At 66.6% G+C, this 55,571-nt stretch carries 54 protein-coding genes (2 of these 54 running past the window's edge); 22 read left to right on the plus strand and 32 right to left on the minus strand.

The window, feature by feature from the left end:
* Positions 1-355: the 3' portion of a uracil-DNA glycosylase gene (gene ung, locus ACSQ24_RS28955; protein ID WP_436098248.1), read on the plus strand. Its footprint begins 344 nt before the window's first position; the window shows 355 of its 699 coding nt (coding positions 345-699); the start codon falls outside the window, past its left edge; the stop codon is at positions 353-355.
* 177 nt (positions 356-532) lie between these two features.
* Here ung and ACSQ24_RS28960 read toward each other — a convergent pair whose 3' ends face one another.
* The 8 genes from ACSQ24_RS28960 to ACSQ24_RS28995 form a co-directional block, all read right to left on the minus strand.
* Entirely contained in the window at positions 533-1,765 is a 1,233-nt protein-coding gene (locus ACSQ24_RS28960) for a phenylacetate--CoA ligase family protein (RefSeq protein WP_436098249.1), read from the minus strand.
* Between the two features lie 21 nt (positions 1,766-1,786).
* Positions 1,787-2,464 carry a zinc metallopeptidase gene (locus ACSQ24_RS28965; RefSeq protein WP_436098250.1) on the minus strand — a complete coding sequence of 226 codons (678 nt, stop codon included), beginning with the start codon at positions 2,462-2,464 and terminating at the stop codon, positions 1,787-1,789.
* 32 nt (positions 2,465-2,496) lie between these two features.
* Positions 2,497-3,342: an ABC transporter ATP-binding protein gene (locus ACSQ24_RS28970; protein ID WP_436098251.1), complete on the minus strand. Its 846-nt coding sequence runs from the start codon at positions 3,340-3,342 to the stop codon at positions 2,497-2,499.
* A gap of 256 nt (positions 3,343-3,598) precedes the next feature.
* Entirely contained in the window at positions 3,599-4,930 is a 1,332-nt protein-coding gene (locus tag ACSQ24_RS28975) for an ABC transporter substrate-binding protein (protein WP_436098252.1), read from the minus strand.
* A 105-nt stretch (positions 4,931-5,035) separates the two neighbouring features.
* Positions 5,036-6,115: a branched-chain amino acid ABC transporter permease gene (locus ACSQ24_RS28980; protein ID WP_436098253.1), complete on the minus strand. Its 1,080-nt coding sequence runs from the start codon at positions 6,113-6,115 to the stop codon at positions 5,036-5,038.
* Positions 6,116-6,244: 129 nt separating this feature from the next.
* Positions 6,245-7,159 carry a branched-chain amino acid ABC transporter permease gene (locus ACSQ24_RS28985; RefSeq protein WP_436098315.1) on the minus strand — a complete coding sequence of 305 codons (915 nt, stop codon included), beginning with the start codon at positions 7,157-7,159 and terminating at the stop codon, positions 6,245-6,247.
* 295 nt (positions 7,160-7,454) lie between these two features.
* The gene (locus ACSQ24_RS28990; protein ID WP_436098254.1) at positions 7,455-8,270 is read right to left on the minus strand and encodes an ABC transporter ATP-binding protein; all 816 of its coding nucleotides are present in this window, start codon (positions 8,268-8,270) and stop codon (positions 7,455-7,457) included.
* Positions 8,267-10,252, minus strand: a complete 1,986-nt coding sequence (locus ACSQ24_RS28995) for an AMP-dependent synthetase/ligase (protein ID WP_436098255.1) — start codon at positions 10,250-10,252, stop codon at positions 8,267-8,269. The genes ACSQ24_RS28990 and ACSQ24_RS28995 overlap by 4 nt, the downstream gene beginning before the upstream one ends.
* A gap of 295 nt (positions 10,253-10,547) precedes the next feature.
* On the opposite strand from ACSQ24_RS28995, the gene ACSQ24_RS29000 reads away from it, so the two are divergent.
* The 3 genes from ACSQ24_RS29000 to ACSQ24_RS29010 all read left to right on the plus strand — a co-directional run bounded on the left by ACSQ24_RS29000 (position 10,548) and on the right by ACSQ24_RS29010 (position 12,777).
* Entirely contained in the window at positions 10,548-10,889 is a 342-nt protein-coding gene (locus ACSQ24_RS29000; RefSeq protein ID WP_436098256.1) for a hypothetical protein, read from the plus strand.
* Positions 10,890-11,116: 227 nt separating this feature from the next.
* The gene (locus ACSQ24_RS29005) at positions 11,117-11,875 is read left to right on the plus strand and encodes an SDR family NAD(P)-dependent oxidoreductase (RefSeq protein ID WP_436098257.1); all 759 of its coding nucleotides are present in this window, start codon (positions 11,117-11,119) and stop codon (positions 11,873-11,875) included.
* An 8-nt stretch (positions 11,876-11,883) separates the two neighbouring features.
* Positions 11,884-12,777 carry a sigma-70 family RNA polymerase sigma factor gene (locus tag ACSQ24_RS29010; RefSeq protein WP_436098258.1) on the plus strand — a complete coding sequence of 298 codons (894 nt, stop codon included), beginning with the start codon at positions 11,884-11,886 and terminating at the stop codon, positions 12,775-12,777.
* A gap of 40 nt (positions 12,778-12,817) precedes the next feature.
* Here the strand turns inward: ACSQ24_RS29010 and ACSQ24_RS29015 are convergent, their stop codons facing one another.
* Positions 12,818-13,492, minus strand: a complete 675-nt coding sequence (locus tag ACSQ24_RS29015; protein ID WP_436098259.1) for a Crp/Fnr family transcriptional regulator — start codon at positions 13,490-13,492, stop codon at positions 12,818-12,820.
* Positions 13,493-13,633: 141 nt separating this feature from the next.
* Here ACSQ24_RS29015 and ACSQ24_RS29020 point away from each other — a divergent pair, with 141 nt between their 5' ends.
* Positions 13,634-14,551: an alpha/beta fold hydrolase gene (locus ACSQ24_RS29020; protein ID WP_436098260.1), complete on the plus strand. Its 918-nt coding sequence runs from the start codon at positions 13,634-13,636 to the stop codon at positions 14,549-14,551.
* Here ACSQ24_RS29020 and ACSQ24_RS29025 read toward each other — a convergent pair.
* Both ACSQ24_RS29025 and ACSQ24_RS29030 read right to left on the minus strand, forming a co-directional pair.
* Entirely contained in the window at positions 14,541-15,134 is a 594-nt protein-coding gene (locus ACSQ24_RS29025; RefSeq protein WP_436098261.1) for a LysE family translocator, read from the minus strand. The two genes, ACSQ24_RS29020 and ACSQ24_RS29025, sit on opposite strands and share 11 nt — an antisense overlap.
* A gap of 73 nt (positions 15,135-15,207) precedes the next feature.
* Positions 15,208-18,762 carry an indolepyruvate ferredoxin oxidoreductase family protein gene (locus ACSQ24_RS29030; RefSeq protein ID WP_436098262.1) on the minus strand — a complete coding sequence of 1,185 codons (3,555 nt, stop codon included), beginning with the start codon at positions 18,760-18,762 and terminating at the stop codon, positions 15,208-15,210.
* A 299-nt stretch (positions 18,763-19,061) separates the two neighbouring features.
* Here ACSQ24_RS29030 and ACSQ24_RS29035 point away from each other — a divergent pair, with 299 nt between their 5' ends.
* Complete coding sequence (locus ACSQ24_RS29035; RefSeq protein ID WP_436098263.1) at positions 19,062-19,691, plus strand: DUF1007 family protein; 630 nt, start codon at positions 19,062-19,064, stop codon at positions 19,689-19,691.
* The gene (locus ACSQ24_RS29040) at positions 19,682-20,698 is read left to right on the plus strand and encodes a nickel/cobalt transporter (protein ID WP_436098264.1); all 1,017 of its coding nucleotides are present in this window, start codon (positions 19,682-19,684) and stop codon (positions 20,696-20,698) included. Before ACSQ24_RS29035 ends, ACSQ24_RS29040 begins: the two co-directional genes overlap by 10 nt.
* Before the next feature lie 151 nt (positions 20,699-20,849).
* Here the strand turns inward: ACSQ24_RS29040 and ACSQ24_RS29045 are convergent, their stop codons facing one another.
* The 6 genes from ACSQ24_RS29045 to ACSQ24_RS29070 form a co-directional block, all read right to left on the minus strand.
* Positions 20,850-21,782 (minus strand): DUF6454 family protein, encoded by a 933-nt coding sequence (locus ACSQ24_RS29045; RefSeq protein WP_436098265.1) that lies wholly within the window; start codon positions 21,780-21,782, stop codon positions 20,850-20,852.
* A gap of 79 nt (positions 21,783-21,861) precedes the next feature.
* Complete coding sequence (locus ACSQ24_RS29050; RefSeq protein WP_436098266.1) at positions 21,862-22,251, minus strand: nitrile hydratase accessory protein; 390 nt, start codon at positions 22,249-22,251, stop codon at positions 21,862-21,864.
* Positions 22,238-22,897, minus strand: a complete 660-nt coding sequence (gene nthB, locus ACSQ24_RS29055) for a nitrile hydratase subunit beta (RefSeq protein WP_436098267.1) — start codon at positions 22,895-22,897, stop codon at positions 22,238-22,240. The genes ACSQ24_RS29050 and nthB overlap by 14 nt, the downstream gene beginning before the upstream one ends.
* Entirely contained in the window at positions 22,894-23,526 is a 633-nt protein-coding gene (nthA, locus tag ACSQ24_RS29060; RefSeq protein WP_436098268.1) for a nitrile hydratase subunit alpha, read from the minus strand. The genes nthB and nthA overlap by 4 nt, the downstream gene beginning before the upstream one ends.
* Positions 23,527-23,639: 113 nt before the next feature.
* On the minus strand, positions 23,640-24,836 hold the full coding sequence (locus ACSQ24_RS29065; RefSeq protein ID WP_436098269.1) for an amidase: 1,197 nt from the start codon (positions 24,834-24,836) through the stop codon (positions 23,640-23,642).
* A 27-nt stretch (positions 24,837-24,863) separates the two neighbouring features.
* On the minus strand, positions 24,864-26,453 hold the full coding sequence (locus ACSQ24_RS29070; RefSeq protein WP_436098270.1) for a gamma-glutamyltransferase family protein: 1,590 nt from the start codon (positions 26,451-26,453) through the stop codon (positions 24,864-24,866).
* Positions 26,454-26,566: 113 nt separating this feature from the next.
* Here ACSQ24_RS29070 and ACSQ24_RS29075 point away from each other — a divergent pair, with 113 nt between their 5' ends.
* Positions 26,567-26,806, plus strand: coding sequence for a hypothetical protein (locus ACSQ24_RS29075; RefSeq protein WP_436098271.1), 240 nt, complete (start codon positions 26,567-26,569; stop codon positions 26,804-26,806).
* A gap of 3 nt (positions 26,807-26,809) precedes the next feature.
* Here the strand turns inward: ACSQ24_RS29075 and ACSQ24_RS29080 are convergent, their stop codons facing one another.
* The 3 genes from ACSQ24_RS29080 to ACSQ24_RS29090 all read right to left on the minus strand — a co-directional run bounded on the left by ACSQ24_RS29080 (position 26,810) and on the right by ACSQ24_RS29090 (position 30,519).
* On the minus strand, positions 26,810-27,172 hold the full coding sequence (locus ACSQ24_RS29080) for a DUF1850 domain-containing protein (RefSeq protein ID WP_436098272.1): 363 nt from the start codon (positions 27,170-27,172) through the stop codon (positions 26,810-26,812).
* On the minus strand, positions 27,169-29,475 hold the full coding sequence (locus ACSQ24_RS29085; RefSeq protein WP_436098273.1) for a TRAP transporter permease: 2,307 nt from the start codon (positions 29,473-29,475) through the stop codon (positions 27,169-27,171). Before ACSQ24_RS29085 ends, ACSQ24_RS29080 begins: the two co-directional genes overlap by 4 nt.
* 114 nt (positions 29,476-29,589) lie before the next feature.
* A complete protein-coding gene (locus ACSQ24_RS29090; protein WP_436098316.1) occupies positions 29,590-30,519 on the minus strand; it encodes a TAXI family TRAP transporter solute-binding subunit in 930 nt (309 codons plus the stop codon).
* 270 nt (positions 30,520-30,789) lie between these two features.
* Between ACSQ24_RS29090 and ACSQ24_RS29095 the strand changes: the two genes are divergently transcribed.
* A complete protein-coding gene (locus ACSQ24_RS29095; protein ID WP_436098274.1) occupies positions 30,790-32,412 on the plus strand; it encodes a glucan biosynthesis protein in 1,623 nt (540 codons plus the stop codon).
* A gap of 153 nt (positions 32,413-32,565) precedes the next feature.
* Here ACSQ24_RS29095 and ACSQ24_RS29100 read toward each other — a convergent pair whose 3' ends face one another.
* Entirely contained in the window at positions 32,566-32,829 is a 264-nt protein-coding gene (locus tag ACSQ24_RS29100) for a hypothetical protein (protein ID WP_436098275.1), read from the minus strand.
* Positions 32,830-32,943: 114 nt separating this feature from the next.
* Here ACSQ24_RS29100 and ACSQ24_RS29105 point away from each other — a divergent pair, with 114 nt between their 5' ends.
* The 10 genes from ACSQ24_RS29105 (at position 32,944) to ACSQ24_RS29150 (ending at position 40,149) form a co-directional block, all read left to right on the plus strand.
* Positions 32,944-33,090 carry a hypothetical protein gene (locus ACSQ24_RS29105; protein ID WP_436098276.1) on the plus strand — a complete coding sequence of 49 codons (147 nt, stop codon included), beginning with the start codon at positions 32,944-32,946 and terminating at the stop codon, positions 33,088-33,090.
* A 17-nt stretch (positions 33,091-33,107) separates the two neighbouring features.
* Positions 33,108-33,833 carry a zinc ABC transporter ATP-binding protein AztA gene (gene aztA, locus ACSQ24_RS29110; protein WP_436098277.1) on the plus strand — a complete coding sequence of 242 codons (726 nt, stop codon included), beginning with the start codon at positions 33,108-33,110 and terminating at the stop codon, positions 33,831-33,833.
* A 153-nt stretch (positions 33,834-33,986) separates the two neighbouring features.
* Entirely contained in the window at positions 33,987-34,868 is an 882-nt protein-coding gene (locus tag ACSQ24_RS29115; protein ID WP_436098278.1) for a metal ABC transporter permease, read from the plus strand.
* Between the two features lie 36 nt (positions 34,869-34,904).
* The gene (locus ACSQ24_RS29120) at positions 34,905-35,813 is read left to right on the plus strand and encodes a metal ABC transporter substrate-binding protein (RefSeq protein WP_436098279.1); all 909 of its coding nucleotides are present in this window, start codon (positions 34,905-34,907) and stop codon (positions 35,811-35,813) included.
* A 177-nt stretch (positions 35,814-35,990) separates the two neighbouring features.
* On the plus strand, positions 35,991-36,953 hold the full coding sequence (locus ACSQ24_RS29125; RefSeq protein WP_436098280.1) for a CobW family GTP-binding protein: 963 nt from the start codon (positions 35,991-35,993) through the stop codon (positions 36,951-36,953).
* A gap of 15 nt (positions 36,954-36,968) precedes the next feature.
* Complete coding sequence (locus ACSQ24_RS29130; RefSeq protein WP_436098281.1) at positions 36,969-37,979, plus strand: WD40 repeat domain-containing protein; 1,011 nt, start codon at positions 36,969-36,971, stop codon at positions 37,977-37,979.
* 6 nt (positions 37,980-37,985) lie between these two features.
* Positions 37,986-38,261, plus strand: a complete 276-nt coding sequence (locus tag ACSQ24_RS29135; protein ID WP_436098282.1) for a hypothetical protein — start codon at positions 37,986-37,988, stop codon at positions 38,259-38,261.
* A gap of 64 nt (positions 38,262-38,325) precedes the next feature.
* Entirely contained in the window at positions 38,326-38,538 is a 213-nt protein-coding gene (locus tag ACSQ24_RS29140; RefSeq protein WP_436098283.1) for an antitoxin MazE family protein, read from the plus strand.
* Positions 38,535-38,897, plus strand: coding sequence for a type II toxin-antitoxin system PemK/MazF family toxin (locus tag ACSQ24_RS29145; RefSeq protein WP_436098284.1), 363 nt, complete (start codon positions 38,535-38,537; stop codon positions 38,895-38,897). Before ACSQ24_RS29140 ends, ACSQ24_RS29145 begins: the two co-directional genes overlap by 4 nt.
* A gap of 97 nt (positions 38,898-38,994) precedes the next feature.
* Entirely contained in the window at positions 38,995-40,149 is a 1,155-nt protein-coding gene (locus tag ACSQ24_RS29150) for a winged helix-turn-helix domain-containing protein (RefSeq protein WP_436098285.1), read from the plus strand.
* Between the two features lie 340 nt (positions 40,150-40,489).
* Here the strand turns inward: ACSQ24_RS29150 and ACSQ24_RS29155 are convergent, their stop codons facing one another.
* The 3 genes from ACSQ24_RS29155 to galE form a co-directional block, all read right to left on the minus strand.
* A complete protein-coding gene (locus tag ACSQ24_RS29155) occupies positions 40,490-41,731 on the minus strand; it encodes an SGNH/GDSL hydrolase family protein (RefSeq protein ID WP_436098286.1) in 1,242 nt (413 codons plus the stop codon).
* Positions 41,732-41,799: 68 nt separating this feature from the next.
* The gene (locus tag ACSQ24_RS29160) at positions 41,800-43,035 is read right to left on the minus strand and encodes a lytic murein transglycosylase (protein WP_436098287.1); all 1,236 of its coding nucleotides are present in this window, start codon (positions 43,033-43,035) and stop codon (positions 41,800-41,802) included.
* A gap of 100 nt (positions 43,036-43,135) precedes the next feature.
* Positions 43,136-44,125 carry a UDP-glucose 4-epimerase GalE gene (galE, locus tag ACSQ24_RS29165; RefSeq protein WP_436098288.1) on the minus strand — a complete coding sequence of 330 codons (990 nt, stop codon included), beginning with the start codon at positions 44,123-44,125 and terminating at the stop codon, positions 43,136-43,138.
* Positions 44,126-44,448: 323 nt separating this feature from the next.
* Here galE and ACSQ24_RS29170 point away from each other — a divergent pair, with 323 nt between their 5' ends.
* Entirely contained in the window at positions 44,449-45,327 is an 879-nt protein-coding gene (locus tag ACSQ24_RS29170; RefSeq protein ID WP_436098289.1) for a UTP--glucose-1-phosphate uridylyltransferase, read from the plus strand.
* Between the two features lie 166 nt (positions 45,328-45,493).
* On the opposite strand, the gene ACSQ24_RS29175 is transcribed toward ACSQ24_RS29170, so the two are convergent.
* Positions 45,494-47,056 carry an outer membrane beta-barrel protein gene (locus ACSQ24_RS29175; protein ID WP_436098290.1) on the minus strand — a complete coding sequence of 521 codons (1,563 nt, stop codon included), beginning with the start codon at positions 47,054-47,056 and terminating at the stop codon, positions 45,494-45,496.
* 148 nt (positions 47,057-47,204) lie between these two features.
* Between ACSQ24_RS29175 and ACSQ24_RS29180 the strand changes: the two genes are divergently transcribed.
* Positions 47,205-48,176, plus strand: a complete 972-nt coding sequence (locus ACSQ24_RS29180; RefSeq protein ID WP_436098291.1) for a KpsF/GutQ family sugar-phosphate isomerase — start codon at positions 47,205-47,207, stop codon at positions 48,174-48,176.
* A gap of 25 nt (positions 48,177-48,201) precedes the next feature.
* Positions 48,202-49,104 (plus strand): LysR family transcriptional regulator, encoded by a 903-nt coding sequence (locus ACSQ24_RS29185; protein WP_436098292.1) that lies wholly within the window; start codon positions 48,202-48,204, stop codon positions 49,102-49,104.
* Between the two features lie 4 nt (positions 49,105-49,108).
* Here ACSQ24_RS29185 and ACSQ24_RS29190 read toward each other — a convergent pair whose 3' ends face one another.
* The 7 genes from ACSQ24_RS29190 to ACSQ24_RS29220 form a co-directional block, all read right to left on the minus strand.
* Positions 49,109-49,426, minus strand: a complete 318-nt coding sequence (locus tag ACSQ24_RS29190; protein WP_436098293.1) for a DMT family transporter — start codon at positions 49,424-49,426, stop codon at positions 49,109-49,111.
* Between the two features lie 224 nt (positions 49,427-49,650).
* Positions 49,651-50,574, minus strand: a complete 924-nt coding sequence (locus tag ACSQ24_RS29195) for a DMT family transporter (RefSeq protein WP_436098294.1) — start codon at positions 50,572-50,574, stop codon at positions 49,651-49,653.
* Between the two features lie 28 nt (positions 50,575-50,602).
* Positions 50,603-51,235, minus strand: a complete 633-nt coding sequence (locus ACSQ24_RS29200) for a glutathione S-transferase family protein (RefSeq protein ID WP_436098295.1) — start codon at positions 51,233-51,235, stop codon at positions 50,603-50,605.
* A 437-nt stretch (positions 51,236-51,672) separates the two neighbouring features.
* Entirely contained in the window at positions 51,673-52,929 is a 1,257-nt protein-coding gene (serA, locus tag ACSQ24_RS29205; RefSeq protein ID WP_436098296.1) for a phosphoglycerate dehydrogenase, read from the minus strand.
* 118 nt (positions 52,930-53,047) lie between these two features.
* The gene (locus tag ACSQ24_RS29210; protein ID WP_436098297.1) at positions 53,048-53,896 is read right to left on the minus strand and encodes a heme ABC transporter ATP-binding protein; all 849 of its coding nucleotides are present in this window, start codon (positions 53,894-53,896) and stop codon (positions 53,048-53,050) included.
* A gap of 3 nt (positions 53,897-53,899) precedes the next feature.
* Positions 53,900-54,892, minus strand: a complete 993-nt coding sequence (locus ACSQ24_RS29215) for a FecCD family ABC transporter permease (RefSeq protein WP_436098317.1) — start codon at positions 54,890-54,892, stop codon at positions 53,900-53,902.
* A 119-nt stretch (positions 54,893-55,011) separates the two neighbouring features.
* Positions 55,012-55,571: the 3' portion of a heme/hemin ABC transporter substrate-binding protein gene (locus ACSQ24_RS29220; protein WP_436098298.1), read on the minus strand. 418 nt of this gene lie beyond the right edge of the window; 560 of the gene's 978 nt are visible here — the last part of the coding sequence; its start codon lies beyond the right edge, outside the window; it ends in the stop codon at positions 55,012-55,014.

Raw genomic sequence — 55,571 nt, forward strand, 5'->3', positions numbered from 1 at the left:
GCCGGCCGGCGGCGACCTCTCGTCCTGGGCGAAGCAGGGCGTGCTGCTGCTGAACACGGCTCTGACGGTGCGCGAAGGCGCAACGCAGGCCGGATCGCATCTCAAGCTTGGCTGGCGGATGGTAACGGACGAGATTCTGTCGGCCGTCTCGCAGCGGCGGCCGCATGTCGTGTTCATGCTCTGGGGCGCGCCGGCGCAGGCCAAGCGCGCGCTGATCGACGAGCACAAGCATCTCGTCATCGCCAGTGCCCATCCCTCGCCGCTCTCGGCGCGGCGCGGCTTCTTCGGCTCGAAGCCGTTCAGCCAGGCGAATGAGTGGCTCACGGCGAAGGGGCAGCAGGCCATCGACTGGTAGGCGCGGGATCCCCTCTCCTGGAAGGAGAGGGGTAGGGGTGAGGTGTTCGGGAGCTGAATCGTTGGCCTGAGCCCAAACGCGCGGTCGGCGCTCGCGGAACTGGTCCAACCGCCTACACCTCACCCTGCCCTCTCCTTCCAGGAGAGGGTTCCCCACGCTCTTTCCGGTGAGGGCGGGCTACCCCACCGGCCGCTCGTCGGCGATGACCTTGCCGTCGTTCGGCAGGGCGCCGAGCGGCAGCACCTCGACCGCGCCTTTCAGCTTGGTGACCTGCTGCAAGGTCGACGACACTGCGTCGACGAAGCCGTTCGGCTCGGCATAGATCTCCGCCTTCAGCGTCATCGTATCGAGCTCGTTGGCGCGGCCGATGACAAGGCGCAGTTTGGCGATCTCGGCATGGCGGCGGGCGATCTCGGCGACCTGCTCGGGCCGCACGAACATGCCCTTGACCTTGGCCGTCTGGTCGGCGCGGCCGAGCCAGCCCTTGATCCGCTGATTGGTGCGGCCGCTGGCGCTGACCCCCGGTAGGATCGCGGTCAAATCGCCGACGGCGAGGCGGATCTGCGGGTGATGCGGGTCGAGATTGGTGACCACGATCTCGCCGACTTCGCCCTCGGTGACGGGGTCGCCGGTACCGGGCCGGACGATCTCGACAATCAGGTTCTCGTTCAGGATCATGCCGTCGCGCGCGCTGGTCTCATAGGCGATCAGGCCGATATCGGCGGTGGCGTATAGCTGGTAGGCGTCGATGCCGCGCTCACGCACCCAGGCCTGCAGAGAGGGCGGGAAGGCGGCGCCCGAGACGATGGCGCGCTTCAGGCAGGAGGTGTCGACGCCGCGGCTGTCGGCCGCCTCGATCAGGAGCTTGAGGAAATCAGGCGTGCCGGTATAGGCGCTCGGCTGGTACGCACCGATCACCTCCATCTGCTGCTCGGTATTGCCGGGGCCGGCCGGGATCACGGCGCAGCCGATGGCCCGCGCGGCCGAATCCATGATGAAGCCGCCGGGCGTCAGATGGTAGCCGAAGGTGTTGAGCACGACGGCTCCCTTGCGGAAACCGGCGGCGTAAAGGCCCCGGGCCGTGCCCCAGGGATCGCTGCCGGTGCCTTCCGGCTCGAAGATCGGGCCGGGCGAGGTGAAGAGCCGGCCGAAGGAGCCGAGCGGCGCGGTGGCGAGACCGCCGAAGGGCGGATTGTCCCGGTGCAGCGCCGGCAGGTCGGCCTTGCGCAGCACCGGGAGCTTGGCGAGTGCGGCGCGGTCGGTGATCCCGGCTGGATCGACGCCCTTCAGATGCGCGGCATAGCCCGGCGTCGCCAAAGCGGCAGCGAGGACGGCCGGCAGCCTGGTGAAAAGGTCAGCCTCGCGCTGCGCAGGCGACCGGGTCTCGAGATCATCGTAGTGCTGGTTCATCGCTCGTGCCCCGGTACGAACCTATCGGCGCAGAATGCGCAGGAAATTGAGCAGCCCCATCAGCGACGCCGCGACATAGGTCATCGCCGCGGCTCGCAGCACGCCGCGTGCGGCGGGCATGTCGTCGGGGTGCAGGTAGTTGTCGTGCTGCAGGATCGGCAGCGCCTTGCCGAAGCTGGCGTCGAACTCGACCGGCAGCGTGACGAGATGGACGACGAGGCCGATGCCGAGCAAAGCGAGCGCGGCGCCGAACTGGAACAGGCCGACCGCTGGCACGCGGGTCAGGATCATCACCACGGGAGCGGTGATCAGGACCACCATCGCGACCTTGTCGACCATGCCGAGGAAGCGGGCCAGTCCGGTGCGGATGTTGAAGAGCCGGCTGCCCTGCGCATGCTGGACGGCGTGGGCGACCTCATGGGCTGCGACCGCGACGGCGGTGATCGAGCGGCCGTCATGATTCCTCGGCGACAGCCGCACAGCGCGCGCGCCCGGATCATAGTGGTCGCCGCCGGCGGCGGTGGTCTCGACCGCGACCGAGTCCAGGCCGAAGCGGTCGAGCAGATGGCGCGCGAGCTCGCCCCCGGTGCCGGGCAGATCGGGCCTGTCTGCGGCGTGCCTATCCATTTCGTAGCGGACCCAGAATTGCGGACCGAAGATCAGGGCGGCGAAGAGGAGGGCGATGACGAGATAGAGCATGAGCCTGAAATGCCCTGGCGAAGCGGGCCGGACTATGACAGCCAGCGCTTGCGGCGCTTGTAGCTCTTGACCTCGCGGAAGGACTTCTTGTTGCCCTCGGCGACGCCGAGATAGAATTCCTTCACGTCCTCGTTCTCGCGCAGCATCTTCGCCTCGCCGTCCATGACGACGCGGCCGGTCTCCATGATGTAACCATAGGTTGCGTAGCGCAGGGCCATGTTGGTGTTCTGCTCGGCGATCAGGAAGGAGACGCCCTCGCTGTCGTTGAGCCGGCGGACGATCTCGAAGATCTCCTCGACGATCTGTGGCGCCAGCCCCATGGAGGGCTCGTCGAGCAGGATCATCTTGGGCTTCGACATCATGGCGCGGCCGACCGCGCACATCTGCTGCTCGCCGCCGGATGTGTAGCCGGCCTGCGAGTTGCGGCGCTGCTTCAGGCGTGGGAAGAGCTCGTAGATCTTCTCGAGGTCGCGCTTGATCGCGGCGTTGCCGTCGCGGCGGGTGAAGGCGCCGGTCAACAAATTCTCCTCGATCGAGAGATGGCCGAAGCAGTGCCGGCCCTCCATCACCTGGATGCAGCCGCGCCGGACGAGCTCGCTCGGCGACATCTTGTCGACGCGCTCGCCGTCGAAGACGATCGAGCCCTTGGTGACCTCGCCGCGCTCGGCCTTGAGCAGATTGGAGATCGCTTTCAGCGTCGTGGTCTTGCCGGCGCCGTTGGCCCCGAGAATCGCGACGATGCCCTTGCGCGGCACGGTCAGCGAGACGCCCTTCAGCACCAGGATGACGTGATCGTAGATCACCTCGATATTGTTCAGCGACAGGATGGTGTCCGTCGCTGCAGCGGCTGTGGGCTTTTCGAGGGTGGCGGTCGACATCGCGGCTCCTCCCCTTCTCCCCTTGCGGGAGAAGGTGGCGCGCAGCGCCGGATGAGGGGTCGCGCTGCCGGTTGGGGTTGCTTCGGAGAGCCGCATCCGTCGACAGGACGGCGCGACCCCTCATCCGTCTCGGCTTCGCCGAGCCACCTTCTCCCGCATCAAAGTCGGGTGTTGCCGACTTTGACACTTTGGATTGCCCATCTCGGGCAAGCCCGAGATGGGTGGGAGAAGGGAAGCCCGGCACTCCGCCGTCAGATCAGGACGACTTCTCGCAAGACTCGGTCCGCTTCGGCCAGTTGCCGGCCTTCTCGGCATAGTCCTTGGCGTTGGCCTCGATCAGCGGCCGGACTTCGTCCTTCATCGGCTCGATCCAATCGCCCTTCTGCGTCCACTTGGTGCCATCCCACTCGGCGACATAGACCTTGTTGTGGCCGTTGTGATCGCCGCAGGCCACCTTCACCGGTGATCCGAAGCCCTCCATGCCGAGCTCCTTCAAGCGCGCCTCGCTGACGTTCAGGGTCTCCAGGCCGCGGCGCATGTCCTCGCCGGTGATCACCTTCTTGCCGGTGATCTTCTGGGCATTGCGGATTGCCTCGGCCAGCAGCATCGAGTTGTAGACGCCGCGATTGTAGAGGTTCTCGCCGACCTTCTCCTTCAGCGCCAGGCTCTTACCCTTGTCCACGACATGTTTTACGATGTCCTGGATGACCGGGAAATTGGTGCCGGCCGCGTTGAAGTTCAGCGACTTGTAGCCCTTGGCCTCCGGCCCGCCGGCGCGCGCGTCGTCGTCGCCGCCTGCCCACCAGACGCCGACCAGCTTGCCGATCGGGAAGTTGTTCTTGATGGCTTCCTTGACCGCGGTCGGGTTCATCGCGCCCCAGCCCTGGTTGTAGAGATAATCCGGACGGTCGCGGCGGATCGAGAGCCAGAGCGAGCCCTGGTTCTGCATGTCGGCGGCGGCGACGGGGTAGATCTTGAGCTCGAAGCCGTATTTCTTGGCGAGGCTCTCGAGCACCGGAATGGGCTCCTTGCCGAAGGGCGCGTCGAGATGGATCAGGCCGAGCTTCTTGCCCTTGAGCTTGTCCATGCCGCCGAGCTCGGCCGCCATGTGCTTGACCATGACGGAGGCGCCGTCCCAATAGGTCACCGGCGGGTTGAAGACCCAAGGGAAGAGGTTGCCGTCGGCCGAGGCCGAGAGGCCATAGGCCATGGACAGGATCGGGATCTTGTCGATATGGGCGCGTGGAATCGCGGCCAGCGTCGCGCCAGTTGACCACGGGCTGTAGACGATCGTGTTCTTCGATTTCGCCTGCTCGTAGCACTCGATCGACTTCTTGGTATCGTAACCGGTCTCGCACTCCTCGAAGTTGATCCTCACGCCACCGATACCGCCGTCGCGTTCGTTGAGCATGGTGAAGTAGTCGCGCATGCCGTCGCCGATCGGGATGCCCGAGCCGGAGAACGGGCCGGTGCGATAGGCGTTGTTGGCGACATAGATGCTGTCTTGCGCATGAGCCGGCGCTGTGATCGCGCCGGCGGCGAGGAGCGCGCTGAGGGCGACGCTCCTGATGATGCTGCTCTTCTTCATTGCTTCCTCCGTTGGTTTCAGTCGGATGCGGCCGGGCCGCCCCGTCTTGCTGCCTGCGGCTTCAAGGTTTGCCGCAGGTCGTTTCCTTTGGACCTCCTCCCCGGCTCAGTAGGGGAAAGGCCACGTCCGCAATTTCTGCTTTCCGATCTGCCAGAGACGGGCGAGCCCGTGCGGCTCGACGATCAGGAAGAAGATGATCAAGGCGCCGACCAGCATGAAGGTGACATGCTCGGCGGTGGCGCCGGTGAGCGGTATCCCGAGCGCCGGCAGGCCGAACTTGAGGATCGTCGGCAGGCTGGCGATGAAGGCCGCGCCGAAGAAGGAGCCGATCAGCGAGCCGAGGCCGCCGATGATGACCATGAACAGGATGTTGAAGGAGAGGCGGATGGTGAAGACGTCATTGGCTTCGCCGCCGCCATACCAGAGGAAGATCATCATCGCCCCGGCGACGCCGGCGAAATAGGACGAGACGGCGAAGGCGGTGAGTTTGGCGTTGAGCAACTTGATACCCATCAGCTCGGCGGCGATGTCCATGTCGCGCACCGCCATCCAGGAGCGGCCGAGCTTGCCGTGCACGAGGTTCGAGGCGAACCAGGTCAGCACCACGACAAGGCCGAGGCAGACGAAGTAGCGGGTCTCCGGCGTCGCGGCCGCGCCGGTGATCGGCAGGCCGAACAGCGTGCGCTGCGGCACCTCGATCGCGCCCGAGGCGTTGTAGTTGAACAGCCAGGGCACCCGCACGAAGGCCCATTGCAGGAAGAACTGCGCCGCGAGCGTCGCGACGGCGAGGTAGAAGCCCTTGATCCGCAGCGAAGGCAGGCCGAAGAACACGCCGATCGCGGCCGAGAACAGTCCCGACACCAGGATCAGGACGATGATGTTCACGCCCGGGAAGAAGGTGGTCAGCTTGTAGCAGGAATAGGCGCCGACGCCCATGAAGGCGGCGGTGCCGAGCGAGATCAGCCCGGTATAGCCGGTCAGGATGTTGAGCCCGATCGCTGCGAGCGAGAACACCAGGAACGGGATCATCACCGAGGCGATGAAGAAGTCGTTGCCGATCAGCGGGATGCCAATGAGGGCGATGCCTAAGATGACGGCGATGCCGATCCGGTCCTGCCGAAGCGGGAACACGGCCATGTCGGCGGCGTAGGTGGTCTTGTATTGGCCGGCTTCGCGGTAGAACATTTTCTCAAGCTCCGCTTGAGGAGCGAATGGCGAGTAGCGAGTGGCGAATGGAGTTCGCCGCAGATGGAAATTCGATCAAAGCCACATCCATCGTCCTATTCGCCACTCGCCATTTCGCCACTCGCCCCATCAGATCCTCTCGATGATCTTGTCGCCGAACAGGCCCTGCGGCCGGAACAGCAGGAAGCCCAGCGCGATGAAATAGGCGAGCCAGCTCTCGATGCCGCCGCCGATCAGCGGCCCCCAGTAGAACTCGCCGAGCTTCTCGCCGATGCCGATGATCAGCCCGCCGACGATGGCGCCGGGGATCGAGGTGAAACCGCCGAGGATCAGGACGGGGAGCGCCTTCAGCGCCACGATCTCGAGCGCGAAGGAGACGTCCGAGCGGGCGCCCCACATGATGCCGGTGATCAGCGCGACGATGCCGGCGGTGAACCAGACGATCACCCAGATCTGGTTGAGCGAGATGCCGACCGAGAGCGCCGCTTTGTGGCTGTCGGCGACGGCGCGCAAGGCGCGACCGATCCGGGTGTACTGGAAGAACAGCGCCAGCACGGCGATCATCAGCGATGCGATGATGGCGGCGGCGATGTCGATTTTCTGCAGCGAGACGATGCCGCCGAGGATCTTCAGGTCGATCGCGCCCTTGGGCAGATAGAGCTGATCGGTGATCATCTGCTTTGGGCTGCCGCCAAAGACGGATTCGCCGAAGCCGATCAGGAAATAGGTGATCCCGAAGGTCGCCATGAACAGGATGATGTCGGGCTGGTTGACCAGCGGGCGCAGCACCACGCGCTCGATCGTCACGGCGAGCGCGAACATCACGCCGAGCGTCAGGATGACGGCGAAGAAGGCCGGCACGCCCTTCTCGTAAAGGCCGACCAGGGTCAGCGCGGCGAACACCACCATGATGCCCTGGGCGAAGTTGAACACGCCAGAGGCCTTGAAGATCAGCACGAAGCCGAGCGCGATCAGGGCATAGAGCACGCCCGAGACCAGCCCCTCCCAGATCGTCTGGGCGAGCAGGTCGGGCGCCTGCGCCATCTGATTGAAGGGATCGACGAAGACAGCGTGGATCGTGCCTGTGGGATCGATGCGGGCGCCGACGATCGCAGCGGCGACGAGGCCGATGACGATCAGGCCGGCCTTGACCCAGCCATTGGCGAGGAGATTGGGCGCGGGCTGCGCGGCGACGTCGCTCATGGCTGGCTGCCTTGATGCTGCCCGTCATTGCGAGCGTAGCGAAGCAATCCAGGGGCGGCAGAGCGAGCCCTCCTGGATTGCTTCGTCGCTGCGCTCCTCGCAATGACGAAAGGCTTGTGAGTGAGGATTGCGGCCATCAGTGCGCAACTCCAAGATAGGCGTCGATCACGCGCTGGTCGGCCTTGACCTCATTGGGCGTGCCGTCAGCGATCTTGCGGCCGTATTCGAGCACGACGACGCGGTCGGAGAGGTCCATGACCACGCCCATATCGTGCTCGATCAACGCAATGGTGGTGCCGAACTGGTTGTTCACGTCGAGGATGAAGCGGCACATGTCCTCCTTCTCCTCGAGGTTCATGCCGGCCATCGGCTCGTCGAGCAGCAGGAGCTCCGGCTCCATGGCCAGCGCTCGGCCGAGCTCGACCCGCTTCTGCAGGCCATAGGGCAATTTGCCGACCGGCAACTTGCGGATGTGCTGGATCTGCAGGAAGTCGATGATGTCCTCGACGACCTTGCGGTGCTCGATCTCCTCGCTCATCGCCGGGCCGTGCCGCAGCGCCTGCCAGAAGAAGCCCTTGCGCATTTTGAGGGTGCGCCCGGTCATGATGTTGTCGAGCGTCGACATGCCCTTGAACAAGGCGACGTTCTGGAAGGTGCGGGCGATGCCGGCGGCGGCGGCCCGGTGCGGCCGCATCTTGTCGCGGCGCACGCCCTTGTAGGTGATGCGGCCTTCCTGCGGGTGGTAGAAGCCGTTGATGCAGTTCAGCATCGAGGTCTTGCCGGCGCCGTTGGGGCCGATGATGGCGCGGACCTCACCCTTGCGGATGTCGAAGGAGACGTCGCTGATCGCCTTCACGCCGCCGAAACGCAGCGAGACGTTCTCGACCGAGAGCAGCACCTCGCCCTTGTGCGTGACCGGCTCGCCGGCGACAGCCATGGAATGCGCGTTCATGCCGCCTCCTTCGCCGCCGGAGCGGTCGCCGGCGCCGTGACCGGATAGACCTTGGAGTCGACGACCTTGACCGTCGCAGAGATCACGCCCTTGCGGCCGTCCTCGAAGGTCACTTCGGTCGAGATGGCGGCCTCGGTCGCGCCGTTGTAGAGCGCCTCGACCAGCGGGGCGTAGCGTTCGGCGATGAAGCCGCGGCGGACCTTCTGGGTCCGGGTCAGCTCGCCATCGTCGGCGTCGAGCTCCTTGTGCAGGATCAGGAAGCGCTTGATCTGGGCACCGCCCATCATCGGCTCGGCCGCGAGTGAGCGGTTCACCTCGTCGACGTGCTTGGCCATCATCTCGTAGACCTGCGGATGGCCGGCGAGCTCCTGATAGGAGGCGTAGACGACATTGTTGCGCTCGGCCCAGTTGCCGACGGCGGTCAGGTCGATGTTGAGCGCGACGGTGGCGTAGTCGCGGCCCTGGCCGAAGGCGACGACCTCCTTGATGTTCGGATAGAACTTCAGCTTGTTCTCGATGTATTTCGGCGGGAACAGCTCGCCCGAGTTGAGCTTGCCGACATCCTTGGCGCGGTCGATGATCTTGAGGTGGCCGCTTTCGTCGAAGAAGCCGGCATCGCCGGAGCGGACGAAGCCGTCTTCCGTCATCGTCTCGGCGGTCTTCTCGTCGTCCTTGTAGTAGCCGCGGAAGATCGAGGGCGAACGGTAGAGCACCTCGCCATTGTCGGCGATCCGGATCTCGACCTGCGGCGCCGGCTTGCCGACGGTGTCGGCCTTGATCTCGCCGTCCGGCTGCATGGTGATGTAGACGCCGGCCTCGGTCTGTCCGTAGAGCTGCTTCAGGTTGACGCCGATCGAGCGGTAGAAGCGGAAGAGCTCGGGGCCGATCGCCTCGCCGGCGGTGTAGCCGACCTTGATATTGGTCAGGCCGAAGCGGTTGCGCAAAGGCGCATAGATCAGGATGTCGCCGAGCTTGTAGAGCAGGCGGGCGGACAGCGGCACGGGTTCGCCGTTCAGGATCTTCTCGCCGTGCTGCTTGGCCACTCCGAGGAAGTAGTGGAAGGCCTTCCGCATCAGCGGGCCGGCATCCTCCATGCGCACCATGGTCAGCGTCAGCATGGTCTCGAAGACGCGCGGCGGTGCGAAGGCATAGGTGGTGCCGATCTCGCGGCGGTCGTCGACGACGGTCTCCGGGCCTTCCGGGCAGTTGACGCAGAAGCCGGCGATGATCGCCTGCGCATAGGAGAAGACGTGGTCGCCGACCCAGGCGATCGGCAGATAGGCGATGATCTCGTCGTTCTCGTTCAGCCCGTCGAAGCCGCAGCCGATCTCGGCAGCGGTGATGACGTTGTAATGGGTGAGCATCACCCCCTTGGGCCGCCCCGTCGTGCCGGAGGTGTAGAGGATGATGGCGAGATCGGAGCCGACGCCCTGTTCCATCTCGCGGTCATGCGCTGCCGAGACGGCGGCATCCTTGAGCGCGCTGCGCCCGGCCTCGATCACATCGCCGATGTCGTGCAGCTTGGCGTGGTCGTAGTCACGCAGGCCACGCGGCTCGTCATAGAGCATGTGGCGCAGGTTAGGCAGGCGCTCGATGACCGAGAGAACCTTGTCGACCTGCTCCTGGTCCTGAACGCAGGCGAAGACCGCGCCGGCATGGTCGAGCACATAGGCCATCTCGTCGGCGACGCTGTCGGCATAGACCGGCACCGGGATTGCGCCGAGCCATTGCGCCGCGGCCATCGACCAGTAGAGGCGCGGGCGGTTGTAGCCGATGATCGCGACTTTCTCGCCGCGCTTCAGGCCGAGCTGCTCGAGACCCTTGGCATAGGCGCGGATCTGCTCCGCGACCTCAGCCCAGGTCCAGGACTGCCAGATGCCGAGGTCCTTGTGCCGGAACGCGACGCGCCCGCCACGCTCCCGCGCATTGCGCAGCACAAGCTTGGGAAAGGTATCCGCCTGGCCGGCGGCTGCGCTTGCCACGATCGTCGTCTCCACCCTGTCGCCCCGTCTGTCGCGGGTTTGTCCAGGCCCGAGGCCCTTATGCGATCATGCAAGCTTTGCAGGAGCGTCATCACTGTGCAAGGAGCCACTTGACAGACAAGTCGATATTTGGTGGCTATTGTCCCGCCGAGGTTTGACTTGGCTCTCAGCCCCGCGATTCGCGCGGCAGCATTCCCCGACATCGTCAAGTTCACAAGCGTCCGATTTTGCTAGGCCGGCGCAGCGCCTTTCATCTGCCTTGTTCAGGCCGGAAGCTCATGGCGAGGGCTGGCCGATGCGCGCTTCCGCCGCGATCAACATTGCGATCATGCTCGCCGCGAGCGCGATGCAGGCGCACGCGCATCAGGCCCCGAGCGGCTGGGACTACCCGTTCGAATGCTGCTCGGGAGCCGATTGCGCGCGGATCGACGCGGGCGCCGTCCGTGAGGTCAGCTCCGGCTTCGTCGTGACGATCGCACCGGGGCGACATCCGATGTGGCCGACAGAGCGCCGCGATCAGCTCATCCTGGACATTCCCCACCAGAAAGCCCGCCGGTCGCCGGATGGGTTCTGGCATCTGTGCATCAACGATGCGGGCGAATTCCTCTGCTTCTATGCGCCGGGCGGGGATTCATAGCTGCCGGTCCAGATCGCCATGCGTCCCATCGGACGCAGCAACGATCTATTCCTTTGTTCAAGCATCGGATGTCTCCGAAAGTGGACCCGGCTTTTCGGTCCGATGCTCCAGATGGCCAGCCTTGCCATGCGCCCACGGACGGGCTGCGGCGAGCGCAATCAATGCCGCGGATGACTCTTTCCGGAGCTCCCGTCCGTCTTAGCTACATCTGGAGAAGGAGCTGTCAGATGAGCTTGAAGAACAAGAGCGTCGTGGTGACCGGCGGAAGCCGCGGCCTTGGCGCAGGACTGGTCGAAGCACTTGTCGACCAAGGCGCTGAGGTCACGGTGATCGCACGTCAGTCGGAAGCTCTCGATGCCGTGCGGGAGCGACTGGGCGTCTCGGCAATTGCCGCCGACATCAGAGACGAGGCGGTCGCTCATCGCGTCCTTAGCGAGGTCCGCCCCGATGTCCTGGTGCTGAACGCCGGTGCAAAGCCGCCGATGGCACGGCTGGATCAGATCAGCTGGGCGGATTTCACCGCTCCGTGGGAGTACGACGTCAAGGCCGGGCTGCATTGGCTGCAGGCCGCGCTGAATCTGCCGCTCGCCCCCGGCAGCCGCGTGCTGGTGGTGTCGAGCGGCGCCGCCGTGGGTGGATCGCCGATGTCCGGAGGCTATGGTGGTGCCAAGCGCATGCTCTGGTTCATGGCCAGGTACGCCAACCGCGTGTCGGAACAAAAGGAGCTCGGTATCCGCTTCCAGGTGATCCTGCCGCGGCAGATGGTTCTCGGCACCGGAATCGGGGACTGGGCGGCGGGCGCCTATGCTCAGGCCATGGGCATCACGCCAGAGGCCTTCGTGGCGCGCTTTGGAGCGCCGATGTCACCGAGGATGTTCGGCGGGAACGTGGTCAGCGTGCTGGGCGACCCGGCCTATGCCGAGGGCTTCGCCTTCGGTCTGTCCGGCGACAACGGCGTCACCGTGATGGAAGGCCTGACGGAGTGAGCGCGCAAATGCAGCTGCTGACCGGTGAAGCCAGGGCGGCCCTGCTCGCCGAGGCCAATGCGTTGCGGCCCGAGCTGCATCGCTATTGCGCGCGACTGATGGGCTCGGTCATCGAGGGCGAGGACGTCGTGCAGGATGCGTTCGTCCGCGCCGCCGTGGCGCTGCAGGACCTGCGTGAGGCGCCGCTGCTGCGCCCCTGGCTGTACCGGATCGCGCATAACCGTGCCCTCGACCTGCTGCGGAGCAGGGAAATCCGTGCCGCCGAGCCGATCGAGGCGGCATTGGACGTCGCCGATCGGGCGAGCGCCGATCCCGCGGAGATGCTGATGCGCCAGGAAGCCGTCAAGGCCGCGATGTCGCGTTTCCTCGAACTCAGCATCCCGCAGCGCAGCGCCGTCATCTTGAAGGACGTGCTCGACGAGCCGATCTCGGAAATCGCCGCGCTGCTCGACCTCTCGGTCGATGCGGTGAAGGGCCATCTCGCGCGCGGACGCGCCCGCCTTCAGCAGATCGGCACGAAGGACGACCCCGTTCCGAATGCGGGATCGGCTTCGCCTGCGGTGACGCATTACGTGGCGCTCTTCAACCGGCGTGACTGGGACGGACTGCGCGCGCTTCTCGCCGAGGATGTAAAGCTCGTCCAGGTCACGCACCCGCCACGCACGGGGCGTGCCCATGTCGGAGCCTTCTTCACGATCTATGCGAGAAGCGGCGAGGTATGGCTGATGCCGGCCTGGCTCGAAGGGCGCGAGGTCATCGCCGTCTTCGAGAACAGGGCCGATCCGAAGCCGAGCTACATCATGTGGCTCGAATGGCGCGATGGCCGGATCAGCTTCATCCACGACTACCGCTACGCCCGCTACGTCGTGGCTGAGGCGGCGATGGTGCTTCTCCAGCCGTGACCATCGCCAATGATGAGCTCGGGCAGCCTATGACCTCGCCCTACCCCTCATACCTTGCCAGCCGCTCCAGATCCAGGATCGTCACCTCATTGTGGCCGACCTCGACGAGGCCGAGTTCGGCGAGTTTGGCGAGGCTTTGATTGGCCATCTGCCGGGAGATGCCGGCGAGCAGGCCGAGCTCCTCTTGCGAGATCGTCAGCGTCCGGTCCTTGTTCGGATAGAGGATCGGGTTGAACAGCCAGGCGAGGTTGCGGGCGAGCCGCCCGGTGGCGCCGAGCATGCGATCGTATTCGGCGAGCCCGATGAACTGGGCGAGGCGCTCGTTGAACTGATGGACCAGGAAGCGGTTGAAGGCGGCCGAGTGCTCGAACAGCCAGAAGAAGGTCTGGCGCCGCATCAGCGCGACCTTGCTCTCGCGCAGCGCAACGAGGTCGTAGCGGCGCGGCTCGTTCTTGATGATCGTGCCCTCACCGAACCAGGCGCCGCCGCGCAGGCCAGCGAGCGTCGCCGATTTGCCGCTGCGCGAGGTGGTGCTCATCTTGAGCAGGCCATCGGCGACGCCGGTCCAGGATTCGAGCCGGTCGCCGACATGGCAGACATGGGCGCCCTTGCCATAGGCCCTGATGCTGATCCCGCGCCGTGCCTCCTCGAACTCCTCCGGCGTCAGGTCGTTCGACCAGGCGGCGATGCGGCGCAGCTCGTCCTCGGAAATCAAAGCTCGCCGGCCTTTCGGTCATTCAAGCGCATGGCGCCACTATGCCGCCCGGTTCATCGCAAACTCAAGCCGGGCCGGCCATGCCTTCGAACCGGCATCCGCGTCGTGCGTTTCCTCGGCAGCGGCGAAGGAGTTCGAGCCATGCAGGACGCGGTTGTTCCCGGCGATCATCACCCGGTGGCCCGCCACGCCACGGTCGAGATCGACGGTGTCGAGATCTTCTATCGCGAGGCCGGACCGCAGGACGCGCCGGTCCTGCTCCTGCCGCACGGCTACCCCTGCTCGTCCTACGAGTTCCGCAACCTCATACCGGCGCTGGCCGATCGCTGGCATCTAGTCGCACCGGACTATCCCGGCTTCGGCTACAGCGCGACGCCGGACGGCTTCCGTTACGACTACGAGGGCTATTCGCAGCTGCTCGAACACTTCGCCGACCGGTTCGGCCTCAAGCGCTTCGCGCTCTATCTGCACGATTACGGCACCTGGATCGGGCTCAAGCTCGCAAGGCGCGCGCCGGAGCGCATCACCGGGCTGATCATCCAGAACGGCGACATCTACGAGGACGCGCTCGGGCCGAAATATGAGGGCATGAAGGAATACTGGCGGAGACCCACGCCGGAAGGCCGCAAGAAACTCGAGGACGCGGTGAGCGAGCAGGGATTTCGTGAGGAGTTCCTCAACGAGGTCCGGCCCGCCCTCGCGGAGCGCATTCCGCCTGATCTCTGGAAGCTGCATTGGCCGCTGATGAACACGCAAAAGCGCCGAGAAATCAGCGTCGGGCTGATGGAGGTCTGGAAGGAGAATTTCGACTGGTTTCCGCGCTACCAGGCCTATCTGCGCGAGCATCAGCCGCCGACCCTCATCGTCTGGGGGCCGCAGGACGGCTACATGCCGGAGACGTCGGCGCGCGCCTATCTGCGCGACCTGCCCCATGCCGAGCTGCACCTGCTCGACGGCGGGCACTGGCTGCTGGAGACCAATCTCGACGAGGTGGTCGCTCTGATCAGGCCTTTCCTCGGCCGGCTGGAGAGCGCCGAACCGCGACGCCTCACGGCCTGATCGCGGCGGCCAGCGAGGCGAGCAGCAGCGCTGCGAAGATCAGGTTGACGATGCGATTGCTCCTGGGGTCGCGGAACAGCCCGGTCAGGCCCGAGCCGGCCAGAAGCCAGGCGATGTTGACGATGGCGATGACAAGGAAGAGCAGCCCGATCTTGAGGCTGGCATCGACTGCCGGCTGCTGCGGCAGCAGGGCGAAGCCGGAGAACAGTGCCGCCATCGCGGCATAGCCCTTGGGGTTGACCAGCGAGAGCGCGAAGCCGGCGGCGAAGGAAGGCGCCGCAGCATCGCTGTTCGCCTCGACGAGCGGCGGAGCCGTCGCGATACGGAAGGCGAGGTATAGGAAATACAGCGCTGCCAGCACGGTGACGACCGGCGCGAGGCCAGGCAGCGTCAGTACGACGGCGACCACGCCGCTCGCGGTCAGAGCCATCACCGCGAGCATGCCGAGCGTGATGCCGGCGCCATAGGCGAGGCCGCGACGGATACCGAAGGCGGCACCTGTCGCCGTCAGGCTCAGCGTTGCCGGGCCGGGGCTGCCGGTTAGAGCGATGCCGGCAATGAGAAATCCGGCCAGTCCGTCCATGATGCTCTCCGCGGCTCTGAGCGAGTGCGGAGGAAAGCGGCAAAGCGTCCGCAGGTCTTGAACGTTCGTGCGGCTATTCGGCCGCCCTCGGCATCGCCAGCGCCTGTGCCGAACCGTCGCGCAGGCGCTTGAGCAGCTCGGCCTCCTCGGCCTTGGCTGCGGTGAGATGGCGCTCCTTGACGTGGCCGAAGCCACGAATCTTTTCCGGGATGGCGGCCAACGCGACGCAGAGCGCGTGGTTCTGTGGCGAGAGCTTGCCCAGGATCTCGGCGACCAGCGCCTCGTAATCGGCGATCAGCCGACGCTCGGTCTTGCGCTCCTCGCTGTAGCCGAAGACGTCGAAGGCGGTGCCGCGCAGGCCCTTCAGCTTCGAAAGCAACCCGAAGGCGCCCATCATCCACGGTCCGAAGCTCATCTTGCGTGGCAGGCCGGTATTGGGGTCGCGCTTCGCCAGCAGCGGCGGGGCGAGGTGGAATTCGAGGCGTACGGGCTCGCCCGAGGCGCTATCCTTTTCGAAGGTCGCGGCGAGCTGCTTGCGGAAGGCGCCGTCGCTGTAGAGCCGGGCGACCTCGTACTCGTCCTTGCAGGCCATCAGCTTGAAGAAATAGCGCGCGACGGCCTCAGTGAGCGCATTCTGGCCGGGGACAATGCCCGCTTCCTTCGCGCGGACTTTCTCGACGAGATCGCGATAGCGCGCCGCGTAGGCGGCGTTCTGGTAGCCGGTGAGGAAGTCGACACGGCGGGCGATGATCTCGTCGAGGCTCTGCGAGATCTGGCGGGCCTCGGTCGGCGCCTTGGCCTCGGCGAGAGTGGCGGCGAGCGCGGCCGGATCATGCGCGGCTCGGCGTCCGAGCTCGAAGGCCTGCTTGTTCATCGCCACGGCTTCGCCGTTGAGCTCGATCGCCCGCAGCAGCGACGCCCGCGAGAGTGGCACCGCGCCGAACTGCCAAGCGTAGCCGAGCATGAACATGTTGGCGGCGATGGCATTGCCGAGGAAGGTGGTCGCTGCCGCTGTCGCATCGACGAGATGGGTGTTGTCGCGCCCGGCGGCCGAGACGATTGAGCGCTTCAGCCGTTCGGTCGGCAGCGAGAAATCGGCATCGCGGGTGAAATCGCCCGGCATCGCCTCGGCGGTATTGACGACGACGGCCGAGCGGCCGGGGCGGATCGCGCCCAGCACCTTCTTCGAGCCGGTGACGGTGAGGTCGCAGCCGAGCACGAGATCGGCCTGGCCGGCGGCGACGCGGATGGCGTGGATCTCGTCCGGGGTCGGCGCGAGGCGGACATGGCTGAAGACGGCGCCGCCCTTCTGGGCGAGGCCGGCCATGTCGATCATGCCGCAGCCCTTGCCTTCCAGATGCGCGGCCATGCCGAGGATCGCGCCGATCGTGACGACGCCGGTGCCGCCGACGCCGGTGACGACGACCGCGAAATTGCGGTCGAGCGCCGGCACCTGCGGTTCGGGTAGTTCGGTGGCGCCGAGCGCCGAGGCGTCCAGCGTGCGCGGCTCCGCCTTCTTCGGCCGTGCGCCGTGCACGGTGACGAAGGAGGGGCAGAAGCCCTTCACGCAGGAAAAGTCCTTGTTGCAGTTCGACTGGTCGATCTGGCGCTTGCGGCCGAACTCGGTCTCGAGCGGCTGGACTGAGACGCAGTTCGACTTGACGCCGCAATCGCCGCAGCCCTCGCAGACCAGCTCGTTGACGATGACGCGCTTGTCCGGATCGGGATAGGCGCCGCGCTTGCGCCGGCGGCGCTTCTCGGTGGCGCAGGTCTGGTCGTAGAGCAGCAGCGAGACGCCGGAGACGGTGGCAAGCTCGCGCTGCACGGCGTCGAGATCGTCGCGGTGGTGCAAGGTGGTGCCGGGGGGCCAGAGCGTGCCGGCGGGATACTTGCCCGGATCGTCGGAGACGACGGCGATGCGGGCGACGCCCTCGGCTGCGACCTGGCGCGCCATCTGGTCGGGCGAAAGATGCCCTTCCGCCTGCTGGCCGCCGGTCATCGCGACCGCGTCATTATAGAGCAGCTTGTAAGTGATGTTGACGCCCGACGCGACGGCCCAGCGGATCGCGAGCGAGCCGGAATGGGTATAGGTGCCGTCGCCGAGATTCTGGAAGACATGGCTACGGATCGAGAACGGCGCTTCGCCGACCCAGTTGGCGCCTTCACCGCCCATCTGGGTGAAGCCCGTGGTATCGCGGTCCATCCACTGCACCATGTAGTGGCAGCCGATGCCGGCATAGGCGCGCGAGCCCTCGGGCACGACGGTTGAGGAGTTGTGCGGGCAGCCCGAGCAGAAATAGGGCGTGCGCTTGGCGACCTCGATCGCCTCGGCAAGCCGGCCCTGTGCCGCGGCGATCTCCTCGAGGCGCGCGCGCAAGGCAGGGTCGTCCCGATACTGGAGCAGCCGGGCGCCGAGCGCGATGGCGATGTCGTTGGGATCGAGCGCGCCGTGGACGGGGAAGAGCCACTCGCCCTTTTCGTCCTTCTTGCCGACCACCATGGGCTGATGGGCCGTGCCGTAAAGCTCCTCGCGCAGCTGGACCTCGATCAGCGAGCGCTTCTCCTCGACGACCATGACGAGATCGAGCCCGGCGGCGAAGTCCTTCAGCTCCTGCGGATCGAGCGGCCAGGGGCAGGCGATCTTGAACAGGCGGATGCCGAGATCATTGGCGCGGACCTCGTCGATGCCGAGCTCCTCCAGCGCCTGGCGCACGTCGAGATAGGATTTTCCGACGGTGATGATGCCGATGCGCGGCGCCTGTCCGCCCGCGAGGATGGTCTGGTTGAGCTTGTTAGCGCGCAGATAGGCGAGGATGGCAGCGCGCTTATGCAGGTGCAGGCGCTTCTCCTGGTCGAGAAAGTCGAGCTCGCGGCGGATGCTGAGGCCGCCCGGCGGCATAACGAAATCATCGGGGATCGCGATCTCGACCCGCTCGACCGAGCCATCGACCGAAGCCGTCGATTCGATGTTGTCCTTGACGCATTTCAGGCCGACCCAGACGCCGGCGAAGCGCGAGAGCGCAAAGCCGTGCAGGGAAAAGTCCATGATCTCCTGGACGCCGGCCGGATTCAGGATCGGCATCATCCGGTCGACCAGGACGAACTCGGTCTGGTGGGCGTTGGTCGAGGATTCGGCGGTGTGGTCGTCGCCGAGCAGGCAGAGCACGCCGCCATGGCGCGAGGTGCCGGCCATGTTGCCATGGCGGAAGACGTCGCCGGTGCGGTCGACGCCCGGGCCCTTGCCGTACCAGAGCGCGAAGACGCCGTCATATTTGCCCTCGCCGGAGAGCTCGGCCTGCTGCGTGCCCCAGATCGCGGTGGCGGCAAGGTCCTCGTTGAGGCCCGGCTGGAAGACGATGTTGGCGGGTTTCAGCTGCTTGCCGGCGCGGGCGAGCTGCTGGTCGAGCCCGCCGAGCGGCGAGCCGCGATAGCCGGAGACGAAGCCGGCGGTGTTCAGGCCGGCGCGCCGGTCGCGCTCATGCTGGACCAGCAGCATGCGGGCGATGGCCTGCGTGCCGGTCAGGAATATCTGCTGCTTGGAGAGGTCGTATTTGTCGTCGAGCGCGACCGGTCTCAGGTCCGCTCCGCCTGTTGCGGCGCTCTGCGAAGTCTGCTGCGTACCGGCCATGGCCGACCTCCCGACGATCGCATATCCATCGACTATGGGACCGGTAGCGCCGGCCTCCAATCCGATATTATGTCAACAAGGCTGTCATAACCTGCGTGATATCGTCAAATCACTCTGGGCTAATTCCAGACTGGTCGATAGCGCTGCGCCGCGATTTGGCCGCCTTTGCGGGCGATGCCGACGGAACCTCCGGCATGAGATTGCAAGGGTAGGCGCGCAAGGCGCGTTTTTGTATGAAGGCTTGGCCGGATTCGCCGCAGATTCGAGGAAATTGCCGCGTGCCGCGATACTCGACGCTTATGACGCTGTTCGCCGCCGCATTCGCCTGGCTCGGCCTCGCTTTGCCGGCGCTGGCGCATCCGCACGTCTTCGTGACCTCGCGCACCGAGATCATGTATGGCGCCGACGGCGCGGTGAAGGCGCTGCGGCATCGCTGGAGCTTCGACGAGGCCTATTCGGCCTATATGGTCCAGGGCCTCGACAAGAACGGCGACGGCAAGCTGACCTCCGACGAGCTCGCCGAGCTTGCCAAGGTCAACATGGAATCGCTGCCGGATGTCGGCTTCTTCACCATCGCCAAGGCGAACGGCAAGGCGCAGGAATTCGGCACGCCGAGCGAGGCCTCGCTCTCCTACGAGAACAAGACGCTGACGCTGACCTATACGCTGCCGCTGAAGGAACCGGCGCGGTCCAACCGCTCCTTCGGCATCGAGATCGGCGACCCCACCTATTTTGTCGCCTTCGAGATCGGGGAAGAAGCGGATGCAGTGGCGGCGCGCGATGCGCCGAAGGGCTGCATCGTCCGGATCATGCGCCCGCCCAAGCTCGATTCGGCGACGCAGCAGCGGCTGGCGCAGGAGGACATCACCGCGACGCCCGACATGAGCGCCTACCAGGTGACCACCCGGGCGCTGGTGGCATGTCCCTGAGCGCTCCCGCCGCGCCGGGCTTGTCCGCCCTGCCGCGCCGGCTGCTCATCGCGCTGCTGGCGCTGGCGCTGGTCGCCGGCGCGCTCGGGGCGATCGCCTGGCTGGTCAGCCTCTACATGCCGCCTCCGCCCTCGCCGCCGCGCAATCCGTTCGGCACGGCCTTGCCGCGCGAGGCGCTGCCGGCGACGACCGGGATCGGCGCGGTCATTCTCGCCTGGCAGTCGAGCTTCTATCGCGAGCTGACGGCGACGCTGAAGGGGATCGCGCAGTCGCCGGCGGCACTGCCCGGCCTGCTCGGGCTCGCCTTCGCCTATGGCGTCTTCCATGCCGCCGGGCCGGGCCACGGCAAGGCGGTGATCTCGGGTTATATCGTCGCCGACAATCGCAGCCTGAAGCGCGGGCTGGCGCTCAGCTTCGCCGCGGCGATTGTGCAGGCGCTGGTGGCGATTGGGCTGGTCGGCGCGCTGACGCTCGCACTCAACGCGACGGCCAAGACGATGGCCTCGACGACCTTCGTGATCGAGCAAGGCAGCTTCGCACTTGTCGCGCTGGTCGGGCTCTACGTGCTCTGGCGCAAGGCCGGCAGCCTCGTCGCGCTCGGCGGTGGAGCTGCGCACGATCCGGCGTCCTGCGACCATGTCCATATGCCGGGGGCGGAGGAGGTTTCGCGGCTGCACTCCTTCCGCGAGATGGCGGGTGTCGTGCTGGCGGCGGGCCTTCGCCCCTGCGCGGGGGCTTTGATCATCCTCGTCTTCGCCAATGCGCAGGGCCTGCTCTGGGCCGGCATTGCCGCGACCTTCGCCATGGCGCTCGGCACGGCGCTGACCACCGGGGCGCTGGCGGCGCTGGCGGTGTTCTTCAAGTTCGCGGCGCTGCGTTTCGCCGGCGGCGGCTCGCTGAAGGGAGCGCGCATCATCGCCGGGCTCGAAGTGCTGGCGGCTGCCTTCGTCGCCGTGCTGGGCGCAGCGTTGTTCTTCGGTCTGTGGATCGGCGGGCAGGGGAGTTAGGCTTCCTTCTCCCCTCGGGGGAGAAGGTCCCGGCAGGGGGATGAGGGCGGTACGACGGGGTGAGAACTGGGCAAGTCGAGCCCGTCCTTCCCTCATCCGTCAGCGCTTCGCGCTGCCACCTTCTCCCCCGAGGGGAGAAGGAAAAGATGCCTTACTTCACCACTGCCTCAAAGGTGAACAGCGTCGATTTATCGTCGTCCGGCATGAAATAGGCGCGCACGCCTTCGCCTGATGGCTCGACCCAGAACGGGTTCTGCGTCATCGGCAGGCCGGATGGCGACCAGAGCTCGACCGGCATCTGGAAGACCGGGCGGTTGTCCTTGAGGTCGACGATCTCGAAGCCGCCGAGCCGGAAGAGCGGGCCGTCCTTGCTCGCCCGGTAATTGTTGAGGCCGGAGCAGAGCATCCGGCTCATGCCGATGAAGTGGCAGTCCTGATAGTCGATGTAGAGCGCCGGATTGGCGACGCGCAGCGCTTCAGGCGCGACTGTCGCGTTGGTGATCTTGCCGTCGGCGCCGAGCGGCCAGGCATAGAAGCGCCGCGAGCCCCAGCTGACGCCGTGCAGCGACTTGCCGTCGGTGTTGTGGACGATGCCGCCGACATGGTCCTTGAAGCGGAAGACCTCGGTCGCCTTCAATGTCCCAGGATCGACCTTGTAGACGATCGACTGGCTGTTCGGCCGGTATTCGGCGACCGGGACCCAGAGGTCCTTGCCGTCGAAATCGATGCCGCCGGGATGGTAGATCGAGCCCTCGCCGAGCGTGACGCTGGCGAGAAGCTTGCCCTGCGCATCGACCTTGAAGAGATGGCCGACGCCCTCGCCGGTGTCGCGGTCATAGCCGTCCTGCGGCGCGGGATAGCGCGTCGTCGGCTTCCTGATCTCGACCGAGGAGATGAAGAAGGCGTCGCCGATCTTGACCATGCCTTGCGGGTGATGCGTCGGGAATTGCAGCTCGACCGCCGCCTTTTGCGTCCACTGCGTCGCGCGTGTCAGCTTCGGGAGCAGCGTGTTGAGCGCGGGGTCGGCGGCCTGCGCCGTCGTCGCCAGCGCTGTGGCGGCGAGCGCCATCAATGCGGTCCTCATTGCGATCCTCCTCTATCGGCCCAGTGATCGGGCGTTGCGGGGATAATCACGCTTCGTGACGGCGATGCAAAGCTGGAGATCAGCGCGGTGCTTGCGGATCGTTCTCCAGCAGGATCGGCCTACCATGCGGTGTCGCCTCGGCGGCGCGTTCCCAGGCGGCGGCGCGAGCGTCGACGCCGTCATGGGAGGCGAGGCCCTTCTCGATCAGCAGGTGTTCCAGCGCCTCGCACCAGCGCTCGTAATAGTCCGAGCCGTCGCGGCAGCCGCCATTGGCCAGGGCTTCGCGGATCTCGGCGCCGAGCGCCTGGGCCCATTCATCGGCGCTGAAGATGCCGCGATTCTGCAGGGCGACGACGAGGGCGAAGGCTTGCGCCTGCCAGGGCTCGGCGAAGACCGGACCTTCGGCGTCGCGCGGGATCGGCGTGCCGGCCGCGAGCGCATCGGCGAGAGCAGCGTCAGGCCGGCTCAAGATAGCTCTCCCAGGCCTCGATGCTGACGGTTGTCGTCGGATCGGCGTCGCGGCCCCAGAGCTCCGGCCCGGTGAAGACGACGGTGTAGAGCCATTGCGCCGTCTCTGGCGCGCCCTGGGCGCCCGTGTCGGGGAAGACATGGCAGCCGGTGACCAGCTCGACGACGCCCTGCTTGCCGCGGGCATAGCGCGGCAGGCGGGTATGGTGCTGCGGGTGCATCACGATGGTGCGGACCTTGTCGCCGACCTTGAAACGGGCAGGCTCCGGCGCCTCGCGCTCATAGGGGAAGCCGTGACGCAGCACCGTCGGAACGTCCTCGCCCTTGAGCACGCGCTTGGGTTCCCGGCGCGCGCTGCCGGCGACACCCGAGGCCAACTCGTCCTTGCTCAAGAAGCCCTGCTCGACCAGCACCTTGTCGAGCGCCGCCAGCCAGATCTGGTAGTAGCTCGATGACAGGTACTGTGCCGGCGGCAGGCTCTCGCGGGCATGGCGGATGCCGTCGATCGTCCAGGCGCCCATGGCGCCTGCGGCGACGTTGATCGCCAGGACCTTCTTCTCCCAATCGGCATGGAAGATCGGCTCGTCCTTCTCCGGCACGACCGGGCCGAAGCCCATCTGGCCGCCAAGATCATGGGCGCTGTTCATGGCCGATCCTCCGGGGAGGGTAGGCCGACGCCGATCATCGAATCGCGGCTGACGATCGATGCCAGTTCATCCTCGCTCCAGCCCTCCGTGCCAGCGGGACGCATGGGTACGACGATGAAGCGGGTCTCGGCGGTCGAATCCCAGACGCGGATGCGCTGGCCTACGGGCAGGGTCACGCCGAAATCGGCGAGCGTGCCGCGCGGGTCGATCACCGCCTTCGAGCGATAGGGCGGCGATTTGTACCAGACCGGCGGCAGACCGAGCACCGGCCACGGATAGCAGGAGCACAACGTGCAGACGATGAGGTTGTGCTCTTCTCGCGTATTGAAGCAGGCGACGATGTGCTCGCCGCCGCGCCCGCCATAGCCGAGCTCGGCGACGGCGGCAGTGCCGTCCGCCTTCAGACGCTGCGCATAAGCCGGATCACTCCAGGCTTTTGCCACGACGCGGGCGCCGTTGCGCGGGCCGACCTTGGTCTCGTAGGTGTCGATGATCGCATCGAGCGCGCTGGGATCGACATAGCCCTTCTCGACCATCAACGATTCCAGCGCCTTCACTCGCGCTTCGATCGGGGTGTAGTGGTTGTCGTGCTCATGGTCATGATGGTGGTGATGGTCGTGGCCGCTCATCGCCGTCTCCTTTTTCTCCCACCGTCATTGCGACGAGCGAAGCGACGAAGCAATCCAGAGGCGGCAGAGCTCTACGTCCCCTGGATTGCTTCGCTTCGCTCTCAACGACGAACCTATGCCAGCCTGATCCGCGCCGCCCGCTCGAACTTCACCGCGAAGGCTGCGAGCGACTTGTCCGAACCCTTCGGCCCGATCACCGAGAGTCCGAGCGGCGCATCGTCGCGATGGGCGACGGGGATCGAAATCTGCGGGAAGCCGGACAGCCCTGCAAGGCAAAGCAGGCGCAGGGCACGGTTGCGGAAATCCTCGAGCTCGGCCTCGCCGGCGCCGATCAACGGGGCGACATCGGGTACCGTCGGCAACATCAGCACGCCATCCTTGCCGAGCAGGCGGGCGAGCTTCGAGCGGAACGTCTTGCGAACGCTCTCGCCACGGGCGAATTCGGCATCGCTGACCGCCTTGCCGAAGGCGAAGCGCTCGGCGACGCCGGGGCCGAGTGGCGGGGCATGGCGTTCTATCATCGCGCCGTCCGCCTCCCACGCCTCGCGACCCTGGATCCAGCGAAAGGCCCAGTAGAGCGCGTCCATGTCGCTGACGGCGCGGACCGTCTCGGGTTGGCCGAGGATCGGCACGATGCGCTGCACGACATTGCGCAGGATCCGCTCGGCCTCAGGTACGGCCTGGGCGAAGAGGTCGTCGGCGAGGAGGAGGCGCGGCGTCTCAGGCAGTGTCACGCGATCCTTGCCGAGGACCGCATTGGCGGCGCGGGCGAAGACCTCGCCATCCCGAGCGAAGAAGCCGGCGGTATCCAAGCTCTCGGCAAGCGGCCAGGCGCGCTTCAGCGAGAGCCTTCCATGGGTCGGGCGGATACCGAACAGACCGCCATAGCTGGCAGGTGCCCGGACCGAACCGCCGGTGTCGGAGCCGAGCGCGATATCGGCGAGCCGGCCGGCGACCGCCGCCATCGAGCCCGAGGACGAGCCGCCGGTGATGCGGTCAGGCGCGGCCGGATTGATGGGCGCGCCGAAATGGGCGTTCTTGCCGTTGAGCGAGAAAGCGAGCTCGTCGGTATGGGTCTTGCCGACGAAGCGGGCGCCGGCCTCCAGGAAGGCCTTCACGATCGGCGCCGTCTTGGTCTTGATCCCCGACAGCGCCAGAACGGTCGGCGATCCCGCCCCGGTCGGATAGCCCTTGACGTCGAAGAGGTCCTTGATCGCAAGCGTCAGCCCGGCGAGCGGGCCGGACGAGGCGTGCTTCACCGGGACGTCCGGATAGGGCACGAAGCAGCGGAACGGGTCGTTCTCGATCATGGTGTTCTCAGATCCCCCAGATCCCAATCAGATACCTTTGGCGTCGCCGTCCGAACGCGGATCATGCGTCGCCTCGACATGCCCCTTCTGGTGCTTCACCAGCATGCCGGCATGGCCGAACTGGTCGGAATAGGCCTCGCTGTACTCTTCGACCGGATGGCCGGCAGCGGTGAGCCTTGCCAGCAGCATCGGGTCGAAGCGGTTCTCCAGCTTGAGCGAGATCGAGCCGGCGCCCCAAGTGCGGCCGAAGAGCCAGCGCGGTGCGTCGACGGCGTCGGCGACGCCCTGGCCGAAACGATAGCGCGACAGGATTTGCGCCTGGAATTGCGGCTGGCCGTCGCCGCCCATCGCGCCATAGCTCATGATCCGGCCATCGTCGAAGCGGGCGAGCGGCGGGTTGAGCGTATGGAAGGGCTTGCGGCCAGGCGTCAGCGGGTTGAGCGCCTTGGCATCGAGCGAGAAGGAGACGCCGCGGTTCTGCCAGTTGACCCCGGTCTTCGGCAGGATGCAGCCGGAGCCATATTCCCAATAGAGCGACTGGATATAGGAGACGGCGAGGCCGGAGCCGTCGATCGCGCCCATCCAGATCGTGTCGCCCTCGCCGGGGCGGAACGGCCAGCTGGCGGCGCGCTTGCGGTCGATCTTCGCGGCCTCGCGCTCCAGGGCGGCGTCGGTGAGGAGGCTCGCCGGATCGACCGTCATGAAGGCCGGGTCGGTGATCACCTTGTCGCGGATGGCGAGCGCCCGCTTCACCGCCTCGACCAGCCCGTGATGATGATCGAAGCTCTCGGCCCGGCTGACGCCGAGTTTCTCGAAGATGCCGAGGATCATCAGGGCGGTCAGCCCTTGGGTCGGCGGCGGAAAGTTGTAGACGGTGAGCCCCGGCAGCTTCAGTGACAGCGGCTGGACGGGCCGGGCGCGGAAGGCTTCGAGATCGGCGCGGGTGATGGGCGCGCCAAGGCGGCCGAGATCCTCGGCGAGCTCGCGCCCGATGTCGCCGCGATAGAAATCGTCGAGCCCGGCATGGGCGAGCTGCTGCAGCGTCGCCCCGAGCGCGGTGGGGTTGCGCCGGTCGCCGGCCTTGGGACGCTCGCCGCCGGGCCAGAAGAACTCACTGAAGCCGGGCGCGGCCTTCACCGCATCGACCTCCTGCGGCCAGGTGCGCAGCTCCGACTCCGAGATGTCGTAGCCCCCGGCGCAGTGGCGGATGGCGTCGGCGAGCAGGTCCTTCAGCGGCAGCCTGCCGCCGAGGCCTTGGGACAGAGCGTGCGCCGCCTGCCAGCCGCCGATCGCGCCGGCGACAGTGATCGCCGCGTCCGGGCCGCGCGCCGGGAGCGTGTCATGGCCCTTCTCGCGATAGCGCTCGATCGTGGCGAGGCTGCCCGCCGGGCCGCAGGCCTCGATGGCGTGGACCTTGCCGCCGGGCTCGTGCACCAGCCAGAAGCCGTCGCCGCCGATCGCGTTCATATGGGGATAGACGACCGCGATGGTCGCGGCCATGGCGACCATCGCCTCGATAGCATTGCCGCCCTCGGCCAGGATCGCGCGGCCGGCTTCGGAAGCGAGGCGGTGGGGCGCCGCAACGGCGGCAGAGTTGAAAACCGGAGAATCGGGCATCAGGTTCTTTTCGTTCGGGGCGGGCGTGACCATTTTGCCGGAAGGCGCGATTTTGTTGCATGCCGCCGCCGCCTAGGCTAGGCGGTCCGTGCATGGGTTCCGAGGGTAAAAGCATGGCGGCTGGCCGCACCAATTGGCGCAACGTGATCATGGTGGTGTCGCTCGCCGTCCTGATCGCGGTCGAGATTTTCGGCGTCGCGCTGGCTTCCGGCTGGGCGCTGGCCGGCCTGTTCGAGCTCGGGCCGATCGTCGCCTATGTGCTGATGGGGCTGTTCTCGGTGTTCGCCGCCTATGGCCTGCTGAACTTCATGCGCCGGGTCGTGAAGATCGAGCGCCTGACTCATCGCGGCTGAGCTTCAGCTGCAAGGCCTCATCACGACTGGATCGGCCGCGGCCGGCAGCAATTCGTCGAGCGAACGGCAGCGACTGTCCACGCAGACGCGCCAATCGGCGGTCGCGCCGGAGCGGCGCATCACGACCTCGCGCAAGGGCTGCAGGTCAGGTTTCCAGCGCCAGAAGCCGTCGATGAGCTTTGCGCCATCGGGCGGGTCCATGCCGGCGCCCGAGCCCTGGATGCGCGCCTCGACGATCACGAGCCCGTCGGGAACTTCCCGCCAGCGTTCCTCCCAGAGCGATTTCTGCACCGAATGCCGCCAGGACAGCGTGATCTCGCTCGCGCCGAGCGAGATCACGAGTGCGCCGGCGGCAAGGCAGATCATACGGCCGGCGCGGTCGCTCTGGCGCGCCAGAGATGCTGGCCGATCATCGCGGCGGCGAGCGCAAAGCCGATCTCGTCGGTGAGCGGGACCGCGGCGACGAGAAAGGCGGCGGCGATCGCTGCCAGCACCCGTTCCCAGAGCGCCAGCCGCCGCGTGAGATAGCCGACGAAGGCCGCGCCCCAGAGGATCATGGCGAGCGTAGCCTTGACGACGATATAGGCGACGGCGAGCCAATAGGCGGCGCCCGAGAGACCTGCCACCGGCTGGAGCATCAGCGTCGGGTCGTACACGGCCATATAGGGCACGACAAAGCCGGGCAAGGCGATCTTCACCGCCTGGACGCCGATCTTCATGCCCGAAACCTTGGCCATCGGCGCGGCCGCGAAGGCGGCGAGTGCCACCGGCGGGGTCAGGTCGGCCATGATCCCGAAATAGAAGACGAACATGTGGCTGACAATCAGCGGCACGTCGAGCTGGAGCAGGATCGGCGCGGCCAGCGACGACGTGATGATGTAGTTCGGGATGGTTGGGATGCCCATGCCGAGGATCAGGCTGAACACCATGGTCAGCACCAGCGCCAGGAACATCGAGTTCTTGCCGATGCCGATCAGCCAGGAGCCGAAGATGGTACCGAGGCCCGTCAGGGTCATGGTGCCGATGACGATGCCGACCAGCGCGCAGGCGAGGCCGACCGGAAGAGCCTGGCGGGCGCCGTCGGCCAGCGCCGCGATGCAGCTCTGCAGGACCTCGCGGCCGGAGGCGCCGCGCAGGACGTTCCAGAGCACGAGCGCGAGCACGACCATCAGGACGGTCGCCATGCTGATCGTCATCGACGCCGCCGAGATCAGGGCGAAGCCGACCCAGAAGACGAGGCGAAGCGCCTGCGAGCCGAGGCCGGCGGAAATCGCCAGCGCGAGGATGAGCGCGACGGTGAGGGCAAGCCCGATCGCCCCGGCGAAGAGCGGCGTGAAACCGGCGAAGAGCAGGTAGACCAGCACCAAAAGCGGCGCGATCAGGTACCAGTGCTTGCGCAATTCGGCCCGCGCGCTCGGCAGCTGCGATTTGGGCAGGCCGTGCAGGCCGAGCTTGCCGGCTTCGAGATGCACCGCCCAATAGCAGGCGGCGAAATAGAGCAGGGCCGGGATGATCGCCGCCTCGACGATCTTGGAATAGGGCACGTCGATGGTCTCCGCCATGATGAAGGCGACAGCGCCCATCACCGGCGGCATGATCTGACCGCCCATGGACGACGTCGCCTCGACGCCGCCGGCGAAGGCGCCGTTGAAGCCCGAGCGCTTCATCAATGGAATCGTGAACTGGCCCGACGCCACGACATTGGCGACGCCCGAGCCGGAGACCGTGCCCATCAGCGCCGACGAGGCGACGCAGACCTTGCCGGGCCCGCCCTGCTTGCCGCCGAACACGGCCATCGAGATGTCGTTGAAGAAGTCGATGACGCCGGCCCGCTCCATGAAGGCGCCGAACAGGATGAACAGGAAGATGAAGGTCGCCGAGACGGCGGTCGGCGTCGAATAGAGCCCTTCGGTGCCGAAGGCCATCTGCTCGATCACCTGCTCGAGGCTGTAGCCGCGGTGGTTGTAGGGCGCCGGCAGGTAATTGCCGAACAGGCAATAGGCCAGGAAGGTGCCGGCGACGAGCGGCAGGGCGATGCCCATGGCACGCCAGACCAGCAGGAAGAGCACGACGAGCGCGGCGATGCCGATGACCATGTCGGCATGGGTGAGTTCGCCGGCGCGGTTCACCAGCTCGTTGTAGTTCCACCAGTGATAGAGGCCGAGCGTGAAGCCGATGATGCCGACCGCCCACCAGAAGATACGGGCCCGCGGCGAGGTCTCGTCGGCATTGGCGAGCAGGCCGCAGGCGGTAAGACAGAGAAAGCCGACATGGACGGTGCGCAGCACCTGGTTCGGCAGCGTGCCGGTATAGAGCGAGACCAGCTCGAAGGCACCGAACAGGGTGAGAAAGGCGAGGATCGCCTCGACATTCGGCCGGCCGCGTGCTGCGCCGAACAGGATCCAGGCCAGCCAGAGCGCAAAGGTGATGCGGATCAGCAGGATCGGCGTCAGCCAGGGGACCGCCGGCAGGATGTGGAAGTCGAGCGGGATGCCAAAGGCGGTGACGATCTGGAAGGCGGAGAAGGCGACGGCGATCCAGAACAGCAGGCGGCCTTTCCAGCCGTCGCCGAAGGTCGCCGGCAGGCCGTGTTCCGGATCGTGCGGTGCCGCCGGCGCGGCGCCGGCATTGTCCGGCACGGCCAGGGGCCTGTCCGTCTCGCTGCTCATGCTCGTTTCCCGTCCCCGAAAAGCCAACCGCCGTCATTCTCGGGCTTGACCCGAGCATCTCCGAAACCAGCTAGCTGGTCATGAAATTCTCGGGTCAAGCCCGAGAATGACGTCTTACGAGCCGACCTTCAGGCCCTTCTCCTTGAGGTAGCGCGCGGCGCCGGGATGCAGCGGCACCGGCATGCCGTCGAGCGCGTTCTCGAGCCTGATCGAGCGGGCGGCGGCATGGGCGGCACCGAGATCGGCCAGATTCTCGAAGACGGCCTTGGTCATCTGGTAGACGGTCTCCTCCTTCATGCCCTCATGGGTGACGAGGTAGTTGACCACGGCGGCGGCCGGGACAGCGGCGGTCTGGCCGGTATAGGTGTTGGCCGGGATCGAGACCTTGACGAAGGGCGGGCCGGCCTTGTCGACAACGGCGGCCGGCACTTCGACGACGGTAATCTCGACCGAGGTCGCAAGATCGCGCAGCGAGGCGACGCCGAGGCCGGCCGATTGCAGGGTGGCGTCGAGCTGGCGGTTCTTCATCAGCTCGACCGATTCGGCAAAGGGAAGGTACTCGATCTTGCCGAGATCCTTATAGGACAGGCCGGCGGCGGCGAGGATGGCGCGGGCATTGAGCTCGGTGCCGGATTTCGGCGCGCCGACCGAGAGGCGCTTGCCCTTGAGATCGGCGAGCGTCTTGATGCCGCTATCCTTCGAGGCGACGATCTGGACGTAGTTCGGATAGATCGCAGTGATGCCGCGCAGCTTCTTCAGCGGCGTCTTGAAGCCGGCATCCTCGTCGCCCTTCCAGGCGGCGTCGAGGGAATCGCCGAGCGTGAAGGCGATCTCGCCCTTGCCTTGCTGGAGCAGGACGAGGTTCTCGACCGAGGCCTTGGTCGCCTGCACGGTCGGGCGGACATTCGGGATCTTCTCGCCATAGATCTTCGAGAGCGCCACGCCGAGCGGGTAGTAGACGCCCGAGGTGCCGCCGGTCAGGACGTTGATGAAGTCCTGCGCCTTCGCTGCGACCGGCGTCACGGCGATGGTCACGGCAGTCATGAGGCCGGCAAACCTGCGGCCGGTGAACAGCGTCGTCATGGTTCCTCCCGAAACTTGCTCCGGCTCGAACGGCCGGACTTTCCTTGTTGTAGGCGGTTCGTGGCGGGAAAGAAAAGTTGTTCCAAAGCCGTAGCGCGCTGATTGCCGCGATTGTGCGCGAATTCCGCCCTGTTGCGGCCAGGAAGCTACGGAGATTGCCCTCGCCGGCTGGACAGGTTAGCCGGAAACACCATCTTCCAGCTGATCTTTCCCGATGGAGCGCCCCGCCCGATGCAGCCGCGACAGCCGACCACGCCCCTGATCGACCGCCGCACGCTGCTTGCAGGCGCGGCCGGCACGGCCGCCCTCGCCGCGGCGGGCTTCTCCGGCCAGGCGCTGGCGCAGCAGGGGCTGAAGCTCGGCACGGCCGAAGCCTTCTCCTTCGACGGACTGAAGATGCGGGCGCGGGATCTCGCCGGAAAGCCCTATGAGGTGCCGCCGAATCCGAAGCCGGACGTGCTCGAGAAGATCGACTACGACGCGCATGGCAAGATCAGGTTCAAGCCTGAGCTGGCGCTCTGGGCCAACGGCCCCTCGCCCTGGCCGGTGACCTTCTTCCATCTCGGCCGCTATTTCCAGAAGCCGGTGCGCATGCATGTCCTCGACGACGGCAAGGCGCGCGAGATCGTCTATGACGAGAGCTATTTCGAGATGCCGGCGGATTCCCCGGCCAAGCAATTGCCGCCGGGCGCGGGTTTCGCCGGCTTCCGCTTCCAGGAGAGCCGCTCGGGTCATCCCGGCCGCAAGGGCGAGAAGCTCGACTGGCAGAAGAACGACTGGGTCGCCTTCCTCGGCGCCTCCTATTTCCGGGCGATCGGCGAACTCTACCAGTACGGGCTCTCGGCTCGCGGTCTCGCCGTCGATCCCGCCGTCGGCGACCGGCCGGAGGAGTTTCCCGACTTCACCCATGTCTGGCTCGAGACGCCGCCCGAGGCGGCCGAGCATGTGATCATCTATGCCCTGCTCTCGGGGCCGAGCGTTGCCGGCGCCTTCCGCTTCCGCATGCATCGCGGCAAGGGTGTCGACATGGAGATCGAGCAGGAACTCCACCTGCGCAAGGATGTGGCGCGGCTCGGCATCGCGCCGCTGACCTCGATGTACTGGTATTCCGAGACCGCCAAGGCGACCATGGTCGACTGGCGGCCGGAGGTGCATGATTCCGACGGGCTGGCGCTCTGGACCGGCCGCGGCGAACGGGCCTGGCGGCCGCTGAATAATCCGCCGCGCACCGTCGCCTCGGCCTTCGTCGACGAGAACCCGCGCGGCTTTGGCCTGATGCAGCGCGACCGCGAAATCGGCCACTATCTCGACGGCGTCTTCTATGAGCGCCGGCCCAGCCTCTGGATCGAGACGCTGGGTCAATGGGGCAAGGGCGCGGTCCAGCTGATCGAGATCCCGACCGACGACGAGATCCATGACAACATCGTCGCGATGTGGGTGCCCGAAGCTCCTGCGAAGGCCGGCAACGCCTATAATTTCCGCTATCGCCTGCATTGGCTCGCCGACGAGCCCTTCCCGCCGGCGCTCGGCCGTGTCGTCGCGACCCGGCTCGGCAATGGCGGCCAGCCCGGCACGGCGCGGCCCAAGGGCGTGCGCAAGTTCATGATCGAGTTCAAGGGGCCGGCGCTCGAGGACATCCCGTTCGGGGTCAAGCCCGAGGTCGTGCTCTCGGCCTCGCGCGGCTCGTTCTCCTACATCTTCGCCGAAGCCGTGCCGAACGATGTCCCCGGCCATTGGCGGGCGCAGTTCGACCTCACCGTCGACGGGATGGATCCGGTCGAGATGCGCTGCTTCCTGCGCGGCGGCGACAAGGTGCTGACCGAGACCTGGCTGTACCAGTACCTGCCGAGCTGAGAACCCGTCCGAAACTCTACTCCGGCGGCCATCTAGCGGCGTTTTCTGCGCTTCCGGTGCTCACGGACCAATGTCCGCTGCGCTCCGGTTCTCGAAAACACCGCCATCTGGCGCGCCGCAGCGAGTTTCGAACCGGGTTCTGAGCCGAGACGCCTACCCCTCGATCTGGCGCTTCTGGACCCGGTCGACGGAGATGAACAGGGTGTTGGCCGCACCGGGCTCGACGCAGAACACGTCGAAGCTTGGTGCCTGCGGATCGTCGGCGGGCATATGCAGGGTGGCGGACCCGTTGCGGCCAACGAAGCCTATGATCCGGAAGCTGAGCCCGTCGGGCAGGACGACCTCGATTGCGTCGGCCGGCATCTCGGTCGCGACACCGTCGCGTATCGCTTTGAAGGTCACCCGCTCGGCGCTCACGCACGCACTCCCATCCGGCTGCAGTCGATGGGCATGGATATCGACGCGCTTCGGCGCTGGTGACAAGCGTCATCGTGCTTGCTCGCGGCCATGCGTAACATTATATCATTCGATATGGCCCATGATCATGCCCATCACCGCCATGCGGTCTCCGAGGCCCCCGGCTGGTCTCTGTTGCGGCTCTCGGCCGGGCAGCGGCTCGGCCTGGCGGTCGGCGTGATCGCAGTCCTGTGGGCGGCGACGTTCGCCGTCATCGCGTGAACAAGAGTACAAGACCCGTGCCCGCCATCCGTTTCAGCGATCTGACGCTCGGCTACGACCGCCACCCGGCGGTGCATCATCTCTCTGGCGAGATCGCGCCGGGCAGCCTGATCGCAATCGTCGGGCCGAACGGCGCCGGCAAGTCGACCCTGCTCAAGGCGATCGCCGGCGCGCTCTCGCCGCTCGACGGCACGGTGACGCTCGCCAAGGGCAAGCGCCTCGCCTATCTCCCGCAATCGGCCGAGCTCGACCGTTCCTTCCCGATCCATGTCTATGATCTCGTCGCCATGGGGCTCTGGGGCACGGCCGGCATCTTCGGACGGATCGGCTTTGGCCAGCGCAGCCGGATCGAAGCGGCGATCGCCGCCGTCGGCCTGACCGGCTTCGAGGGGCGCAGCATCGGCACCCTCTCCGGTGGACAGATGCAGCGCGCGCTGTTCGCCCGGCTCCTGCTGCAGGACGCCGATATCATCCTGCTCGACGAACCCTTCACGGCGATCGATGCGCGCACCAGCGCCGACCTGTTGGCGCTGGTCCAGCGCTGGCATGGCGAGAACCGTACAGTCGTCGCTGTGCTGCACGATATCGAGACGGTGAAGCGCGCCTTCCCGCAGACGCTGCTCCTGGCGCGCGAGGCGATCGCCTGGGGCGAGACCGGCGAGGTGCTGACGGCGAACAACCTGCTCAAGGCGCGCCGCATGGTCGAGGCCTTCGACAGCCACGCCGCGCCCTGCGCGGCTTGAGCTAGACATCTTTTCTCCAGAGAGGTTCGTCATTCCGGCCGCAGCGAAGCGGAGCGCCGGAATCCATCGAAGGGAACTGCGCTCTACGATGGATTTCGGAGCTGCGCCGCTAGCGCGGCTTGTCCGGAATGACGGTGAAGACGGCGTCGCTCGATGAATCTCCTCTACGACCTCCTGATCGGCCCCTTCGCCGAATTCGACTTCATGCGCCGGGCGCTGGTCGGCGTGATCGCGCTGTCGGTCTCCGGCGCGCCTGTCGGCGTCTTCCTGATGTTGCGGCGAATGAGCCTGACCGGCGACGCCATGGCGCACGCGATCCTGCCGGGTGCGGCGCTCGGCTATCTCGTCGCCGGCTTCTCGCTGCCGGCGATGACGCTGGGCGGGCTTGCCGCCGGGTTTACCGTCGCGCTCGCTGCGGGTGCCGTCGCCCGCCTGACGGTGCTCAAGGAAGATGCCTCGCTCGCCGCGTTCTACCTGATCTCGCTGGCGCTCGGCGTCACCCTGGTCTCGCTGCGCGGTTCGGCCGTCGATCTCTTCCACGTGCTGTTCGGCAATGTGCTGGCGCTCGACGACGATGTGCTGGTGCTGCTCTCCAGCGTCGCCAGCCTGACGCTCGCCATTCTCGCGCTGGTCTACCGCCCGCTCGTGCTCGAATGCGTCGACCCCGGCTTCCTGCGTTCGGTCAGCCGGTCAGGAGGCGTCGTCCATCTGACCTTCCTCGGCCTCGTCGTGCTCAACCTCGTCGCCGGCTTCCATGCGCTCGGCACGCTGCTTGCTGTCGGGCTGATGATGCTGCCGGCCGCCGCTGCCCGCTTCTGGACCGCCGACATCACCCGGCTGATCCTCACCGCCTCCGGCTTCGGCATGGCGTCCGGCTATATCGGCCTCGTCGCCTCCTACGCCGCCGGCAGCAATCTCCCGGCCGGGCCGGCGATCATCCTGTCTGCCGGCGCGCTCTATCTCGGCTCCCTCCTGCTGGGATCGCAGGGCGGCCTTGCGCGACGCCTCTTGCCGAGGGCCCATCTCCAGCGCTAGTTATGTTATAGTGTTTCATATAGCGCGAGACTCATCATGCTGAACCGCCGCTCCGTTCTCCTCGGCCTTGCCGCCGGTATTGCCCTCCCGCTGCCGAGCCTCGCCCAGGAGAAGCTGCCCGTCGTCGCGAGCTTCTCGATCCTCGGCGATTTCGTGCGCGAGATCGGTGGCGAGCGGGTCGCGGTGGCGCTGCTGGTCGGGCCCGATGGAGACGCCCATGTCTATTCGCCAACCCCGGCCGACGCGAAGACGGTGGCTGGCGCCAAGCTCGTCGTCGTCAACGGGTTGAAATTCGAGGGCTGGCTGACCCGGCTGATCAAGTCGTCGGGCACCAAGGCGACGATCGCGACCGCCACCACCGGCATCACGCCGCTCAAGATGGCGGATGATCATGGCCATGGCCATGGCGGCGAGGATCCGCATGCCTGGCAAAGCGTCGCCAATGCCAGGCTCTATGTCGGCAATGTCCGCGATGCGCTGATCGCGGCTGATCCAGCCGGCAAGGGGGCTTACGAGGCTAATGCCGCCGCCTATCTTGCGAAGCTCGATGTGCTCGAGAGCGAGATCAAGGCAACGGTCGCGCGCATTCCGCCCGAGCGGCGCAAGGCGATCACTTCGCACGACGCCTTCGGCTATTTCGCCAAAGCCTATGGCATCGCGTTCATCGCGCCGCAGGGCGTCTCGACCGAGGCCGAAGCCTCTGCCAAGGACGTCGGGCGCATCATCCGCCAGATCAAGGCGGAGAAGGTGCCGGCGGTCTTCCTCGAAAACATCACCAATCCGCGCCTAGCCGAGCAGATCGCCAAAGAGAGCGGGGCGAAGATCGGTGGGCGGCTCTATTCGGACGCGCTCTCGGCGACGAACGGCCCGGCCGGGACTTACATCGCGATGATGAAACACAATATAAGCCAGATCGAGAAGGCGCTCGTCGCCGGCCCGGCCTGAGGGTCCCATCCGCAGCAACGGCGTCATCCTGGACAAGCCGCGTAGCGGCGCAGCTCCGGGATCCATTGGAGGGCTCTGAGCCTTATGATGGATCCCGGCACTCCGCTTCGCTCCGGCCAGGATGACGGTGGTGGATGTGATACTCGGTTCGGCAGAACCGCTTTGAAGGTCGAACTCATGTCCGAGAAGATTCCCGTCACGGTGCTCACCGGCTATCTGGGCGCCGGCAAGACCACGCTCCTCAACCGCATCCTCACCGAGGACCACGGCAAGAAATTCGCCGTGATCGTCAACGAGTTCGGCGAGACCGGCATCGATGGCGACCTCGTCGTCGGCGCCGACGAGGAAGTGTTCGAGATGAACAATGGCTGCATCTGCTGCACGGTGCGCGGTGACCTGATCCGCATCCTCGACGGGCTGATGAAGCGCAAGGGCAAGTTCGACGCGATCATCGTCGAGACTACTGGCCTCGCCGATCCGGCGCCGGTGGCGCAGACCTTCTTCGTCGACCAGGACGTCGGCGACGCGACCAAGCTCGACGCGGTCGTGACCGTCACCGACGCGAAGTGGCTGAAGGACAGGCTCAAGGACGCGCCGGAGGCGAAGAACCAGATCGCCTTCGCCGACGTGATCATCCTGAACAAGACAGATCTCGTCAGCGCCGACGACCTCGCCGAGGTCGAGGCGGCGATCCGCGCGATCAACCCTTACGCCAAGCTGCACAAGACGACGCGCTGCGACCTGCCGATCGCCGAGCTGCTCGACCGCAACGCCTTCGACCTCGACCGCATCCTCGACATCGAGCCTGATTTCCTTGAGGCTGGCCATCACCACCACCATTCCGAGGAGGTGCGCTCGGTCTCCTTCACCATCCCCGGCGATGTCGACCCGGACAAGTTCATGCCCTGGATCAACGACATCAGCCAGGTGCAGGGCCCGAACATCCTGCGCTCCAAGGGCATCCTCGCCTTCAAGGACGAGCCGCGTCGCTTCGTCTTCCAGGGCGTGCACATGATCCTCGATGGCGACCTGCAGCGCGACTGGAAGGCTGGCGAGGAGCGCAACTCGCGCCTGGTCTTCATCGGCCGCGATCTCGACGAGGCGGCGCTGCGAAAGGGGTTCATGGCCTGCGCGGCTTGAGCTAAAGCCAAGGCCATGGAGAGCATCACCAAACCCGTCTCGCTGCGCGAGCATGTCGTTGCCATCGAGTCCGGTGAGCATGTCGTCGGCGCCTTCTGGCTGAAGCAGACGCTGGCCTTCGCGCTCGCCGATGGCCGCGTGCTGCGCTGGCGTGACGGCGAGACGGCGAGCGTCGAGGCCAATCGCGGCGGCCTGCTCTGCGCCATCTCGGACGGCGAGCGTCTGATCAGCGGCGGCGATGACGGCCGCGTCGTCGCGACCTCTGCCGATGGCGAGCCGCAGGAGCTCGCGCTCGACCCGAAGCGGCGCTGGATCGACGCCGTGACGGTGTCACCCGCCGGCAGCCTCGCCTGGAATACGGGCCGCACCGTCCATGCGCGCGACGACAAGGGCAAGCTCAGGTCGATCGAGGTCGCCTCGACGCCGCAGGGCCTCGTCTTCGCGCCGAAGGGCTATCGGCTCGCCATCGCGCAGATGAACGGTGTGCTGCTCTGGTATCCGAATACCGAAGCCAAGCCCGATTTCCTCGACTGGAAGGGCTCGCATCTCGAGGTGACCTGGTCGCCTGACGGGCGCTTCGTCGTCAGCGCCATGCAGGAGAACGCACTGCATGGCTGGCGCCTCGGCGACAAGCCGAGCCATATGCGCATGACCGGCTACCCGGCCAAGCCGCGCTCGCTGTCCTGGTCACATGACGGACTCTGGCTCGCGTCGTCGGGAGCCGACGCCGCGATCGTCTGGCCTTTCCAGGGCGACGGGCCGACCGGCAAGGCGCCGCGCGAATGCGGGGCGCGCCACGCCAAGGTCACTCGCGTCGCTTTCCATCCGAAGGCGCTGGTGCTGGCGATCGGCTACGATGACGGCTGCATCCTGATGGTGCGCCTGACCGATGCCTCCGAGCTCCTGGTGCGGCCGGCGCAGCGCGGCAGCGGCATCACCGCCTTCGCCTGGGACAAGCTGGGCAAGCGCCTCGCCTTCGGTGCCGAGGACGGCGCCGCCGGCGTGCTGACCCTGCCGGGCGGCTGAGCGGCGATGCGCTTTGGCCTGTTCGGCAAGGACAAGCGCGCCGCCGCCGGGGCTGATGCCGCGGCGCAGGTCAAGCGGCAGGTGCGCGAATTGCTCGGCCTGCCGGACAACGCCGTGATCGCCGTCAACGAGATCTTGTGCGCCGATCCTGCCTGCCCGGGCACCGAGACGGTGATCCTGGTGATGAAGCCCGGAGAGAAGACCAGGGCCTTCAAGGTCCAGATGGGGCTGGCCGAATTGACGCCGGAGGCGTTGGCGCAGGCGTTGTCTGCGACGCAATAGGCACCTTCTTTCCTCGCATTCCCTGCCGTGCTAGGTTACATGTAACCGGCGCGAGGGTTGTGACATGACATCTCCAGGCAGCAGGCTGAAGGTTCGCCGCCATCGCGAGCGCCTGCGTGAGCAGGGGCTGCGGCCGATTCAGATCTGGGTTCCGGATATCCGGGCGGCTGGGTTCCAGGCGGAAGCGCATCGACAATCGCAAGCCGTAGCGCGGAGTAGGCAGGCGGCGGAAGATCAGGCCTTCATCGATGCGATCTCGACCGGCGACGCCGAATGAGGCGCGGCGAGGTCTGGACCGTCTCCGGCGGCCAGGACTATGCCGGCAAGCCACGCCCCGTCGTGATCGTCCAGGACGACAGTTTCGACGCGACCGCTTCGATCACCATCTGCGCTTTCACCACCGACGAGACCGAGGCGCCACTGTTTCGTCTGCCGGTAACGCCCCACTCAGGCAATGGCCTGCGCTCACCATGCCGGCTCATGGTCGACAAGCTCACCACGGTTCCGAAGAGCAAACTCGGGGAGCGGATCGGGCGGCTCGACGCCGAGGACATTGTGCGGCTCAACCGGGCTATCGCGGTGTTCCTGGGATTGGCCAGTTCATCGCGGGCCAGCGGTGTGAGCGGTGCTGGGTGAAGTGGCGAGTGGCCCATCTATCGCCGCCGACACGCCCTGTCAGGAATGCGAGCGATCGCCCCTTATCGGGAGTCCTGCTTGTGGCTAGCTTGCAATCATGGCGACGCGACCGCGAAAAATCCTGAAGCTCGACAAGGCACAAGCGCGCCGGATCTGGCTCAAGGCCCAGAAGCTCGACACACGCGAACCTTTTGGCTTGGGACCTGAGGCGACGGCGACTGCGGTCAGCCATCTCGGCTATGTCCAGATCGACACGATCAACGTGGTCGAGCGCTGTCACCACCACATCCTGTACAGCCGGATTCCCGATTATCGCCGAGACGACCTCGCGCAGGCGCAGTCGCTGGACAAATCGGTGTTCGAGTACTGGACGCATGCGCTGTCCTATGTACCGACAGCCGATATCCGCTACTTTCTGCCGGCGATGAAGGCGCATCGCGCCGAGCCGAAGCGCTGGGCCGCGGTCGGCAATGGCGAGGAGACGCGCAAGCTGCTGCGCCGCATCCGCAAGGATGGCGCGCTCACCATCCGCGACATCGACACCGACGTGCTGGTCGAGAAGACGCATCTGTGGGCGAGCAAGAAGCCGTCCAAGGGCTTGCTCGAACGCGCCTTCTACGATGGCGAGCTCGTCATCTCGGCTCGCTCCGGCATGCTCAAGACCTATGAGCTCATGGATCGGCATTTCGGCTGGGAGAGGCGCCCGACGCCGGCTTCGGAGCGACAGATCGCCGCCTACAAGCTCGACCGCGGCCTGCAGGCGCAGGGCATCGTCAGCCTCGATTCGATCTGCCATCTCGAAGCGCCCAGCAAGAAGGCGATCGCCGAGCTCATCGCCGGGCGGGTGAGGCGCAAGGAGCTTGTGCCGGTCGCGATCGAGGGCGCGGAAAAGACGCCGCATTGGGCGAGGCCGGAGGTCCTGGAGCCCACCGAGCCGTCAGATGAGGGGCTCGTCCACGTCCTCTCGCCATTCGATCCGCTGATCATCCAGCGCAAGCGGCTGAAGCTGTTTTTCGGCTACGAGCATGTCTTCGAGGCCTATCTGCCCAAGGAGAAGCGGGTCTTTGGCTATTTCGGCCTGCCGGTGCTGGCGGGAGACCGCATCGTCGCCGTCGCCGACCTCAAGACCGATCGGGCGGCGCGCAAGCTCCTGGTGCAGCAATGGACCTGGTTGGAGCCTGTGCCTTCGTCCGAACTGAAGCGGCAGGTCGACGAGGAGATGCAGCGCTTCGAACGCTTTCAGCTTGGGTGAGCGATTCAACTCTGATGACTACCCGGCTTTATCCATTTAAATATAGAGACAGCTGCCTCGTATAGGAGAGATATAACTACAAATACAGTGATCACGGCAAATGCGCCGAACAAATTTATGCTGCTATAATAAGATAACATACCTACTAACATTATAATTAAAATTGCCCAAGATATGATCTTTTTATTAAAAAAACCACTGAATACAATCAAACTTATTGTAACAATAATTGGGTTCCCAAAAAAATTCTTGAAGCTTTCAAAATCTGTGACCGTGTCCATCTGCATTCCTCGCAGTCGAGCCAGTGATATCTCCATCCAGCAAAAAGCCCAGGCTCTCGCTAGTTCCTCGGCCAGCTGAAATCATCGGCGCGACCGGGGCGTGGATCGGGCGCGATACCCTGCCCGAAGACGCGGTCGAGCCCTGCTGCGACATCGCCGCGGCCGCGTGCCTCCTGAACCGAGGTGATCAGTGCCGTATCGCCGCTGCCCGCAATCGCGCCGGTCAAGGGCAGGATCGGCCCGGCAAGTGGCCTTGGCGGGACGACCGGCACGAGTGGGATATCGGCGGGCAGGCCGCTGACCATGCGGTCGATCAGGCGCTCGACGCCGCCCGGCTGCAGATCGGGTGCGAGCGGGGCACGGGTCTCGGGTAAGGTCGGCAGAGCGATGACGTTCTGCGTCGGCGTACCCTCGAGCAGGCGACGAATGACGACGTCGACGAAATGCGCGGCTTTGCGGGCGCCGGCCTTGGTGAAATGGACGCCGTCGCCGAGCCGGAGCTTGGCGATCTGCCCGTTCACGTCCGGCCCAGTCGCCGTATAGCGGTTCTCTCCGTCGACATAAGCGGCCCAGAGGTCGACATACTGGCCGCCGCCTGCTTCCGCGCCCTTGCGGAAGAGATCGTTCAGCGTGATCAGGTCGGCCGATAGACGGGCGTTCTGCATCGGTGGCGCGCCGACCCAGATCAGCGGCACGCGCCTGGCGCTGAAGGCGGCAGCGACGGCGTCGATCCTGGCTTTGTAGAGTTGGAGCCAGCGCTCGCTCAGAGGCTCGTGCGTGACGTCTCCTTCGCGGATGACCTGGCGGTCGTTCGGGCCGAGGATGACGACGCCGACCATCACCTTGGCGTCGGCGGCCAGCAGCTCACCGGCCGCCTTCGGCCAGTCGTAGAAATCGGTCCGGACCAGCCCGCTATCGGCCTTGGCCTTGCTCACCACGGCGACATCGGCACGGTCGCCGAGGCTGTCCTCGAGCCCTTCGGCGATCTGCCCGGCCAGCGTGTCGCCGATCACCAGCACATGGTGGTTGACGTCGACCTTCGGGATGACCGGATCGTCACGCACGACGACGCGGGTCGGCGCCCGGCGTTGGGCCGGCGCGACGCGCTCGCGTGGCTGCCGTTGCTGGACCGCCGGCCTCTCTGGAATCTGCCAGAACATGTTGAACAGGCTGCGGCCTTGCGGCGGCGCCGACGGGATCCGACCCGGTGGCATCGGGTTCTGGGCGATCGAGGTCGGCCCGCCCGTCGCGAGCAGGAGCAGGGCCGCCGCCAGAACCATGAAGAGCGAACGCAGGCGCATCATGCTCTCAATCGGCGCCGGTCAGAAGGAGGCGCCGCCGGGCAATATAGTGCGGATCGCCCGGTTCGTCAGCGTGGTGCCTTCATCCGCGCTAGCAGCGCCGGCGTCGGATAGCCGTCGGCGAGCATGCCGACGCGCAGCTGATACTGCCTGACCGCTTCGCGCGTGCCGGTGCCGATGCGCCCGTCGGCGTCGTGATTGTAGAGGCCGAGGGCTTTCAGCCGGCGCTGGACATCGGTGGTGCCGGCCTTGTCGAGCCGCGGCGCCTTCACCGGCCATTCGCCTTGCAAGGCGGACTTCCCCACGATCCGGTCGCCGAGATGGCCGACAGCCAGCGCGTAAGCGTCGGAGGAGTTGTATTTCTTGATGACGTCGAAATTCGCAGTCAGCAGCATGGCCGGCCCGGTATGCCCGGCGGGGTAGAACAGCCTGGCTTCGCCTGAGGAAGGCAGCGAGCCGCCATCGGTGCGGCGCACGCCGGCAGAGCGGAAGGCCGAGAAGCTGGCGCGGTAGAGGTTGTGGTCGAAGCCCTCGGGAACCACGACCTCGATGCCCCAGGGCAGGCCGGGGGTCCAGCCATAGCCCTTGAGGTAGTTGGCGGTCGAGGCAATGGCGTCGCTGGTCGAGGTCCAGATGTCGGCATGGCCGTCACCGGTCTGGTCGACCGCGTATTTCAGATAGCTCGACGGCATGAACTGGGTGTGGCCCATGGCGCCCGCCCAGGAACCGCGCAGTTCGCGGCGCTCGACATGGCCCTTCTCGATCAGTTCGAGCGCAGTCAGCAGCTCGTCGCGGAAGAAATCGCCGCGATAGCGGATGCTGGCAAGGGTGGCGAGCGAGCGGATCACGTCTTTGTCGCCCTTGAACGAGCCGTAATTGGTCTCCATCCCCCAGATGCCGAGGATGATCTCCTTGGGCACGCCATAGCGGGATTCAGCCTGTGCCAGCACGCTTGCATGAGCCTCCAGCATCTCGCGGCCGCGCGAGATGCGGCCGCCGCCGACCGCACTGTTGAGATAGCTCCAGATCGGCGCGACGAATTCCGATTGCTTGTGCGTCAATGCCACGATCGACGGATCGGGCGTCACGCCCTGGAAGGCGAGGTCGAAGGTCTGGCGCGAGATGCCGCGCGCCTGCGCCATCGGCCACAGGGTCTTCAGGAAGCCATCGAGGCCCGGTGCGGCCGGGCGCGCCTCGGGTTTCGGTGTCTGCGCCCGTGCCGGATTGATCGAACCCGTCGTCTGCGCGAGCGCCGGCCCGAGGCCGAGCGCCGCAGCGAAGGCGAGAACGGTGAGCGGGCGCATGTCGGATCCTCTGGCTCGGTCGCGGGTTCTTTCCACCACAGCGCCCGATCGAGGTTAACCATGGGTTAACGCTACGCCAAATCCCTGGATCGGGATCCGATCAGCTGGCGTTGCGCTTGCGCAGGCTCTCCTCCCAGGCCAGCGCCTGGGTGACGATCTCGGTGAGGTCGTCATGCTCCGGCTGCCAGCCGAGCTCGGCGCGGATGCGGTCGGCCTTGGCGACGAGCGCAGCGGGGTCGCCGTCGCGGCGCGGCGAAAGCCGGACCGGGAAATCGACACCCGAGACCTGTTTCACCACCTTGACCACTTCCTTGACCGAGTAGCCGCGGCCATAGCCGCAATTCAGCGTCAGATTGTCGCCGCCGGCGCGCAGGTGGTCGAGCGCCGCCAGATGGGCGCGGGCAAGGTCGGTGACATGGATGTAGTCGCGCACGCAGGTGCCGTCCGGCGTCGCATAATCGGTACCGAAGATATCGAGCCCGGCGCGCTGGCCGAGCGCGGCCTGGCTCGCGACCTTGATCAGATGCGTGGCGTTGGCGCTGGACTGGCCGGAGCGACCTCTCGGATCGGCGCCGGCGACGTTGAAATAGCGCAGGGCGACATAGGTTAGGCCATGGGCGCGGGCGACGTCGCCGAGCATCCATTCGCTCATCAGCTTGGAACGGCCATAGGGATTGATCGGATTGAGCGCGATCTCCTCCGGCACCGGCGAGACCGGCGGCTCGCCATAGACGGCGGCCGTCGAGGAGAAGATCACGTGCTTGACGCCGCCGCGCACGGCGCTTTCCAGCAGTGCACGCGTCTTGACGGTGTTGTTGAGGTAATAGCCGAGCGGGTCGGACACCGAATCCGGCACGACGATCCTGGCGGCGAAATGCGCAATCTCGGTGATGCCGTGCTCAGCGATGGTGCGCTCGACCAGAGCCTGGTCGCCCATGTCGCCGCGCACGAGGGTCGCCTCCTGCGGCACCGCCCACCAGAAGCCGGTGGAGAGATCGTCGAGCACAACGACCTTCTCGCCACGGTCCAGGAGCTCAAGGACCATATGGCTGCCGATATAGCCGGCACCGCCCGAAACCAGAATCGCCATCTTCGTCTCCTCGTCACGTGACCCGCATAAACCGGAATCACGACAGTTCGAACCAGCCTGTCGGCGCGACATGGCTATTCTCAGGCGCCGCTTCAGTGAAGCCATGCAAGAATGGGGACCAGGGCGGCAAATCCAGCAATCTACAGCAAGAGTATTGACGTATCGGCAAGGCGAGACTGGTATTCGAGAATGGGGCCGGCCCGGCTTTCGCCAGAATCACGGGTCAGCCTAAACAAGGCCGGCATGAATGGGCGAAGCCGGCTCCTCCCGAAGCCCTCCGATCTTCAGCAGGCGCGCGCGGCAAGCGCGCGAGATGGACGCGCATGATCAAAAAAATCCGCAAGGCGGTCTTCCCCGTCGCTGGTCTCGGCACCCGTTTCCTGCCCGCCACCAAGGCGATCCCGAAGGAGATGCTGACCATCGTCGACCGGCCGGTGGTCCAGCATGTGGTCGACGAGGCGCGCGCCGCCGGGATCGAGCATTTCGTCTTCGTCACCGGCCGCAACAAGGGCGTGATCGAGGACCATTTCGACATGGCCTACGAGCTCGACGACACACTGGCCAAGCGCGGCAAGACCAAGGAACTGGAGGCGCTCAAGCACGATCTGCCGGCCGCCGGCGCCACGAGCTTCACCCGCCAGCAGGCGCCGCTCGGCCTCGGTCATGCCGTCTGGTGCGCCCGCGACATCATTGGCGACGAGTCTTTCGCGCTGCTGCTGCCCGACATGCTGCACCACACCAGCGGCAAGGGCTGCCTCGCCGAGATGATCGAGGCGCATGCGGAGCATGGCGGCAACCACATCGCCGTCGCGCCGGTGCCTGACGACCAGACCCATCAATACGGCATCGTCGGCGTGCATGACGCCAAGGCCAAGGTCTCGCAGGTGACCGGGATGATCGAGAAGCCGCCGAAAGGCACGGCGCCGTCGAACCTGCACATCACCGGCCGCTACATCCTGCAGCCGACGATTTTCGACCTGCTCGCCAAGCAGGAGAAGGGCGCCGGCGGCGAGATCCAGCTGACTGACTCGATGATCGCGCTGGCAAAGCTCGAGAAGTTCTTCGCGGTGCGCTTCGACGGCGACATCTACGATACCGGCTCGAAGATCGGCTTCCTCTCCGCCAATGTCGCCTATGCGCTGGAGCGCGGCGATCTCGGTCCGCAATTGCGGGCTGAGATCGAGCGTTTGCTGGGACGGTAGACCGAACGCGTCATTCCCGGGCGAAGCCCTCGGGTCCGGCCTTTGGCCGGCCCAAGGATTAACTCCGCGCAGACCCGGGGATCTCAGGCCGGAAGAGGCATTCTTCGAGGAGAGCTCGTTCTGCACGAGATGCTCGGGTCAAGCCCGAGCATGACGGCTTCGGCCCTCAGAACTGCACCCGCAACCCGACCTGCGCGATGTTCGCGGTGTAGTCCGAGCCCTGGTTGGTCGAGTTCAGGCGCTCATGGGTGAAGCTGGCGCGGACCGAGAAGGTCCGGGTCAGCTTGTATTCGAGCCTGGCGCCGATGGTCGACAGGCCCTCGCGCAGATCCTGGCCGTCATATTCGGTGCGGCCATAGCCGGCGAAGCCGGTGACGGTGATGTTGCGCCGTAGCGCATGTGCCACCTCGAGATTGACGCGCCGTGCTGTGGTGCCGCTCGAGCCGGGAATGGTGGTGTCGCCGAGCTCGGAGGTGCCGCGCAGCGTCACCGTGGTCAATGGTGTCGGTGTCCACAGGATCGCGGCGTCGCCGACGATACCGCGCAGGTTCTTCAGCCGACCATCCTCATATTTGCGGTCCTGATAGCCAACCGAGACCTCGCCGGTGAGCATGCGGCTGATCTCGAAGGTCGAGCCGAGGCGGGCGGTGTAGCCGTCCGAGGAGCGCATATAGCCGCTGGAATCGACCTTCTCGTCGAATTGGCGGGTGTCGACCTCTGCCTGGACGAAGGGCTTGAAGCCGGGCGTCACCTCATAGGCGGCGCGCAGGCGCAGGCCATACTGGGTCTGGTTGCGGTCGGCCTGGCTCAGCTTTTGTCCGTTGCTGAGATCGGCGTCCTCGTAATCCTGCCGATCGACCGCGCCGCGCAGGGTGAACTGCAGGCGGTTGACGTCATGGGTGATGCCGGCCGCGGCGCCATAGTTCCAGGTGATCGGCCGGCCCTGCACGGCGGCGGACAGATCGGGCGAGCCCGGGCGCTGCGTGTCGAGCCGCAGGCGCGATTCGAGCAGGATGCGGGTGTCGCGGGTCGCATCGAGGCGCAGCGACATGTTGCCTTCCGCATCCGGGCGCGAGGCGGTGTCGTCGCGATAATAGCGGCTGTAGCCGCCGCGCAGCATGCCGGTGAGCTCGTGCACGTTCCAGTCGGACTGGATGCCGAGCTCACCCTCGGTGCGGCTGAACAGCGAGCCCTTGCTCGCCCCGGACACGCGCGAGGGATTGGTGTCATAGCCGCCGGAGCCGGTGATCGCCGGGCGCAGGATGACGTTGCCGAGGCGCAGGCCGAGCGGTGCGTAAGGGTCTTCCTCCGGCCGCTTGCGCTTGCGCGGCTCGGGCGCCGGCGGAAGCGGCGGCGGCAGGGCGGTTATCGTCGGCTGCGGCGCGCGGACATCGCGCTGCGTGATGCCGCGCAGGCGCGAGGACCGTACCGGCTGGCTGGCGCGCGGCGGCTGGCCGGTGGAGATCGCGCCAGAGCGGCGGCGGGTCGCGGCGGCAGGCTCGTCGACCGCATCCGGAGAGGCAACCTGATTACGACTGGCCGAAGTCTGAGCCGCCTGCGCGACATAGCTGGGAGTGCCGGTGCGCAAGGCCGGCGCGCCGGGCCGGTTTGACGATGTCGCCTGCCGGTCGGAGGTCTGGGCGCGCACTTGCTCCGGCCAGGTCAGCCCGGCGACGCCGCAGCAGCCTGCGACGCCGGCGAGCCAGCAGATCTGGGCGAAACGGAACACTGGCGCGACGACGCTCCGGCGAGGCAAAGGCTCTCGCGCGCCGGAAGGGCGCGCATGGTTAATGGAGTTAGAACGAAGAGGGTTAATGCTGCGTCAACGCCGGCGCAGCGGTGGCCAGCCGGCCTCCCGGCATGCTAGAGGCGCGGCCATGACCGCGACCATCAGCGCCTCGGCGCTCCGTACCATCGCCACCGAACGGGCCGGGCTCGACGCTCTGCACGAAGCGATCGGCAACGGACTCGCCGAACCCTTCACCGCCGCCGTCGAAATGATCCGCGCCGCCTCGGGCCGGGTCATCGTCACCGGCATGGGCAAATCCGGCCATGTCGCCAGGAAGATCGTGGCGACATTGGCATCGACCGGTACGCCGTCGTATTTCGTCCATCCGGCCGAGGCCAGCCATGGCGATCTCGGCATGGTCCAGCCCGAGGATGTCGTCGTCGCCCTGTCCTGGTCGGGCGAAGCGGCCGAGCTTTCGGCGATCGTCGGCTATACCCGCCGCTTCCGCGTCGGGCTGATCGCGATCACCGCTAACCGCGACAGCGCGCTCGGGCGCGAGGCCGATATCGCGCTCGTCCTGCCGAAGGCGCAGGAAGCTTGCCCGAATGGGCTCGCGCCGACGACCTCGACGACGATGCAGATGGCGCTGGGTGATGCGCTCGCGGTTGCGCTGCTCGAGGCGCGCGGCTTCTCGCGCCAGGATTTCTACGTCTACCACCCCGGCGGCAAGCTCGGCGCGCAGCTCAAGACCGTCGCGACCATCATGCATTCCGGCGAGGGCCTGCCGGTTGTCGGCGAGATGGCGGCGATGGCCGATGTCGTCGCGATGATCACGGCCAAGGGCTTCGGTTGCGCCGTCGTGATCGATGTCGAGGGCAAGCTCGCCGGCGTCGTCACGGATGGCGACCTGCGCCGCAAGCTCGGCGCCGGCTGGGGCGGACGGGTGGCGCGCGACGTGATGACCAGGAATCCGCGCCGGATCGCGCCGGATGCGCTCACCGCCGAGGCGCTGGAGATGGTCAACCGCCTGCGCGTCACCGCGCTGATCGTCGCCGACGCTGGCGACAAGCCGGTCGGCCTCGTCCATGTCCACGACCTCCTGGCGCTGGGCGTCGCCTAGCTCGTAGCACCTTGCGAGGAGGCTCATGGCCGCGCTCGAATGGGATGATCTGCGCTATGTCCTCGCCGTCGCCGAGGCTGGCTCGTTCGCCGGTGCGGCGCGCGCATTGCGCGTCAATCATTCGACGGTGCTGCGGCGCATCGCCGCCTTCGAGCAGCAGCTGGGCCTGCGCCTATTCGAGCGCCTGCCCACCGGCTACGTGCTGACGGCCGGTGGCGAGGAACTCGTCGCCGCGGCCCGCAGCATCTCCGGTACCGTCACCGAGCTCGAACGCAGGATCGCCGGCCAGGACCTTCGCCTCTCCGGAACGCTGCGGGTCACCGCCACGGACACGCTGATGGGCTCGGTCCTGCCGGAGATCCTCGCCGAGTTCAGCGAGGCCCATCCCGGGATCGCCCTCGAGGTCGCCGTCTCCAATCTGATGTTCAACCTGACCAAGCGCGATGCCGACGTCGCCTTGCGCACCGCCGACAATCCGCCGGTGACGCTGGTCGGCCGCCGGGTCGGCAAGATCGCCTTCGCGATCTATGCCGCACCTATCTATCTGGCACAGCACGATCAGGCCGACCTCGCCGAGCACCGCTGGATCGGGCCGGACGATACGCTCGCTGGAACCTCGGTGGCGCGCTGGATGCAGGCGAAGCTGCCGAAGAGCGAGATCGTATTGCGGGCCGATTCGCTGCTGGCGATGCAGCAGACGGCGGTGGCCGGCCTCGGCCTGGTGGCTCTACCCTGCTATCTCGGCGACAGCGTGCCGGCCCTCACCTGCGTGCGCCGGCCGATCCCGGAGATGGAGACGGGGCTGTGGATTCTGACCCATGAGGATCTGCGTGCCGCCGCGCGGGTCCGCGCCTTCACCGATTTCGTCTATGCCGCTTTCAGGCGGCGGCGCGCCTTGCTAGAGGGCGAAGGCGCAGCCTCCGCTTGAAGCCTCAGGTCTCGACCAGCTTGAGGCCGATCACGCCGATCAGGATGAGCGCGAGCAGGCCAAGGCGGATGGGTGAGGCACTCTCGCCGAGAGCGAGGATGCCGACCATGGCGACGCCGAGCGCCCCGATGCCGACCCAGACCGCATAGGCGGTACCAACCGGCAATTGCTTCAGCGCCAGCGACAGCATGACGAAGCTGACGACCGCCGAGACGATGCCGATCACGCTCGGCCACAGCCGCGTGAAGCCGCCGGCCTGTTTCAGCGCGATCGCCCAGACGATTTCGAGCAATCCGGCTCCGGTGAGAAGTAGCCAGGACATAGGGAATCCCCTTGAAGAATGAAGCTGAGCCAGGCTGATCGCCCGAGCTCCTCCCTTCCCCCTTGTGGGGAAGGGTTGGGGATGGGGGTGGTGCCGCTTGGTGATCGCTGGAAGAAGATGAAGGGCGGCAGCAGCGGCCGCGCCATCTGATTCAACCGATCGCTCCGGCTTTGCGACCCCCACCCCTGCCCCTCCCCACAAGGGGGAGGGGTTCTCGCTGAGATTCAGAAGAGCTTGATCGCGGCGACGCCGATCAAGAGGACCGCGACGCCGGCAAAGCGCAGGGCCGAGATCTCGCGCTGGGGCAGGCGGAACCAGCCATGGCGATCGACGAAGAGCGAGACGATCTGCTGGCCGGCGACGGTCAGGCCGACGGTCGTGGCGGTGCCGATGGCGGGGATCGCGGTGAACACCGTGGTGACATAGGTCGCGCCGCAGATCGCGCCGATCCAACCCCACCAGGGCATCGCCTTGAGGCCACCAAGCTGCGGCCTGGCGCCATCCATCAGCAGCAGCGTCACCAGCAGGACCGCGATCATCGAGAGGGTCGCGACCACGAAGCTGATCGTGCCGACGACGAAGGGCGCGCCGAGATCGTGCCGCAGCAGGCCGTTGATCGCGCCCTGGACGGGCAGCACCGCACCGGCGACGAGGGCGAGCAGCATCCAGCCGAGCTTGGCGCCGGAGAGCTCCCTGGTCGCGCCCTTCTGGCCGAGGACGATCGCGATCACGCCGACAAGCACAGCGGCCGTGCCAAGCAGGGTCGCGGGCCTGGGCGCCTGCTGGGGAACGCCGAGCACGCCGAAGCTGTCGAGCCCGAGCGAGGCCAGCATCTGGCCGGCGATGAACAGCCCGACCGCGACGACCGCGCCGAGCCGCGGGAAGACCAGAATCGTCGAGGCGACATAGAGCGCCGTCGCGACGCCGCCGATCGCGTGCCACCAGGGCACCGCGGGGAGCCCGCCGAAAGCGGCGGCCGTGCCGGTCGCGATCGCGACGATCAGCAGCAGGATGGCGGCAAGGACGACCTGGATCGTCGTGGCGGCGAAGGGGCTCCCGGTCGCCTTCGACAATTGCGCATTGGCGCCGGCCTGGACCGCCAGCAGGCCGCCGGCGGCTAGGGAGAGGGGGATGAAGAGGGTATCCATGACGAGAAATCCTGTCGGGCAGGCGCGGTCAGGCGTCGGCGTGTTCGATTGCCGGCACGGCGAGGCCGCGCTGCACGGCGGGGCGAGCTGCGATCGTCTCGTGCCAGCGCTGCAGGTGAGGTGTGTCTGCGAGACTCAGGCCGAGCTTGGGCAAGGCGTTGATCCAGGGCCAGACCATGATGTCGGCGATGCCGTAGCTGGCCTCGACCAGATAGGGGCGCAGCGCCAGCTCGCCGTCGAGGACGCGCAGGATGCGGGCGGTCTCGCGCTCATAGCGCTCGATCGCGTAGGGCAGCGCCTCCTTGGCGAAGACCTTGAAATGCCAGAGCTGGCCGATCATCGGTCCGACATGGGCGGCCTGGAAGAAGCTCCATTGCAGCGTCTTGCCGAAGGCCTGCGGGCCGCTCGGCTGCAGCACGCCCGAGCGCTGCGCGAGATAGAACAGGATCGCGCCGGATTCGAAGACCGTCCGATCATGCTCGTGGTCGACGATCACCGGAATCTTGTTGTTCGGGTTGAGCGCCAGGAAGCTTGGCCGATGCTGGTCGCCCACCTCGATATCGACGATGGTGACGACATAGGGCAGCCCAGTCTCCTCGAGCATGATCGAGGCCTTGTGGCCGTTCGGGGTCTGGTAGGTGTAGAGGTCGATCGGGGTCATCGGCGTGCTCCGAAGTGCGGATGCCGACGAGATAGCTTGTGCACTGACGCGTCGCGATGTGCAATGTGGCGTCAGAAAAATGCGAAAATACACAGCCTATGAGGCGAGGACACTCGCCGCAGGTCGCGCCCGTTGGGTTGAATAGCCTTGCGCCAAAAAGCTCAACTCACCCGAAGCATTTTGGAAGCGCGGACTGATCAGACAAGCGCGGGAACCCCTCTCCTGTAAGGAGAGGGGTAGGGGTGAGGTGTTCGGGAGAAGAAACGTTGGCTTGAACACGACCACGCGGCAAGTGCTCGCGGAACTGGTCACGGGGCCTACACCTCACCCTGCCCTCTCCTTACAGGAGAGGGTTCCCCGCGCCTTTCCATCGAACCAGGCAGTCAGCCTCGCTTCGGGCATGACGTGCTGGAAACCGCGCGCGATGCGGGGCAGACTCAGCCGCGTTCGTAGAGCAGGCGGGCGCGGACCGTGCCGTCGAGGGCGCGAATCTCCTCGATGATCTCGCGCGCGGCCTCGCCGACCGGATCGGCCTCCATCACGACATAGCCGATCTCGCCGTCGGTCTGGAAGTTCTGGGCGGCGATGTTGATGTTGCGACTGGCGAAGACGTCGTTGAGGCGGCGCAGCATGCCGGGCGCGTTGCGCTGGACCTGGATAAAGCGGGTGCCGGCCGGGCGCGCCGGCAGCTGGACCTGCGGGAAATTGACCGCGCCGACGGTCGAGCCGACATCGGAATAGTCGACCAGCTTGCGCGCCACCTCGGCGCCGATGCGCTCCTGCGCTTCTTCCGTCGAGCCGCCGATATGCGGGGTCAGGATGACGTTGGGCAGCCCCTGCAGCGGCGAGACGAAGCGCTCGACATTCGAGGCCGGCTCTTTGGGGAAGACGTCGACCGCGGCGCCGGCGAGGTGCCCACTCTTCAGCGCTTCGGCGAGGGCGTCGAGATCGACGACCGTGCCGCGCGAGTTGTTGATGAGATAGGCGCCCTTGCGCATGGCGGCGATCTCGGCCCTGCCGATCATGTTGTATGTGGCAGGCGTCTCCGGCACGTGCAGCGAAACCACGTCGCTGTTCGCGAGCAGGGCGTTCAGGCTCTCGACCGGCTCGGTGTTGCCGTGGCGCAGGCGATCGGTGTGATCGTAATAGATCACGCGCATGCCCATCGCCTCGGCGATGTTCGAGAGCTGGCTGCCGATATTGCCGTAGCCGACGATGCCGAGGACCTTGCCGCGGACCTCGAAGGAGCCGTTGGCCGATTTGTCCCAGCCGCCGACATGGGCCGAGACCGAGCGGTCGGTGATCCGGCGCAGCAGCATCACGATCTCGCCGATGGTCAACTCGGCGACGCTGCGGGTGTTGGAGAAGGGCGCGTTGAAGACCGGGACGCCGCGCAGGCGCGCCGCATCGAGATCGACCTGGTTGGTGCCGACCGAGAAGCAGCCGACGGCGAATAGGCGTTTTGCGGCGGCGAACACCGGCTCGGTCAGCTGGGTGCGCGAGCGGATGCCGAGGATATGCGTCTTCTCGATCGCCTCGACGAGCTGGGCCTCGTCGAGCGCCTTCGGCAGGCGCGTGAGATTGGTGTAGCCGGCCTGCTGCAAGGCAGCGACGGCGGAATCGTTGATGCCTTCGAGCAGGAGGACGCGGAGGCGGTCCTTCGGGAAGGAAAGCCGGTCGGTGGGGAGGTTCATGGCGCGCTCGGTGGTCCAGCGATGCGCCTGCCGACCATGGGCCAGGCGGGCGACGGAGTGCCCGCTATAGACCTGTTATCGCAGCGCACAACCGTAAAGTTGCCGCGACGGGTTGGTGCTATGCGCTCGCAGCGCGCAGCGGCACGACGCCTCCCGGCGGGACCGATGTCAGGTGCTGCTGCGGCAGCAGGAAGGGCTGGCCGGCCGGCGGCAGCCGGCTGAAGGACAGCGAGACGCGGAAGACGCCGCGCAGGAGGTTGTCGTCGAGGATCGTCGCCGGCTCGCCCTGGGCGACGATCGCTCCCTCATGCATCACCACCAGCCGGTCTGCATAGGTCACGGCGAGGTTGAGATCGTGCAGCACCACCAGCACGGCTGCGCCTTGCGCCGCAATTGTGCGGGCGGCATCGAGCAGGGAGAGCTGGTGGCAAAGGTCGAGGCTGGCGATCGGCTCGTCCAGGAACAGGATCTGGCGCTGCGCGACGCTGCGCCCGGCCTCGAGCTGGCAGAGCGCGCGGGCGAACTGCACGCGCTGCTGCTCACCGCCGGAGAGGGTCTGGTACTGGCGCCCGGCGAGGCCGATGACGCCGGCAGTTTCGAGCGCCTGCGCGATGATCTGCTCCTTGCGGACGCGCGATTGCGCCCGGCCGACACCTTCGAGGCCGAGCCGGGCGACCTCGTAGACGCTGAAGGGGAAGGCGAGGCGCTGGTTCTGCACCATCACGGCGCGGCGGCAGGCGAGCTCCCAGCCAGGAATCTGCGGCAGCGCCATGCCGTCGAGACGGACCGCGCCGTGCGATGGCGAGAGCTCGCCGGTCAGCAGCTTGAGCAGGGTCGACTTGCCGGCGCCGTTGGGGCCGACGACGATGGTGGTTGTGCCTTCTTCGAGCGAAAGCGAAGCGCCGCGCACCAGAGTGCTGGTCCGCACAGAGAAGCTGAGGTCATCCGCTTCGAGGATCGCAGCCATCAGCTAGAGCTCCGCGATCCGGCCGCGACGCAGCAGCAGCCAGAGGAAGAAGGGCGCGCCGATGAAGGCGGTGACGATGCCGATCGGCAGTTCGGCCGGCACGACGACGAGACGGGCGACGATGTCGGCACCGACCAGCAGCGCTGCGCCACCGATCGCCGAAAGCGGCAGCAGCAGGCGGTGATCGGGCCCGATCGAGAGCCGGATCAGATGTGGCACGACGATGCCGACGAAGCCGATCACGCCGGCCGAGGCGACGCTGGCACCGACCGCGAGCGCGACCAGCAGGATCGCGAGTGCCTTGATGCGCTGGACGGGCACGCCGAGATGATAGGCCTCGGCCTCGCCGAGCATCAGGGCGTTGAGCCCGCGCGCCAGCAGGGGCACGGCAAACAGCAGCGGCAGCACGATCGGCGCCACCACTGAGAGCTTGGTCCAGCTCGCGCCGCCGAGACTGCCGAGCGACCAGAAGGTCAGGTCGCGCAATTGCCGGTCGTCGGAGATGAAGGCGAGCAGGCCGGTGAGCGAGCCCGCGAGCGCGCCAAGGGCGACGCCCGCGAGGAGCATGGTCGCGACCGAGGTGCGACCCTGGCGGGTCGCGATCAGGTAGAGCGCCAGCGTCGAGACCAGCCCGCCGAAGAAGGCGCCGAAAGGCAGCACCGCGAAGGGCAGCTTCATCGCGAAGGCCGAGAGGAAGAAGCGGTCGCCGAGCACGATCGTCGCGGCGGCGGCAAGGCCCGCGCCGGCCGAGACACCGACGAGGCCGGGATCGGCAAGCGGATTGCGGAACAGCCCCTGCATCAACGCGCCCGAAATCGCGAGCGCCGCCCCGACCAGTGCACCAAGGAGCAGGCGCGGCATGCGGATGTTGAGCACGACCAGCGCCTCGCGGCTGTCGAGCAGATCGGCGGGTCCAAAGCCGAGCTTCGCGAAGAGGATGTCGGCGACGCGACCGGGCGCGATCGCGAAGGCGCCGGCACCGAGCGAGAGCAGCATCAGCAGCAGACAGAACCCAACCAGCGCCGAGACCGCGATGATGCTCTTGCGCCGATGGCCGGCGGTGAGGACAGCCAGCGCGGCGGCGCTCGCGACCGGCGTCTGCTTCATGGCGAGCGTCATTTGGCGGCGGAGAGCTGGGCGACCTTGGCCTCGGGATAGAGCTCGGCCATCAGGTCACGCGCCGCGTTCGGCGTGCGCGGGCCGAAGCCAAGCAGATAGAGCCCGTCCATGCGGATCAACGCCTTCTGCTTCGCCGCCGGCGTCTGCGAGAAGGCCGGCATGGCGAAGAGCTCCTCGGGCGTCGCGTTATGGGCGCTGCTGAAGCGCATCATCAGCACGACGTCAGGCGCTGCTGTGATGATCGCCTCGTCAGTCATCGGCTTGAAGCCTTCGACGGCGCTCGCGGCATTGACGCCGCCGGCGAGCGCGATGATCGCATCGGCCGTGCTGTTGCGGCCACCGACCATGGTGCGGCCGTTCTGGAGGGAAAGCACGAACAGAACGCGCTTCTGCTTCGGCAAGCCGGTGCGCAGCCTGTCGAGCTCATCGAAGCGGGTCTTCACGGATGCGGCGAGCTGCTGTGCCCGCTCGGCGGCGCCGGCGGCCTTGCCGATCGCAGCGATCTTGGTGACGACGGCCTCCGGCGTCAGCGCCTCCGGGATCATCGTGATCGGCG

It is taken from the genome of Allobosea sp. LjRoot237 (assembly GCF_964253285.1).
GTDB lineage: Bacteria > Pseudomonadota > Alphaproteobacteria > Rhizobiales > Beijerinckiaceae > Allobosea.

Excerpts from the sequence above, each read along its gene's own strand:
- ACSQ24_RS28960 (WP_436098249.1), bottom strand. The coding sequence starts at position 1,765 with ATGAACCAGCACTACGATGATCTCGAGACCCGGTCGCCTGCGCAGCGC.
- ACSQ24_RS28965 (WP_436098250.1), bottom strand. The coding sequence starts at position 2,464 with ATGCTCTATCTCGTCATCGCCCTCCTCTTCGCCGCCCTGATCTTCGGT.
- ACSQ24_RS28970 (WP_436098251.1), bottom strand. The coding sequence starts at position 3,342 with ATGTCGACCGCCACCCTCGAAAAGCCCACAGCCGCTGCAGCGACGGAC.
- ACSQ24_RS28975 (WP_436098252.1), bottom strand. The coding sequence starts at position 4,930 with ATGAAGAAGAGCAGCATCATCAGGAGCGTCGCCCTCAGCGCGCTCCTC.
- ACSQ24_RS28980 (WP_436098253.1), bottom strand. The coding sequence starts at position 6,115 with ATGTTCTACCGCGAAGCCGGCCAATACAAGACCACCTACGCCGCCGAC.
- ACSQ24_RS28985 (WP_436098315.1), bottom strand. The coding sequence starts at position 7,159 with ATGGCGCAGGCGCCCGACCTGCTCGCCCAGACGATCTGGGAGGGGCTG.
- ACSQ24_RS28990 (WP_436098254.1), bottom strand. The coding sequence starts at position 8,270 with ATGAACGCGCATTCCATGGCTGTCGCCGGCGAGCCGGTCACGCACAAG.
- ACSQ24_RS29000 (WP_436098256.1), top strand. The coding sequence starts at position 10,548 with ATGCGCGCTTCCGCCGCGATCAACATTGCGATCATGCTCGCCGCGAGC.
- ACSQ24_RS29005 (WP_436098257.1), top strand. The coding sequence starts at position 11,117 with ATGAGCTTGAAGAACAAGAGCGTCGTGGTGACCGGCGGAAGCCGCGGC.
- ACSQ24_RS29010 (WP_436098258.1), top strand. The coding sequence starts at position 11,884 with ATGCAGCTGCTGACCGGTGAAGCCAGGGCGGCCCTGCTCGCCGAGGCC.
- ACSQ24_RS29020 (WP_436098260.1), top strand. The coding sequence starts at position 13,634 with ATGCAGGACGCGGTTGTTCCCGGCGATCATCACCCGGTGGCCCGCCAC.
- ACSQ24_RS29025 (WP_436098261.1), bottom strand. The coding sequence starts at position 15,134 with ATGGACGGACTGGCCGGATTTCTCATTGCCGGCATCGCTCTAACCGGC.
- ACSQ24_RS29030 (WP_436098262.1), bottom strand. The coding sequence starts at position 18,762 with ATGGCCGGTACGCAGCAGACTTCGCAGAGCGCCGCAACAGGCGGAGCG.
- ACSQ24_RS29035 (WP_436098263.1), top strand. The coding sequence starts at position 19,062 with ATGACGCTGTTCGCCGCCGCATTCGCCTGGCTCGGCCTCGCTTTGCCG.
- ACSQ24_RS29040 (WP_436098264.1), top strand. The coding sequence starts at position 19,682 with ATGTCCCTGAGCGCTCCCGCCGCGCCGGGCTTGTCCGCCCTGCCGCGC.
- ACSQ24_RS29045 (WP_436098265.1), bottom strand. The coding sequence starts at position 21,782 with ATGAGGACCGCATTGATGGCGCTCGCCGCCACAGCGCTGGCGACGACG.
- nthB (WP_436098267.1), bottom strand. The coding sequence starts at position 22,897 with ATGAACAGCGCCCATGATCTTGGCGGCCAGATGGGCTTCGGCCCGGTC.
- nthA (WP_436098268.1), bottom strand. The coding sequence starts at position 23,526 with ATGAGCGGCCACGACCATCACCACCATCATGACCATGAGCACGACAAC.
- ACSQ24_RS29065 (WP_436098269.1), bottom strand. The coding sequence starts at position 24,836 with ATGATCGAGAACGACCCGTTCCGCTGCTTCGTGCCCTATCCGGACGTC.
- ACSQ24_RS29070 (WP_436098270.1), bottom strand. The coding sequence starts at position 26,453 with ATGCCCGATTCTCCGGTTTTCAACTCTGCCGCCGTTGCGGCGCCCCAC.
- ACSQ24_RS29075 (WP_436098271.1), top strand. The coding sequence starts at position 26,567 with ATGGCGGCTGGCCGCACCAATTGGCGCAACGTGATCATGGTGGTGTCG.
- ACSQ24_RS29080 (WP_436098272.1), bottom strand. The coding sequence starts at position 27,172 with ATGATCTGCCTTGCCGCCGGCGCACTCGTGATCTCGCTCGGCGCGAGC.
- ACSQ24_RS29085 (WP_436098273.1), bottom strand. The coding sequence starts at position 29,475 with ATGAGCAGCGAGACGGACAGGCCCCTGGCCGTGCCGGACAATGCCGGC.
- ACSQ24_RS29090 (WP_436098316.1), bottom strand. The coding sequence starts at position 30,519 with ATGACTGCCGTGACCATCGCCGTGACGCCGGTCGCAGCGAAGGCGCAG.
- ACSQ24_RS29095 (WP_436098274.1), top strand. The coding sequence starts at position 30,790 with ATGCAGCCGCGACAGCCGACCACGCCCCTGATCGACCGCCGCACGCTG.
- ACSQ24_RS29105 (WP_436098276.1), top strand. The coding sequence starts at position 32,944 with ATGGCCCATGATCATGCCCATCACCGCCATGCGGTCTCCGAGGCCCCC.
- ACSQ24_RS29115 (WP_436098278.1), top strand. The coding sequence starts at position 33,987 with ATGAATCTCCTCTACGACCTCCTGATCGGCCCCTTCGCCGAATTCGAC.
- ACSQ24_RS29120 (WP_436098279.1), top strand. The coding sequence starts at position 34,905 with ATGCTGAACCGCCGCTCCGTTCTCCTCGGCCTTGCCGCCGGTATTGCC.
- ACSQ24_RS29125 (WP_436098280.1), top strand. The coding sequence starts at position 35,991 with ATGTCCGAGAAGATTCCCGTCACGGTGCTCACCGGCTATCTGGGCGCC.
- ACSQ24_RS29130 (WP_436098281.1), top strand. The coding sequence starts at position 36,969 with ATGGAGAGCATCACCAAACCCGTCTCGCTGCGCGAGCATGTCGTTGCC.
- ACSQ24_RS29135 (WP_436098282.1), top strand. The coding sequence starts at position 37,986 with ATGCGCTTTGGCCTGTTCGGCAAGGACAAGCGCGCCGCCGCCGGGGCT.
- ACSQ24_RS29140 (WP_436098283.1), top strand. The coding sequence starts at position 38,326 with ATGACATCTCCAGGCAGCAGGCTGAAGGTTCGCCGCCATCGCGAGCGC.
- ACSQ24_RS29145 (WP_436098284.1), top strand. The coding sequence starts at position 38,535 with ATGAGGCGCGGCGAGGTCTGGACCGTCTCCGGCGGCCAGGACTATGCC.
- ACSQ24_RS29150 (WP_436098285.1), top strand. The coding sequence starts at position 38,995 with ATGGCGACGCGACCGCGAAAAATCCTGAAGCTCGACAAGGCACAAGCG.
- ACSQ24_RS29155 (WP_436098286.1), bottom strand. The coding sequence starts at position 41,731 with ATGCGCCTGCGTTCGCTCTTCATGGTTCTGGCGGCGGCCCTGCTCCTG.
- ACSQ24_RS29160 (WP_436098287.1), bottom strand. The coding sequence starts at position 43,035 with ATGCGCCCGCTCACCGTTCTCGCCTTCGCTGCGGCGCTCGGCCTCGGG.
- galE (WP_436098288.1), bottom strand. The coding sequence starts at position 44,125 with ATGGCGATTCTGGTTTCGGGCGGTGCCGGCTATATCGGCAGCCATATG.
- ACSQ24_RS29170 (WP_436098289.1), top strand. The coding sequence starts at position 44,449 with ATGATCAAAAAAATCCGCAAGGCGGTCTTCCCCGTCGCTGGTCTCGGC.
- ACSQ24_RS29180 (WP_436098291.1), top strand. The coding sequence starts at position 47,205 with ATGACCGCGACCATCAGCGCCTCGGCGCTCCGTACCATCGCCACCGAA.
- ACSQ24_RS29185 (WP_436098292.1), top strand. The coding sequence starts at position 48,202 with ATGGCCGCGCTCGAATGGGATGATCTGCGCTATGTCCTCGCCGTCGCC.
- ACSQ24_RS29190 (WP_436098293.1), bottom strand. The coding sequence starts at position 49,426 with ATGTCCTGGCTACTTCTCACCGGAGCCGGATTGCTCGAAATCGTCTGG.
- ACSQ24_RS29195 (WP_436098294.1), bottom strand. The coding sequence starts at position 50,574 with ATGGATACCCTCTTCATCCCCCTCTCCCTAGCCGCCGGCGGCCTGCTG.
- ACSQ24_RS29200 (WP_436098295.1), bottom strand. The coding sequence starts at position 51,235 with ATGACCCCGATCGACCTCTACACCTACCAGACCCCGAACGGCCACAAG.
- serA (WP_436098296.1), bottom strand. The coding sequence starts at position 52,929 with ATGAACCTCCCCACCGACCGGCTTTCCTTCCCGAAGGACCGCCTCCGC.
- ACSQ24_RS29210 (WP_436098297.1), bottom strand. The coding sequence starts at position 53,896 with ATGGCTGCGATCCTCGAAGCGGATGACCTCAGCTTCTCTGTGCGGACC.
- ACSQ24_RS29215 (WP_436098317.1), bottom strand. The coding sequence starts at position 54,892 with ATGCTGCTCTCGCTCGGTGCCGGCGCCTTCGCGATCGCGCCCGGTCGC.